This window comes from Streptomyces griseoflavus (assembly GCF_014649995.1).
GTDB lineage: Bacteria > Actinomycetota > Actinomycetes > Streptomycetales > Streptomycetaceae > Streptomyces > Streptomyces griseoflavus.
Genome location: NZ_BMUC01000015.1, coordinates 147,849 through 195,510, shown reverse-complemented (window position 1 = coordinate 195,510; position 47,662 = coordinate 147,849). Strand labels below are relative to the sequence as shown.

General features: G+C 72.6%; 30 protein-coding genes and 1 pseudogene (1 of these 31 running past the window's edge). 14 read left to right on the top strand and 17 right to left on the bottom strand.

Annotated features, from left to right (window positions below; genetic code table 11):
* The 9 genes from IE172_RS27380 to sbnB all read left to right on the top strand — a co-directional run.
* A partial coding sequence (locus IE172_RS27380; protein ID WP_190099986.1) for an amino acid adenylation domain-containing protein occupies positions 1 to 2,445 on the top strand: 2,445 nt, incomplete at its 5' end.
* A gap of 34 nt (positions 2,446 to 2,479) precedes the next feature.
* Positions 2,480 to 3,475: an aspartate/ornithine carbamoyltransferase family protein gene (locus tag IE172_RS27375; RefSeq protein WP_190099985.1), complete on the top strand. Its 996-nt coding sequence runs from the start codon at positions 2,480 to 2,482 to the stop codon at positions 3,473 to 3,475.
* Positions 3,472 to 4,464: a 2,3-diaminopropionate biosynthesis protein SbnA gene (sbnA, locus tag IE172_RS27370; RefSeq protein WP_229886472.1), complete on the top strand. Its 993-nt coding sequence runs from the start codon at positions 3,472 to 3,474 to the stop codon at positions 4,462 to 4,464. The genes IE172_RS27375 and sbnA overlap by 4 nt, the downstream gene beginning before the upstream one ends.
* Positions 4,461 to 5,153, top strand: coding sequence for a 4'-phosphopantetheinyl transferase family protein (locus IE172_RS27365; RefSeq protein WP_190099984.1), 693 nt, complete (start codon positions 4,461 to 4,463; stop codon positions 5,151 to 5,153). The genes sbnA and IE172_RS27365 overlap by 4 nt, the downstream gene beginning before the upstream one ends.
* Positions 5,154 to 5,310: 157 nt before the next feature.
* Positions 5,311 to 6,615 (top strand): MFS transporter, encoded by a 1,305-nt coding sequence (locus tag IE172_RS27360; RefSeq protein WP_190099983.1) that lies wholly within the window; start codon positions 5,311 to 5,313, stop codon positions 6,613 to 6,615.
* 210 nt (positions 6,616 to 6,825) lie between these two features.
* Positions 6,826 to 8,070, top strand: coding sequence for an aromatic ring-hydroxylating oxygenase subunit alpha (locus tag IE172_RS27355; protein WP_190099982.1), 1,245 nt, complete (start codon positions 6,826 to 6,828; stop codon positions 8,068 to 8,070).
* The gene (locus IE172_RS27350; protein ID WP_229886470.1) at positions 8,067 to 8,912 is read left to right on the top strand and encodes an LLM class flavin-dependent oxidoreductase; all 846 of its coding nucleotides are present in this window, start codon (positions 8,067 to 8,069) and stop codon (positions 8,910 to 8,912) included. The genes IE172_RS27355 and IE172_RS27350 overlap by 4 nt, the downstream gene beginning before the upstream one ends.
* A 38-nt stretch (positions 8,913 to 8,950) precedes the next feature.
* A complete protein-coding gene (locus IE172_RS27345; protein WP_190099980.1) occupies positions 8,951 to 10,906 on the top strand; it encodes a methylaspartate mutase subunit E in 1,956 nt (651 codons plus the stop codon).
* A gap of 124 nt (positions 10,907 to 11,030) precedes the next feature.
* Positions 11,031 to 12,092, top strand: coding sequence for a 2,3-diaminopropionate biosynthesis protein SbnB (gene sbnB, locus IE172_RS27340; protein ID WP_190099979.1), 1,062 nt, complete (start codon positions 11,031 to 11,033; stop codon positions 12,090 to 12,092).
* 71 nt (positions 12,093 to 12,163) lie between these two features.
* Here the strand turns inward: sbnB and IE172_RS27335 are convergent, their stop codons facing one another.
* From IE172_RS27335 to IE172_RS27285, 11 genes are all read right to left on the bottom strand, one after another.
* On the bottom strand, positions 12,164 to 13,141 hold the full coding sequence (locus IE172_RS27335) for a quinone oxidoreductase family protein (RefSeq protein ID WP_190099978.1): 978 nt from the start codon (positions 13,139 to 13,141) through the stop codon (positions 12,164 to 12,166).
* Positions 13,142 to 13,271: 130 nt separating this feature from the next.
* Entirely contained in the window at positions 13,272 to 14,492 is a 1,221-nt protein-coding gene (locus IE172_RS27330) for a fatty acid desaturase family protein (RefSeq protein WP_229886468.1), read from the bottom strand.
* Positions 14,493 to 14,591: 99 nt separating this feature from the next.
* The gene (locus tag IE172_RS27325; RefSeq protein ID WP_190099977.1) at positions 14,592 to 16,010 is read right to left on the bottom strand and encodes a KamA family radical SAM protein; all 1,419 of its coding nucleotides are present in this window, start codon (positions 16,008 to 16,010) and stop codon (positions 14,592 to 14,594) included.
* Positions 16,011 to 16,077: 67 nt separating this feature from the next.
* Entirely contained in the window at positions 16,078 to 16,806 is a 729-nt protein-coding gene (locus tag IE172_RS27320) for a LuxR C-terminal-related transcriptional regulator (RefSeq protein ID WP_190099976.1), read from the bottom strand.
* Between the two features lie 83 nt (positions 16,807 to 16,889).
* The gene (locus IE172_RS27315; RefSeq protein ID WP_190099975.1) at positions 16,890 to 17,168 is read right to left on the bottom strand and encodes a hypothetical protein; all 279 of its coding nucleotides are present in this window, start codon (positions 17,166 to 17,168) and stop codon (positions 16,890 to 16,892) included.
* 272 nt (positions 17,169 to 17,440) lie between these two features.
* Positions 17,441 to 19,294 carry a non-ribosomal peptide synthetase gene (locus IE172_RS27310; RefSeq protein WP_190099974.1) on the bottom strand — a complete coding sequence of 618 codons (1,854 nt, stop codon included), beginning with the start codon at positions 19,292 to 19,294 and terminating at the stop codon, positions 17,441 to 17,443.
* Positions 19,295 to 19,336: 42 nt separating this feature from the next.
* Positions 19,337 to 19,597: an MbtH family protein gene (locus IE172_RS27305; protein WP_403382621.1), complete on the bottom strand. Its 261-nt coding sequence runs from the start codon at positions 19,595 to 19,597 to the stop codon at positions 19,337 to 19,339.
* Positions 19,597 to 24,294: a non-ribosomal peptide synthetase gene (locus tag IE172_RS27300; protein WP_190099972.1), complete on the bottom strand. Its 4,698-nt coding sequence runs from the start codon at positions 24,292 to 24,294 to the stop codon at positions 19,597 to 19,599. The genes IE172_RS27305 and IE172_RS27300 overlap by 1 nt, the downstream gene beginning before the upstream one ends.
* A 175-nt stretch (positions 24,295 to 24,469) precedes the next feature.
* Positions 24,470 to 26,428 (bottom strand): non-ribosomal peptide synthetase, encoded by a 1,959-nt coding sequence (locus IE172_RS27295; protein ID WP_190099971.1) that lies wholly within the window; start codon positions 26,426 to 26,428, stop codon positions 24,470 to 24,472.
* Between the two features lie 112 nt (positions 26,429 to 26,540).
* Positions 26,541 to 27,974, bottom strand: coding sequence for a flavin monoamine oxidase family protein (locus tag IE172_RS27290; RefSeq protein ID WP_229886466.1), 1,434 nt, complete (start codon positions 27,972 to 27,974; stop codon positions 26,541 to 26,543).
* A 187-nt stretch (positions 27,975 to 28,161) separates the two neighbouring features.
* On the bottom strand, positions 28,162 to 29,010 hold the full coding sequence (locus IE172_RS27285) for a helix-turn-helix transcriptional regulator (RefSeq protein ID WP_229886464.1): 849 nt from the start codon (positions 29,008 to 29,010) through the stop codon (positions 28,162 to 28,164).
* A 558-nt stretch (positions 29,011 to 29,568) separates the two neighbouring features.
* On the opposite strand from IE172_RS27285, the gene IE172_RS27280 reads away from it, so the two are divergent.
* Together IE172_RS27280 and IE172_RS27275 are read left to right on the top strand one after the other, a co-directional pair.
* Positions 29,569 to 30,582 carry an SDR family oxidoreductase gene (locus IE172_RS27280; protein WP_190099968.1) on the top strand — a complete coding sequence of 338 codons (1,014 nt, stop codon included), beginning with the start codon at positions 29,569 to 29,571 and terminating at the stop codon, positions 30,580 to 30,582.
* A gap of 181 nt (positions 30,583 to 30,763) precedes the next feature.
* A complete protein-coding gene (locus IE172_RS27275; RefSeq protein ID WP_190099967.1) occupies positions 30,764 to 33,841 on the top strand; it encodes an FAD-binding and (Fe-S)-binding domain-containing protein in 3,078 nt (1,025 codons plus the stop codon).
* A 57-nt stretch (positions 33,842 to 33,898) separates the two neighbouring features.
* On the opposite strand, the gene IE172_RS27270 is transcribed toward IE172_RS27275, so the two are convergent.
* From IE172_RS27270 to IE172_RS27255, 4 genes and pseudogenes are all read right to left on the bottom strand, one after another.
* Positions 33,899 to 35,692 carry a glycoside hydrolase family 15 protein gene (locus IE172_RS27270; protein ID WP_190099966.1) on the bottom strand — a complete coding sequence of 598 codons (1,794 nt, stop codon included), beginning with the start codon at positions 35,690 to 35,692 and terminating at the stop codon, positions 33,899 to 33,901.
* Positions 35,689 to 36,777 (bottom strand): enolase C-terminal domain-like protein, encoded by a 1,089-nt coding sequence (locus IE172_RS27265; RefSeq protein WP_190099965.1) that lies wholly within the window; start codon positions 36,775 to 36,777, stop codon positions 35,689 to 35,691. The genes IE172_RS27270 and IE172_RS27265 overlap by 4 nt, the downstream gene beginning before the upstream one ends.
* A 44-nt stretch (positions 36,778 to 36,821) precedes the next feature.
* On the bottom strand, positions 36,822 to 38,666 hold the full coding sequence (locus IE172_RS27260) for a thiamine pyrophosphate-requiring protein (protein WP_190099964.1): 1,845 nt from the start codon (positions 38,664 to 38,666) through the stop codon (positions 36,822 to 36,824).
* Positions 38,667 to 39,130: 464 nt separating this feature from the next.
* Positions 39,131 to 39,891, bottom strand: a pseudogene (locus tag IE172_RS27255) (isocitrate lyase/PEP mutase family protein).
* 309 nt (positions 39,892 to 40,200) lie between these two features.
* Between IE172_RS27255 and IE172_RS27250 the strand changes: the two are divergent.
* Positions 40,201 to 41,226, top strand: a complete 1,026-nt coding sequence (locus IE172_RS27250) for an ArsR/SmtB family transcription factor (protein ID WP_190099963.1) — start codon at positions 40,201 to 40,203, stop codon at positions 41,224 to 41,226.
* A gap of 487 nt (positions 41,227 to 41,713) precedes the next feature.
* Here the strand turns inward: IE172_RS27250 and IE172_RS27240 are convergent, their stop codons facing one another.
* Complete coding sequence (locus tag IE172_RS27240; protein WP_190099961.1) at positions 41,714 to 43,972, bottom strand: MMPL family transporter; 2,259 nt, start codon at positions 43,970 to 43,972, stop codon at positions 41,714 to 41,716.
* A gap of 259 nt (positions 43,973 to 44,231) precedes the next feature.
* On the opposite strand from IE172_RS27240, the gene IE172_RS27235 reads away from it, so the two are divergent.
* Together IE172_RS27235 and IE172_RS27230 are read left to right on the top strand one after the other, a co-directional pair.
* Complete coding sequence (locus IE172_RS27235; protein ID WP_190099960.1) at positions 44,232 to 45,071, top strand: TetR/AcrR family transcriptional regulator; 840 nt, start codon at positions 44,232 to 44,234, stop codon at positions 45,069 to 45,071.
* A 108-nt stretch (positions 45,072 to 45,179) separates the two neighbouring features.
* Complete coding sequence (locus IE172_RS27230) at positions 45,180 to 45,713, top strand: GNAT family N-acetyltransferase (RefSeq protein WP_190099959.1); 534 nt, start codon at positions 45,180 to 45,182, stop codon at positions 45,711 to 45,713.
* Between the two features lie 24 nt (positions 45,714 to 45,737).
* On the opposite strand, the gene IE172_RS27225 is transcribed toward IE172_RS27230, so the two are convergent.
* Positions 45,738 to 47,662, bottom strand: partial view of an AfsR/SARP family transcriptional regulator gene (locus tag IE172_RS27225; RefSeq protein ID WP_190099958.1) — the 3' portion only. 145 nt of this gene lie beyond the right edge of the window; the window shows 1,925 of its 2,070 coding nt (coding positions 146-2,070); its start codon lies beyond the right edge, outside the window — the gene reads right to left on this strand; its stop codon occupies positions 45,738 to 45,740.

The following is a 47,662-nucleotide window of genomic DNA, read 5'->3' as shown; positions in this document are numbered from 1 at the left end:
GCCGGTGGTGCGTACGTGCCGCTGGATCCGGAGTATCCGGTGGAGCGGTTGCGGTACATCCAGCAGGACACCGGCGCACCCGTAGTCATCACCGACACCGCCTCACGGCACGCCGTCCAGGCGCCCGAGGGCACGACCGTCCTCGACCTCGACCGTGACGCCGGCACCATCGCGGACCGGCCCGGCCGCCCGCCGCTCGTCGACGTCCACGAGCGCAACCTCGTCTACGCCATCTACACCTCCGGCTCCACCGGGCGCCCCAAGGGCGTCCAGGTCGAACACATCGGCCTGTCCAACTACATTCTGTGGGCCAGGGACCACTATCCGCGCGGCGGTGAACGGGCCACCGTGCTGCACTCCTCCATCAGCTTCGACCTCACCGTGCCGAGCCTGTTCGAACCGCTGGTCTCCGGACGGACGCTCACGATCCTGCCACCGGGAGACAGCCTCGAACTGCTGGCCCAGGCGCTGGTGGACGAGCACACCAGTTACGACTACATCCGGCTGACCCCCTCGCACCTGCGTTACCTGCGCGACTGGTGCGGGGCCCGCGGCCTCGCCCCGCGGGCCGGTGGATGGGTGGTCGGCGGTGAGGTCCTGGAGCCCGAGCTGGTCGTCGACTGGCTGCGGCTGTGCCCCGGCACCGTCGTCATCAACCACTACGCGCCCACCGAGGTCGTCATCGGCCGGGTGATGTACTTCGTGCCGCCCGACTTCCCCGAGCACCCCCTGCCCGTGGTGCCCCTGGGCCGTCCCATGCACAACTCGACGGTCCACGTGCTGGACTCCGCCATGCGCCCGGTGCCCCCCGGCGTGCTCGGCGAGCTCTACATGGGCGGTCTGGGCGTCACTCGCGGGTACGCCGGCCGCCCGGGCCTGACGGCCGACCGGTTCGTTCCCGACCCCTTCGGTTCCGGAGGCAGGCTGTACCGGACCGGTGACCACGCACGGCAACACGCCGACGGCGCCATCGAGTTCGTGGGCCGAGTCGACCACCAGGTCAAGATCCGGGGGTACCGCATCGAATCGGGAGAGATCGAGGCCCGGCTGTCGGAGCATCCCGCCATCGACCGCTGCCTGGTGCACGCCTGGACCGACACCACGGGCGACCAGCGGCTCGCCGCCTACTGGATACAGCCCCCCGGCTCGGACGCCGCGTCACGGCCCACGGTCACCGAGCTGCGGACCTTCCTCCACCGCGACCTGCCCGACTACATGATCCCGTCCGCCTTCGTCGCCCTGGACGCCTTCCCCCTCAACCCGCACGGCAAGATCGACCGTCACGCACTGCCGGCCCCCGACGCCCGCCCGGTGCTGGACACCGTGTTCCAGAACCCCCGCACCCCTGGGGAGGCGATGCTCGCGGACATCTGGGCCCAGGTTCTCGACGTGGACCGGGTCGGCATCGACGACAACTTCTTCGAGCTGGGCGGCGACTCCATCAAGGCGGTGAAACTCACCCACCACTGCGTCACCCAGGGCATCCCGCTCACACCGCGCAGCGTCTTCGAGACCCAGACCGTCCGGCAGATGGCCGACGCGGTCACCGCCGCCCAGGAGTGGAAGGGGGACGGCGACGGCTCACTGGAAGCCGTCTTCGGCGCCGCACGCACCGGGCACCACCGCACCCTCGTGGGCCTGGCCCCCGAGGGCGAGGGCCGCCCGCTGTTCTGTGTCCATCCCAGTGGCGGCTCCGTCGGCTGGTACCTGCCCCTGGCCAGGGCACTGCCGGCGGACAGGCCCCTGTACGCCTTCCAGCCGCCCGGCATGGACAACCGGGAAAAGCCCCTGGAGACGGTGGAGGCCATGGCCGCCTGCTACATCAAGGAGATGCGCGCCGTCCAGCAGGAAGGCCCCTACGCCCTGCTCGGCTGGTCGCTGGGCGGCACCATCGCCCACGAGATGGCCCGGCAACTGGAGGCCGCGGGCCAACGAGTCGACCCGCTGCTTCTCCTGGAGCCGTCCCTGCCCGGCAACGAAGCCGCGCGGGAAGTGCATCGCGAGGAGATCGGCCACTACCTGAAGGGCGCCGAACTCATCGACCGTCTGGCCGCGCGGCAGACCGACGGACCGGAACGCGCCGCGATCGAGCGGGAACTGAGCCACGTGCTGCGCGCCGCCGGATTCAGCCAGGCGGAGATCACGCTCGGCGAGTCCATGCCGCTGCGCGCCTGCGCCCACATGCTCTCCGCGCTCGGCGCCTACGAAGCCGGCCCCTGCTCGGGCGGTGCCCACCTGCTCGCCACGGACGAGTGCCTGGGCGCGAGCCCCGAGCACCCGTCGGGCATCGCCCACGAGAGCTTCGACGACTACCTCGACGCATGGAAGTCACTGTTCGGCGGCGAACTCACGGCCGCACGCGCGGGCGGAGTGCACTCCACCATGCTGTCCGCCCAGCACATCGAGGACATCGCCGCCTGGTGCGAGAAGCACATCACCGCCTAGCCGGCCGGCAACCCAGGGCCTCAGGGAGGAACCGATGACCACGACGCCCACCCGCACCGCCCCTCACCCCCACCTGTCACCCCGGCCCGGCCACGACCCGTGGCACCGCGCCGACGTCCTGTCCATGCGGCAGTACGGACGGGAGGATCTGCAGGACCTCTTCCACCACACCGACACGATCCGGGCGAGCACCACCGCCCGCACCCGGCTCGCCGGCCGGGTCCTGGTCAGCGCCTTCTACCAGAGCAGCACCCGCACCCGGCTCGCGCACGAAGCGGCGATGCTGCGCATGGGCGGGACCTGCACGGGATTCGCCGACGCCGGCGTCACCCGGGCCGGCGACTTCTTCGGCGAGAGTCCCGAGGACATCGCCCGGATGCTCGGCGGATACGGCGATGTCGTCGTCGTACGCCACCCGCAGACCGGCGCACCGAGGCGCTTCGCCTCCACAGCGGGAGTGCCGGTGATCAACGCAGGTGACGGGTGGGGGGAACACCCCACACAGGCCATGACGGACCTCTACACGATGCGCCGGTTCCGCGGCGGTCTGGACGGCGCGACGATCGTGCTCACCGGAGACCTCAGGATGCGCACCATGCGTTCGGTCCTGCTGGCGCTGCGCCACTACGACTGCAGGCTCCTGCTGTTCCCGGGGCCCGGCATGACGCCGGACCCGGTCCTGATCGACGAGGTGAGCGCGGGAGCCGCCCGCGTCGAGCGGGCCGCTTCCCTGGCCGCGGCGGTCCGCGACGCCGACTTCGTCTACATGGAACCGGTCGTGCAGCCCGACTACACCGTGGGCCGCTCGGCGGCTCCGGCACACAAGCCCGCCACACCGGACGCCTTCCGGGTCGACCGGGCGCTGCTGGAGAACCACGCCGGACCGCATCTGCGGGTGCTGCATTCGCTCCCGCGCCAGGACGAACTCTGCACCGACCTGGACGACACCTCCTTCAACGGCTACTGGGCCGAGGCGCGCAACGGCGTGCCGGTCCGCATGGCGTTGCTCGACCTGATGCTGGGAGCGTGAGCGTGCGTACCCCCCTCGCCGGCGGAAGCCGGTCCCCCGCGACAGCCACCACCCGTCACTCGATGGCGGACACCGTGGGTGACACACCCGTGGTGGAACTGGACAGACTCTTCCACGACCTGCCGGTCACGGTCTTCGCCAAGCTGGAGTTCCTCAACCCGTTCGGCAGCACCAAGGACCGTGTGGCCCGGTACGTCATCGAGCGCTGGCTCGCCGACGGGAAGATCGTCAAGGGCGGTCACCTGGTGGAGAGTTCCTCGGGAAACTTCGCCATCGCCCTGGCGGCGCTCGCCCCGCTCTACGACCTCACCGTCACCTGTGTGGTCGACCCCAACACCTGCGGCCCCAACCTCGCCATCCTGCGAGGTCTCGGAGCCCGGGTCGAGATGGTGGACGAACCCGATGTGAACGACGGCTACCTGCATTCCCGGCTGGAGCGGGTGCGCGAGGTCCTGGACGAGGTCCCCGGATCGGTGTGCGTCAACCAGTACGCCAACGAACTGTGCTGGAGGGCCCATTACGACAGCACGGCCCACGAGATCGTCCGGCAGATCGACGGGCCCGTGGACACGCTCGTGGTCGCCGTCAGCACGACCGCGACCCTGCTGGGCATCTCCCGGCGCCTGCGCGAGCGGTGGCCCGCGCTGCACACCGTGGCCGTGGACGCGAAGGGGTCCGTCATCTTCGGCGGCGCCCCCGGGCCGCGGCGCCTGCCCGGGCTCGGTTCGAGCCGCACCCCCGAACTCCTGTGCCGCGAGGAGATCGACGAGGTCCGCTACGTACAGGAGCAGGACGCGGTCTCCGGCTGCCGCGACCTGCTGCACACCGAAGGCATCCTCGCCGGCGCTTCCTCGGGCGCGGTCGTCAGCGCCATTCACGCCATCGCCGGCGATCTGCCGGCCGGCAGCCGTGTGCTCACGGTGTTCCCGGACCGGGGCGAGCGGTACATCGACCTGGTGTACGACCCGGCCGTGGGAGCCGAGCCGTGAGCCCGGCCGTCCGCTCGCCCGCACGGCCGTCGGCCCCGCGTCCGCACGGCCTGGCGTCCGACGACGTCGACGTGTGGTGGTTCCCCACCGCCCGGCGACCGGACACCGCCCCCCGGACACCCGCGCGGCAGGACCGCACGGTGCGCGCCGTGCTGGGCCGCTACCTGCGCCGGACACCTGACCCGGACGAGATCCACGGACGGTGCGAGCACTGCGGACACCCCACTCACGGACGCCCCCGCCTGCGGGCAGGGGACATCACCTTCAACCTCTCCCACATCGAGGGCCGCACCGTCGTGGCCGTGGCCCGCCGTCCCGTCGGCGTGGACACCGAGCCGGTCTCCAGCGGCCGCGCCCTGCTCTCCGCGGCGGAGACGGTGTTCAGCGAGCGGGAGAGGGCCGGATTCCCGGCCCGAGGAGCCCTGGACGTGCGCCTCGCCGCCTGGTCCTGGTGTGCCAAGGAGTCCCTGACGAAAGCCACCGGCCACGGACTGGCCGTCGACCCCACCACGGTGCACCCGCCCTGCCCCCCGCCGCCCCACGGCCGGTGGGTCGCCGCCCCGTTCCCCGACGGGCGCGCGCTGTGGCTGACCTCGGCGCTGCTGCCGGGCGCCTGCGTGTGCGCGGTCGCCGTCGACGGTCCTCGGCCGGCCGCCCTGCGCGTGCGCCGCTGGCCGGCGGACGACTGACGCCCGGCCGGCTCGGCGTCGCGCCGGCGGGCCACTTCGCTGATTCCTGCCCCGGCAGCGGGGGTAGCCGGGACACAGCGCCGACTGTCCGACCCCTGGTCCCAGGGCCGCGCCACCGGGCCACCCCGACCGCCTCACCGCCCGCGAAGGAGTTGCGATGAAGGGTCCCACCGCCCTCGCCCCGCTGACCGGCTCCGGTTTCCGGCGGCTGTGGGGCGGCCAGCTCTGCGCACTGCTCGCCGACGGGGCCTTCACCACCGCGCTGATCTGGCTCGCCCTGCAACAGGGCGGCGCGGTCGGGGTGTCGACCGTGGTGACCGCACGCCTCGTACCCCGATTGGTCCTGGTGGTCCTCGGCGGGGTCCTCGCCGACCGGTTCCGCCACAGCGTGGTCCTCGGAGCCACCGGCCTGGCCCAGGGCGTGGCCGTCGCCGTGCTCGCGGTGCTGACCGCGCTGGGTGACGCGCCCGTCTGGCAGCTGGCGGTGCTCGGCGCGGTGGCGGGCGCGGCCGGCGCGCCCTTCTTCCCCGCCCTGAACGCCGCGGTGCCGGAGTCCGTGCCCGCCGCCCAACTGCCGGCCGCCAACGCGCTGATCGTCGTCGGCCGACTGCTCGGCCTGCAGTTCGTCGGCCCGGCCGCGGGCGGCCTCCTCGTCGGACTGGCCGGTGCCTGGCCGGCGTTCAGCGCCATCGCCGTCGTGTACGCGCTGTCCGGCCTGGTGCTCTTCCGTCTGCCGTCCGCGCCCGTCGGTGACCGCGTCGCGGCGCGCGAACTCGGCGGTGCGCTCACCGCGGGCCTGCGCTACGTGCGCGCGACCCCCTGGCTGCTGAGCCTGCTGCTCTGCTTCGCGGCCGTCAATCTCCTGATCGCGGGCCCGGCCGTCACCCTCGTACCGACCCTGGTGGAGTCGGAGTTCCAGGGCTCGGCGACCACCCTCGGCCTCATGCTGGCCGCCTACGGACTGGGCGGGGGAGTCGCCGCACTGGGGATCGCCCGCGTCGTTCCGGACGACAACGACCAAGCCCTGCGCCGGCTCTACGGCGCGTTCGTGTGCGCCGGCCTCAGCCTCGGCGCGCTCGGTCTCATCGACCTCCTGCCGCTCGCGATGATCCTCTACGCGTTGGCGGGCGCGGCGGGCGAGTACGGCAACGTCGTGTGGATCACCGTCATGCAGCGGCGCGTGCCGGGCCGGTTGATCGGCAGGATCTCCTCCCTGGACTGGTTCCTGTCGCTCAGCCTGGTTCCCCTGTCCACCGCACTGTCCGGCACGGTCGCCGAGAACCTCGGCGCCGGAACGGTACTCGTGTGGTGTGGAGGCCTCTGCGCGGGGCTGCTCGCGCTCGCCCTGCTCGTGGCGCCCCGCACCCCCGGCCCCTCGCGGGACGCCGGGGACGGGCCCGGCGTCCAGGACGTGAACCCGGATGTGAACGCCGGGGCCTCCGCCACCGACCGGAGTGGCTGAGTCCCCCGCCTCGCCGGGTGGGCCTCTCCCGGGCCCCGGCCCAGCCGTGGCCACCGCGCAGGGCCGGATCCGTGGAGGCCGCCGCGCGGGCCGGACGGAAGGATGAGGACCGATCGGCCGAAGGTGTGCGCACGAACCGGCCGCGGAGCCGAAGCGACCGGTTTCCCGCTCTCCTTAGATTCGGAGCACGTCCACACCACCGGAGGGGACATGCGCGAGCCACCCATCCGCGGGCCGCAACTGCCCGCTGACGCACTCGACCGCATCCTGACCGCCCGCCCCGAAGCCGCCGGACTGCCCGCCGAGGCGTACACCTCCGCCGAGGTCCACGCCTTCGAGCAGGAACTCCTGCAGCGCCGTGGCTGGGTCTGCCTCGGCCGCACCGACCAGGTCGCCGAGCGCGGCGCCCAACGGGCCCTGACGGTGGCGGGGGAGGGCGTGCTCGTGGTCCGTGACACCGAAACCGTCGGCGTCTTCGTCAACGCGTGCCGTCACCGTGGTCACGAACTCGTCCGGAGCGGCTGCGCGGTGCGGCGTTCCACCGTCTGGTGCGCCTACCACGCCTGGGTCTACCGTCTCGACGGAACCCTGCGCGCCGCCCCGCGGTTCGGGGACCTCGCCGAGCGCGACCCCGTCGGTATGGGCCTGACCCCGGTGCGCAGCGAGGAGTGGCACGGCTTCCTGTTCGTCAACCTGTCCGGCGACGCCCCGTCACTGGCGGCCACCGCGGGCAATCTCGGGCCCCTTCTCGAGGCCTACGAGCCCGCCGGCCTGATCCGCACCGCGGAGCACGAGTACGAGGTCTCCGCCAACTGGAAGCTCCTGGTCGAGAACTATCTGGAGTGCTACCACTGCCCCAGCACGCACCCCGAACTCTCCAAGGTCCAGCGCACCACCCACGGCCTGGACTTCGAGGACCGGGGACTGTGGCTCGGCGGTTACCTCGACCTCGACAACGACGCCGTGAGCATGTCCCTGGACGGCCGGGGCCCCGACTGGAGGTTCCCCGGGCTCGACGAGGAACGTGCCCGCCAGGTCTGCTACCACGCCCTGCTCCCGGGCCTGTTCATCACCGCCATGCACGACTACCTCGTCGTCCACCGGATCCAGCCCCTGGCCGCCGACCGTACCCGGGTCGTGTGCGAGGTCCTCTTCCCCCGCGCCCTGCTCGACCTGGGAACCGACCCCGGGTACGCGGCGGAGTTCTGGGACGTCACCAACCGCCAGGACTGGCAGGCGTGCGAGTCCGTCCAGCGCGGCATCACCCGGCCCGGCTTCACCCCGGGCCCCCTCGCCCCCGAGGAGGAGGGGCTCGGCCGCTTCCTGGCCACCATGGCCTTCCTCTACCGCTCGGGCCGGTCGCCCAGCGCCCCGTGGCCCACCCCCTCGGCGTATCCCGGAGCCCTTCGGACGGCGGCCACCGCCGGTACGACCGCCGGGCGGCAAGCCCGGTGAAACAGGGCCTGTACGTCCCGAACGTCGGCCACTACGCCGACCCGCGCCGCCTGGCCGCATACGCCGTCGCCGCCGAGGCATCCGGCTGGGACGGGTTCTTCGTCTGGGACCACCTGCTGCTGGAGACGCCGACCGCACTGCCGGCCTGTGACACCTGGACGGCGCTCACCGCGATCCTGGCCCGCACCCGGACGCTGATCGCGGGCCCGCTCGTCACGCCGCTCGCCCGACGCCGACCGGCGAAGGTCGCCCGCGAGACCGTCACCCTGGACGAACTCTCCGGCGGGCGACTCGTCCTCGGCGTCGGCCTGGGCGCCGACGCCCGCGGAGAGTTCACCGCCTTCGGTGAACCGGCCGGCGCCCGCGCACGTGCCGAGCGCCTCGACGAAGGTCTCGCCGTGCTCCGTGCCCTGTGGACCGGCGAGGAACACAGTCACGACGGAACCCACCACCACCTCGACAAGGTCCGCTTCCTGCCCGCCCCCCGGCATCCGATTCCCGTGTGGACCGCCGCGACCCACGGGCACGCCCGGCCGCTGGCCCGCGCGGCCCGGCACGACGGCGTGATCCTCATGGTCCGCGAACCCACCGGAGCCCTGCGCGGACCCACGCCCGCCGAACTCGCCCACACCCTGCGCGCCCTGCCCCCGCTGGAACGCCCCGACGGCTTCCAGGTCGCCGTCCCCGGCACGCTGCCCGCCGACCGGCCCGACGAGGCGGCGGAACGGCTGCGCGCTGTCCAGGAGCAGGGCGGGACCTGGTGGCTGGAGGCGTTCGACCCCTGGCGCCGCGATCCCGCCGAGCTGCGCCGCTGGATCGACCAGGGGCCCCCGCTGCGCTGACCGTCCCGACCCGCCCCCGCCCGGAAAGGCAGAGCTCCATGACCGCACGTCCGACACTGGTGCTGGCCGGCATCGGAGCCGATGCGCATACCGTCGGCCTCTCACTGCTGCGGCACACCCTCACCGCCGGCGGCTACGACGTCGTCTTCATGGGCATCCAGAACGACATCGACGACGTGCGCCGGGTCGCCCGGCACGCCGACGCCGTCCTGGTGTCCGTGATGGACGGTCACTGTCTGCATTACTTACGTGACTTCGAGCCGGACGCCGGGGACGGTGACACCCCGCTGTGGTACATCGGAGGCAACCTCGCCATCGACGACGGCTCCGGTCTGAGCGACCACCTGCGCGCCCGCGGCTTCCACCGCGTCTTCGTGAAGTACGTCGACCTGGCCGTCGTCGTCGACCTCCTGCACCGGGACATGAGCGGCCGCACTCCGCGTGGCCGCGGCACCTGGGCCCACCGGGCGGCCGAGACCCACCGCCGTCTCGTCTCCTCGGCGCCCGCGGTGGGCGACGACCCGCTGGACCCGGCCCGTGTGCGGGCGGACCGGGCCGAGGTCCTGGCCGAGTGGCCCACCGGCCGTGAAGCGGCCGACCTGTCCGACAACGCGGTCTTCCTGTCCGGTCGGCCCGGATTCCCGGCCCTGCACCAGCGGGTGGACCGACGCGTCGAACCGCCCGTGGCTCAGGTCCGGGTGGGCGTACCCACCGTCGCGGGACAGCGGGCGGCGTTCGCCCGGATGGAGCGCGCCGGCAGCCGTGTGCTCTCCTACCAGGTCGACTCCCTCACCCGGGCCCGCCGCTTCGCCGACGTCGCACAGATTCTGGCCGACGGGGCGAACGGCCTCAACGGGTTCCCGGTGATCAACCACGGGGTGCCCGTACTGCGCAGACTGGCCCTGGAGACGGCTCTGCCCCTCGGCACCCGGCACAGCATGCGTGACCCCCGGCTGCTCGCCGAGATCTCGTTCGCCGGCGGAGTCACCTCCTTCGAGGGCGGCGCCCTCAGCTACAACCTGCCCTACCACCGGGACTACCCCCTGGAGGCGTCCGTCCGCGACTGGCAGTACGTCGACCGGCTGGTCGGCCGGTACGCCCAGGAGTACGGAGTGGCGATCGACCGGGAGTTCTTCGGTCCCCTCACCGGGACACTGGTTCCGCCGTCGGTCGCCATCGCCGTCAACGTGTGTGAAGCGCTGCTGGCCGCCGGACAGGGGGCCCGCCATCTCAGCCTCGGCCTGGGCGAACACGGCAACCGTGTCCAGGATCTGGCGGCGGCCCGGGTCCTCAGGGCGACCGCGGCCCGCGCGCTGACCGGCGCCGGACACCGGTGTGTGCACCTGTCGTCGGTGTTCCACCAGTACATGGGCGCGTTTCCCACCGACGCGTCGGCGGCCCGCCGGCTGATCGCGGAGTCCGCGTTGCTGGCCCGGAGCCTGCGTCCCAGCAGGGTCATCGTCAAGACACCGGTGGAGGCACGGCGCATCCCCACCCTCGCGGAGAACATCGCCGCTCAGCGGATGGTCGGCTCCCTGCTCGCCCAGCCGGCCCCGCAGCCCGGGCCGGACGAGGAAAGCGCCGTCGACCAGGAGTGCGAGGTCCTCCAGAGCGAGGTGGACGCGCTGCTGGATGCCGTCGTCACAGCCGGGAGCGGCTCGATCGCCCGCGGTGTGGTCCTCGCCGTGCGGGACGGTCTGCTCGATGTGCCCTTCGCCCCCAGCGTCTTCAACCGGGGAGAGGCGACCTCCGTACGGGACTGCGACGGGGCGATCCGGTGGCTGGACACCGGAAGGCTGCCGCTGCCCGCAGCCGTCAAGGCCTACCACGCGGACAAGATCGCGGCTCGCCGCCGCCGGGACGGCGTCACCGACCGACGGCACGACCACCGCATGATCGCCCACGACCTGCTCCAGATCCCCCGCGGCGACTTCGAGACCTGGCCGATGGGCTCACGGCGATCCCGGCAGCCGGAACCGGTCGTCGCCGGCTGAGGCCACCGGCGCGCGGGTCCGCGACCCTCGTCGCTCCGAGCGTCGAACAGAAGCCCCGGCACCGTGCTGCCGTACGCGTCCACGCCCGGCCGCTTCCCCAACGCCCCCGTTCAGGAAGGTTCCCATGTCCGCCGTCACCACCCCGCCCTCGACCGCCACGGCTCCGGCCTTCTGCGTCATCGGCGGTGACACCGTCGCCGCCGTCCTCGCCGGACGCCACCGCACCGTGCGCGACCTCGTCGACCGGACCTACCGAGCCCACGGCGAGGGGCGGACGGTGAATCCGCACTCGCACTTCCTGCGCTTTCCCGACCGGCCGGAAGCGCGCATCATCGCACTGCCCGCCTCCGTCTCCGGCGAGCGTGCGGTCAACGGCATCAAGTGGATCTCCAGTTACCCCCGCAACACCGAGGCCGGCCTGGCCCGCGCCTCGGCCGTGCTGGTCCTCAACGACCCGGACACCGGCCACCCGTACGCGTGCCTGGAATCGTCCTTGATCAGTGCGGCGCGCACCGCCGCGTCGGCCGCGCTCGCGGCGGAGCGGCTCAGCGAGGTGCGGCCGGGGCGCGCACGTCCCCGCACGGTGTCGTTCGTCGGCACCGGACTCATCGCCCGCCACATTCACACCTACCTCGTGGAGACCGGCTGGTCGTTCGACCGGACCACCGTCTTCGACGCCGACCCGGCACACGCCGAGACGTTCCGTGCCTCCCTCGCCGGCCGTCCGGCGTCCGGGGAACTCGCGGTGGCCGCCGACGCGGAGACCGCGATCCGGGCCGGCGAGCTGGTCGTACTGGCCACGACCGCCGCCCGCCCGCACGTCCAGGACCCACGGTGCCTGGAGCACGCACCGCTCGTACTGCACGTGTCCCTGCGCGACTTGGCCCCCGCACTCATCACGGGGGCCGCGAACGTGCTGGACGACGTGGACCACTGTCTGCGGGCGGAGACATCGGTCCATCTGGCGGAACAGGCCACCGGCAGGCGGGACTTCGTCACCGGGACCCTGCCCGACTATCTCGCCGGCAGGCGCACGCTGCCCTCCGACCGACCGGTGGTGTTCTCGCCGTTCGGGCTGGGAGTGCTCGATCTGTCCCTGGGACGTTACGTCTTCGAGCAAGCCGTCGCCTCGGGGCGAGTCAGTCCGGTCCGGGGATTCTTCCCCTCACCCGACGCCAGCGGCTGAGGCCTGCTCCCGCGGCCGGCGTAGGGGGCGGCCCTCCGCACCGTGCGTCCCCCCCTCGCCTGCCGCACGGATCAGGGAATGAGCAGCAACTTACCCGCCGTTCGGCGCGATTGGAGCATTTGGTGAGCCTCCGCCGCGTCGGCGAGCGGAAGTTCGGCGTGCACCCGGGCACTCACTCGTCCCCGCGTCAGATGGTCGAAGAGGTCGGCCGCCGACGCGCGCAGTGTCGCGGCGTCCCGGGTGTGATCGGCGAGGCTGGGCCTCGACACCGTGAGCGAACCGCTGCGCAGCCGGTCCAGGTCGAACGGCGGTACCCGCCCACCGGACAGGCCGCACAGCACCAGGTGCCCGCGCGGGCCGAGCGCCCGCAGGCTCGACTCGAACGTCGGCGCCCCGACCCCGTCGAAGACGACCGAAGCACCACGGCCCTCGCTGATCTCGTCCACGCGGGCACGAAGGCCGTCCGGTTCCTCGTAGCCGCACACGGCGTGGGCCCCGGCGTCCCGGGCGAAGCGACGCTTGTCCTCGGTGGAGGCCGTGGCGAGCACCCGTGCCCCGCGGGCCGTGGCGAGCTGCACGAGGAGCCGGCCCAGACCACCCGCGCCGGCGTGCACGACGACGACCTCGCCGTCGCGCACGGGGTGGGTGTCGTGCGTGAGATAGCGCGCGGCCAGGCCCTGGAGCAGCAGGGCGGCGGCGTTCCGGGCGCCGATCGTGTCGGGTACGGGCACCAGTGCGGTGACCGGGACGCTCGCCGACTCGGCGTAGGCTCCGCGCACGGTCGCGAAGGCCACGCGGTCACCGACGGCGAAGGCCGCGTCGTCCAGTGCGCCCGCTCCGGCTTCGACGATCACTCCCGCGGCCTCCTGGCCCGGCACCAGCGGTAACGGTGCCGGGTAGGTGCCGTCGCGGAAGTAGGTGTCGATGAAGTTCACTCCCGCCGCCTCGATGCGGACGAGCACCTCGCCGGGGCCCGGTGACGGTCGCGGCACCTGCCGCTCGTGGAGGACGTGGGGCCCTCCGGTCTCGTTCACGACGACGGCACGCATATCCGGTGTCCTCTCCTCGTTGCGACGGATGTGCCGCCCCGCGGCAGGGGGCGGCACATCCACTTCTGCTTCCCGGCCCGGGCGGCCCATGCCCGCCGGGCCGGCGCGGGGGGTGCGCGCGGCTACCGCGTCAGTCCTCGAACGCGCTGAACAGGGCGCGTTCGGACAGCCTGGGAAGTCGTGCGCGGTCGTACGTCTCGGGATCGGCGGTACGCAGCGAGTCGAACACGGTGTCGATCGCGGTGACGAGTCCCCACACCTCGCGGTACGGCGGCCATCCCGGATGCCCGGCCTCCAGGTCGCGCTGGCGGGCGAAGAGGTAGTCGGCCCACTGCCTGCTCATCGGGTAGCGGTGGTGGTAGTCGTGGCAGACGGTGTCGCCCGTCAGCACCAGGTAGCGGGCCGGCAGGTGCACCGTCAGCATGCGGGCGCCCCACCGGATCCAGGCGGCCGTCGCCCGGCCGCGCGGCAGTCCGCTCCGCGGGGCGCGCTCGCCGAGGAAGATGGCGTTGGTGAGACGCCCGAAGTAGTCCCGTCCTCGCTTCTCGCGCACCCCGGGCCCGGGGAAGGTGTGGCGTACGCACAGCCGCAGCACGTTGCTGATCTGGTACAGCACGGTGAACGGGACCGTCCAGGCGAGCAGCAGCCACGGCCAGGTGCCGGTCGTGACGGCCGCCGCGTACGCGAGACCGTGGCCGGTCACGGCCAGCAGCCGGTCGGGCCACGGGGCCGCCGCCAGGTAGGAGCGCACACGGCTCGTCGTGAAACGCGCGTGGAACAGCGGTGAGCCGATCTTGCCCAGGACGCGGCGCCACATCCGAGCGCGCGTCATTCCCGGGCGCAGCTCCAGCGAGACCAGGATGGCCTGCACGGTCGGGTCGGCCGGTGTCATGTGACGCAGTGCGTGGTGGTCGCCGACGTGTTCGCGCGCGTAGCCGTCGAAGTCCTGTACCAGCAGCAGTCCGGCGATCACCCGGCCCAGTGCCCGGTCGAGGCGTTTGCGCGCCCACATGTTCCGGTGGGCGCACTGGTGGTAGACCATCATGCGCAGGTTGCGCAGGCCGTGCAGAGTCACCGCCCAGCCGGCCGCCAACAGCAATGTCCACCAGCCGCCGGCTCCCAGCGCGGCGGTACTGACGGCCGGCCCCGTGACGAGGGAGACCACTCCGCCGGCCAGATGGAATCCGGGAGTGGGGCGCGGACCGCGCTGACCGGTGTACGGCCTGCCGGTCAGCCACGTCAGCGGGAGCTGCAGGGGTTCCGGCAGCCGGGTCATCGACTCGCGGACGTCCGAGGCGGCCGGCGCGTCGACGGAGGTCGCGGGCGCGAGCCGAGTGGCATGGGGAGGCATGGATACTCCGGGGGAACGGACCCGGGCTTGTTCCGGGTCGGTGCGGAAGTGTCGACGAGGCGGAGGCCGGTCCGGCGCGACGTGCCCGGTCCGGCCGGCTCAGCGACCGGGTGGTCCGGCGGCCGCGGAGGCCGGCGGCAGGGCCGGCACACCGGTCGGCTCGCCGCGCCGCCACCAGCGGCGGCCCTCCTCGGACAGCAGGTGGACCGGGTCGTAGTACTCGTGCGCCCGGGTCAGGGCCTCGGGGCCGCCGTCCTCGATCGTGGTGCGGTAGTTCTTGGTCCAGTACGAGATACCGTGCAGCCGGTCGTAGCCGGAGACCTGGTGCACCCAGCGTTTGCCCACGTAGGGGACGTCGCAGACGATGCGCGGGGTGGCGAAGCCGGGCAGATATCCCATGATCTGGTGCTGGAGGTCCTGGGCTTCGCTGAGCGTGAGCCGCCAGTGTTCGCTGAACGGGATCATGTCGCAGAGGTAGAAGTAGTAAGGCATGATCCATGCCTCGTCCAGCAGGGCGAAGCTGAGGTCGAGGAGCTTGTCGGCACTGTCGTTGACTCCGTGCAGCAGCACCCCCTGGTTGCGGACGTCCCGCAGCCCGGCGTCCAGCAGCGCGCGTGAAGCCCGTGCGACCAGCGGGGTGATCTGCTGGGCGGCGTTGGCGTGGGTGTGCAGGGCGAGTTGCACGCCGCGCCGGCGTGCCAGTGCAGCGAGACGGGCCACACCGTCGACGACGTCGCTCGCCAGCCAGTGCTGGGGCAGCGCGACCAGGGCCTTGCTGGCCAGTCGGATGTCACGGACGGAGTCGATGGCCAGCAGGGAGGTGACGAAGGCCTCCAGCCGGGGCCAGGGCACGTTGGCGACGTCGCCGCCGGAGACGACCACGTCACGCACCTCGGGATGTTCTGCGAGGTAGGTGAGCATGGCCGCGTTGCGGTCCGCGGGCTTCAGCTCCAGCCGGTTCTTGCTGACCTGGGGGGTGGACTGCCCCACCAGGTCCATGCGGGTGCAGTGCCCGCAGTACTGCGGGCAGGTCGACACCAGTTCGGCGAGCACCTTCGTCGGATAGCGGTGGGTGAGCCCTTCGGTCACCCACATCTCGCTTTCATGGAGCGAGTCCCGTTCGGCGAGGGGGTGGGAGGGCATGGTGGGGTGCCGGTCGGAGTAGACGGGCAGCATGTAGCGGCGGACCGGGTCGGCGTAGAGCTCCGCGGTGAGGCTGCCGGGGCCCCGCGGAGTGACGTCGGGGACCATGGTGTTCAGGACGTGCGGCGGCAGGAGCATCGACATGGTGGCCCGCTCCGCGCGGTCGCGCTCCAGGTCGGCGTAGAAGGAGGCGTCGACCAGATCCCCCAGTACCCCGCGCAGTTGCCGCACGGTGCGCACGCAGTGGGCACGCTGCCACTGCGCCGACTCCCAGGAGGCGGCGTCGACGTCGTGCCAGCCCGGCATGCGTCGCCAGTCGGGTTCGGACGGGTCACGGCGTCGGTAGACGTACGGCTGGCCGGCGTGCAGTGGCATGTCTCTCCTCGTCGTTCGCCCGGCCGTCAGGCCGGGCGCCGCGTCGGACGGCGCGTGGATGGGGTGGTCATGTGGTGGCGAGCACGTTCGCGGGGCCGGCGTCCGAGGGCGTCGCGTGCAGCGGGACGAGGCCCAGACGCACGGCGAGCAGGGCGACCTGGACCCGGTCGCGCAGGTCGAGTTTGGTCAGCAGACGCGAGACGTGGGACTTCACCGTCGTCTCCGAGACGCCGAGCTCCTTGGCGATCTCACGGTTGGACAGGGCGCCGCCGATCGAACGCACGACGTCCACCTCGCGCTGGCTCAGGCCCATCACCTGCTCCGCCTCGTCCAGGGCGGGGTGGCTCGGCAGGAGTTCGAAGCGCTCGAAGAGCTGCCTGGTGACCTGGGCCGACAGGAATGCGGCGCCCTCCGCGACGGCGTGGACCGCGGCGGTCAGTTCCAGGGCCGGACAGCTCTTGTCGAGATAGCCCCCGACCTGCAGGCGCACCGCGGTGGACAGCGCCTCGTCGGAATAGGTGCTGCTCAGCACGACGGTGCGGACGACGTGCCCGATCTCCCCGTCGTTCAGGCGCCGCGCCAGGTCCAGGCCGCCCGCGGACGGCAGGTCGTGGTCGACGATCATGATGTCCGGTCGTAAGGACCGTGCCTCGTACAGCGCGTCGGCGGCGCCGGCGGCCTCGCCCACCACCTCGACGCCCGGGTCGTCGGCCAGCATCGAGCGCAGTCCGTGCCGGGACATCTCCTGAGCGTCCGCGATCATCAGGCGGACAGCGGGCTGTGCGGCGTACCTCATGAAGACTCCTTCGAAGGAAGTGACCCGCCGTCGTCCGCCGGTGCTCGCGCCGTCGGGGCCCGCCATAGAGGGCCGGAGCGCCGTCAGGGAATGCTGACCGCGACGGAGACGAGGGCCCACCCGCACAGCGTCTCGGCTTGTCGCAGCACGCGTTCGCACAGGACCCGTACGGCCGTGAAGGCTGCTCCCGGTCCGTCGCTCTGCACGAACACCACGATGCCGATACGACGGGGTTCGACCACGATCCGCGTGTGGCGGACGGGAGCGTCGCCGGGGACGGTGGTCAGGTGGGTGGCCAGTTCGGCCGGCTCCTGGCCGGTGCGGAACTGTGGGCGGTCCGGTGCGAGGACTACGGTGACCATGTGCACCAGAACCTCCTCGCCCGCCGGAGCGGGGTAGGGGATCGGCGGCCGGCGCGGGCCCGGCACGGAGGCGGTACGGGCGGGGGTAGTCGGACGACCGCGGGGAGCCGCGGTCCTTGGCCTACATCGTGGTCCGGCCGCCCGCCCGCTGTCAGCGCCCGGGCCGTCGCATCAACCTGTCACGGCAGCGGGTGCCACCGTGCGGGAACGGCTGACGGTCCGTGGACCTGGCGAGACGTGGGAATGGCCGCATGGTGCACGGCACACTGGTGTCATCGCCCGTGCCCGCGCGGAGCCTGCCGTTCCGGCCGGCGGGTCGCGCGGGCGAGGATCAGCTCCGCGACCGCGGCCGGTGTGCGCGCCTCGAAGACGTCCACATAGGTCAGCTCCACGTCGTAGCGGCGGTAGACGCGGGAGATCAGACGGGTCGTCAGAAGCGAGTCGCCGCCCTTGTCGAAGAAGTCGTCCTCCGCTCCGCACGCGGTGTCGAGCACGGCGCCGCACAGGTCGGACACCTCCTGGACGGTACGGCTGAGGCGGTCGGGTTCGGTGTGCGCGGCTTCGGTGAGCATGGTGCGGTCGACCTTTCCGTTGGGCAGTGTGGGCAGAGTGCGGCGGACGCTGACGCGGGCCGGCACGAGGTGGGCGGGCAGCCGTTCGCCGAGCCATGCGCGCAGGGCGCCCGCGTCGAGGTCCGGTCCCGCCACGAAGGCGTGCAACCGGTCCGTGCCGCCGTCGGGCCGCTCGGCGACCACGGCGGCATCGGTGAGGCGCGGGTGGGTCAGGAGCATCCGCTCGGTCTCCTCCGGCTCCACACGGATGCCGCGTATCTTCACCTGGCGGTCCTTGCGGCAGATGTACAGGAGCGTGCCGTCCGCCGCGGGCTCGACGATGTCACCGGTGAGGTACATCCGCCCCCCGTCGGGATCGGGCACGAACCGCGCCGCGGTCGCCGCCGGCGCGTCGAGGTAGCCCCACGCCAACGACGCTCCGCCGACGGCCAGTTCGCCACGCCCGGTGGGGCCGGGGTCGATGATGCGCTGACGCACGTGGGCAAGCGGGCGTCCGATGGGAACGGGGGCCCCGGGTGTCAGTGCGCGGCCGTGGGGGCCGCCGAGTTCGGCGGCGTGGGTCACCAGGACGGTCTCGGTCTGGCCGTAGGTGTTGAGCAGGCGCACGCGGTCGGGGACGGCGGCACACCAGGCGCGCACGGCCTCGGCACTCACCGCCTCACCGCCGATGATCACCAGCCGGAGACAGGGCGGCAGCGGTTCCCGCGTCGCGCTCAGGTGGTCGACCATCTCGCGCCAGTACGAGGTCGGCAGGTCGACCACGGTGACGGACCGCCGCTCGACCGCCGCCAGGAAGCCGGGCACGGAGCCACTGTGGGCGCGGGGCTCCATGACGAGCGCGGCGCCCGACGACAGCGCCCCGTAGAGTTCCTCGCCGAAGGTGTCCCAGCTCATCGAGGCGAAGCTGAGGATCCGGTCGTCCGCGGTGAACGCGCACTCGGCGCCGAGGGACGACGCCGCGGTGCGCAGCGCCCGGTGAGGTACCACCACGGGACGTGGCCGGCCGGTCGAGGAACCCGAGGTGTGGATGACATAGGCCGGTGTCCGCTCGTCGGGCAGCGGCCGGGCGCACGGCGGCGCGCCGGGGTCGGCGAGGGCCAGGTCCACATGGACACGGTGGCGGGCGACGCTCTCCGGGAAGCGGGACAGCGCCGCGGACCGTCCGATGACCGTGTCCACCGCCGCCGACGCGGCCATGGTGCGCAGGTGGCCGGGTGGATAGCCGCCGTCCAGCGGAACGTAGTGCGCGCCGGCCCGCAGAACCGCGAGCAGGCAGCACACCGACTGCCACGAACGGTCGACGGCCACGCCGACGGCGCCGCCCGGCCGCACGCCGAGCCGGGGGAGGGCCTCGGCCAGCCGGTCGGCCCTGTTCCACAGTTCCCCGTAGGTGAGGCGGCTTCCGGGGCTTTCGACGGCGGTGCGGTCCGGTGTCCGTGCCACCCGGTCCCGAAGGAGGCGCAGGACCGTGTCGTCGTCGCCTCCGGAAGGGCTCGGGCGGACCGCCGGCAGGGGAGGCTCCCGGGTGAGGGAAGCCGGTTGCGAAGGACTCATCGTCGTTTCTCCTCGGCGCGGGGCCGCCGCGGTCTCCCGCGATCAGGCCGGGCTGATGGCGGACTGCCGGAGGCGCAGGCTGAGCGGGCGCATGTCGGTCCACACCGTCTCGATGTGGCTCAGGCACGCCTCCTTGTCGCCGGTCGTGCCCTCCGCGTGCCAGCCGGGAGGCAGGGGGCGGTTGTCGGGCCAGATGGAGTACTGCTCCTCGTCGTTGACCACGACCTGGTACACGGTGGTGCTCCTCTCGGTGGTGCCGGTGCCCCCTCGTGGGGGCGCGGGCGTCGGTGCCCGGCGATGGATCATGGGCGGTGGGACGGGTGACCGGCCGCGACGGCGACCGGGTCGCCGGGAGCGGGGGCGCCCGGCGGTGCGTCGAGGGCGGGGTCGGCGAGCAGCGCCTCGGTGACGATCCGGCCCAGCCCGGCGAGGGTGGGGGCGTCGAACACGTCCCGCAGGGTCACCTCGATGCCGAGATCGTGGCGGATCCGGGAGACGACCTGGGTCGCCCGCAGGGAGTGGCCGCCCAGTGCGAAGAAGTTGGCGTGGCGGGCAATGCGGGGGAGGCCCAGGACCTCGCGCCAGATCCCGGCGAGCAGTTCCTCGACCTCGTCGGCCGGTTCCTGACCGTCGGCCGAGGTCCCTCGCGCACCGCACGGACCGGCCTGTGCCGTCGTCGCGTTCGCGCCCTCATCCGGGTCGGGCAACCGCGAACGGTCCACCTTGCCCCCTGCGGTGAGCGGCAGTTCCGCCAGGTGGACGAACACCCCGGGCAGCATGTGGTCCGGCAGGGTCCGGGCACAGAAGGCGCGCAGGGCGTCCGGTGCGGCCGGCGGCCCCTCGGATTCCACGTAGGCCACCAGCGTCCGGTCCAGTTCGTCGCCGCGCGCGACGACGGCGCAGGCGCGCACCAGCGGGTGGCAGGTCAGGCGGGCGGCGACCTCACCGGGCTCGACCCTGAACCCGCGGATCTTGACCTGGTCGTCCACGCGACCCACGAAGTCCAGGACGCCGTCCGGCCGGAGCCGCACGAGGTCGCCGCTGCGGTAGAGGCGCCCGCCGCCTCCGCGAGGATCGGGCACGAACCGCTCGGCGGTCAGTCCGGGCCGGCCGCGGTACCCGCGGGTGACCGCCTGCCCGCCGAGGTACAACTCCCCGACGCCGCCCGGGAAGACGGGGCGCAGCGCGCCGTCCAGTACCTGCGCGGTGATCCCGCGCCGGGGGCCGCCGATGGCCAGGACCCTCTGGAGGGTCTCCCGGTCGGTGACGTCCAGCGCGGTGGCCGAGACGGTGGTCTCCGTCGGGCCGTAGGTGTTGACCACCCGCACGTGGGGAGCGATGGCCCGCCAGCGTTCGGCGGTCTCGCCCCGGGCCGCCTCGCCGCCCAGCACCAGCAGTCGCAGGCAGCCGGGCGCCCGGGTCCCGGGCGGCACATCGCTGGTCACCGCCGTCCAGTAGGTCGGCGGAAGCTCCGCCACGGAGACGCGATGCGCGGCGACGAGGCCGAGGAAGTCACCCGGGGCGCAGATCTCCGGGCCCCGCAGTACGACCGTCGCACCGCACATCAGCGCCGGCAGCAACTGCTCCAGCGACGCGTCGAAGGACAGCGAGGCGAACTGCAGGACGCGGTCCCCGGGCGTGATCCGATAGCCCTCGGCCATGGCCGCGAGGTGGGTGGCCAGCGCCGCGTGGGTCCCCATGACGGCCTTGGGGCGGCCGGTCGTGCCGGAGGTGTGGATGAGATAGGCCAGTTGGCCGGGGTCGACCCTCGGTGGCCGGTGCGGGGAGAGGGTGGCGGTGTCGCACTCTTCGACGCCGATGCGGGTGATGCCGTCGAGGTCCGCTCGGGGCGCGTCTCCCACCAGATGGGTGACGCCGCTGTCCTCCAGGAGCAGGCCCTTGCGGTCGTCGGGGAGGTCGGGATCCAGGAACAGGAAGGCCCCTCCGGCGCGCAGCACCGCCAGCAGGGCCACGACCGTGTGCGGTCCGCGCGGCAGATGCACGGCCACCACCTGCTCGGGCCCGACGCCCCGGTCCGCGAGAACCGCGGCATAGCGTTCGATCCCGTCGGCCAGGTCGGCGTAGCTGACCGTCCCGTGGTCGTGGACCAGTGCGGTCGCCTCCGGGCAGGTACGCGCACGCCGGAGGACCTGTTCGTGCACGGGGCGGAACTCGTCGGGCCGCTCGGCCCGGGTGTGGCCGGCGGGCCAGGGACGAGGTTCTCGGCACTCGCCGTCGAGCGTGAGGTCCACGTTCCCGACGGTCAGGGTCCGGTCGGCGCAGACCTGACGGAGCAGGGCGTGGAAGCGGTCGGCCAGTGAGGCGACGGCCGCGGCGCTGAAGAGGTCGGTGGCGTATTCGAAGCAGGCCTCGGCGGTGCCGTCCGCGCGCACGGTCACGTCGAGGGTGAGCTCGGCCGAGGCCGACACACGCGGGATCGGTGCTTCGCACACCCGGAGGTCCGCGCACTGTTCGACGGGCGGTGTCTCGTGACGGAGGTCGAAGAGCACGTTCGCACGGAACGCGGTCGTCCCGCCCGCCTCCTGGAGCGAGGCCAGCAGGGCGTCGAAGGAGGCGCCGGCCGCCGGGTCCGCCATCTGGTAGCCGAGCAGCAGGTCTTCGCGGACCGACCGGACCAGCTGCTCGAACGTGGGGTCCGCGGAGAGATCGGCTCGCCGGGGGAGGGTGTCGACGTGGAAGCCCACGACTGCCTCACCGCCGGGGCGCATACGGTCGGCCACCGGGGTCGCCACCGTGGTGTACGGACGTCCGGTCCGGCGCGACAGCAGCGCGTGGAACGCGGCGAGGTACACGGTGAAGGCGGAGGTGCGGGCGTGGGACGCCCATGCGGCCATGTCCGCGACCACGCCCGGGTCCAGCTCCGTGCGGTGCACGGCTCCCGCTCCGCTCCCGGCGTCGCAGCGGCCCGTGTCGCCCGGGAGTTCCTGCGGGTCGGGGTCGTTCAGGTAGGCGCGCCAGTAGTCGAGTTCCCTGGCGTTGCCCGTGGCGTCGGGCGCCGGCGGGGCGTAGGCGTGCGGCGCGGGGGGGTCGGGCAGGCAGGGGTCGTTCCCGCCCTCGCTCTCGGCCCGGTAGCAGGACAGCAATTCCTGGCGCACGATCCCGGCGGAGGTCCCGTCGAAGGCGACGTGTGCGACGTTCAGGAGCAGGACGTGCCGTTCGTCCTCCACGCGCAGGAGAGCGACGTGCAGCAGCGGGCCGTGCTCCGGGTCGAAGGGACGCTCCAGCGTGCGGGTGAGTGCCGCGTCCAGGGTCTCGGTGCCGGCTCGTAGATCGCGGTACTCCGGCGTGATGCGCGGCGCGGTGCCGAACCGCCAGTGGGGTGTGCCCTGCGCGTCGCGGACCACTGTCGCCCGCAGCGTCTCGTGGCGTGCGACGACGCGGGTCAGGGCACGCAGCAGCGCGCCGCGGTCGAGGGGGCCCCGTAGGTCCAGGGCCACCGGGCAGGCGTGTTCCGCGGAGTCCGGCCGGCGTTGGTGGGCGAACCACATCCGGCGCTGCCCGGCGGACAGGGCCATCGACGGCTGGGTCGACCTGGGCAGGGGGGCGAGCGGCGGCAGCAGCGCGGGGCCGGGCTCGGGCCGGTGGCCTGCCTGACGGACACGGATGCCGGGATCGGCGGTGGCGTGCCCGAGCCACGTGGTGAAGGTGTCCGCGAGGCCCGCGATCGTCTCGCGGGAGAACAGATCGCTGTCGTACTCCAGGAACGCGGACATGGCGCCCCCGGCCGCGTCCTCGCCGTCCGCGACCTCGAGGAGCAGATCACACTTGCTGGTCGGGCGCGGCACGGGGTGGGGGCGTGTGCGTATGTGCGGCAGTTCGAGCGAACCACCGACGGCACTCTGGAAGTTGAACGCGACTTGGAAGAGCGCGGTGCCGTGCGGAGTACGAGCCGCCGGCAGCCCGCTCACGACCTGGTCGAAGGGGGCCCGCTGATGGGAGAGCGCGCCCAGCACCGTGCCGCGAACTTGGGTGAGGAGCTCCGCGAAGGTCATCCGGGGTGTCACCCGGGAGCGGAGCACGACGGTGTTGACGAGGTAGCCCACGCTGTCCTCGCTGCCGGGCTCGGAGCGGCTCGCCATCGCCGTGGCGAGACAGATGTCGCCGCTTCCGCTCCACCGGGCGACGACCGCCTGGAAGGCGGCGGCCAGGACCATGTACGGGGTGGTCCGTGTCGCGCGGGCCACGTGCCGTATCGCTTCCGCCGTGCCGGCGGGGAGTGTGAAGTGCACCGCGTCGCCCTGCCCGCCGCGGGGCCAGGAGCGTTCGCGCCTGGTCGGCAGGGGCATGAGTGAGGCGCCCTCCAGCACGCGGTGCCAGTACGCCAGGTCGTCGGCGACACCGGGACCCTGTTCGTGGCGCCGCTGGGCGTGGACGAGACGCGCATAGGACGCGGCGGACGCCGCCGGGGGCGACGGGGCGGAGAGCGTCCCCCCGTCCCGGGAGCCCGGGGCGGGGACCGCGTCGCGGTAGCAGCGGCCGAGGTCGCGCCACAACACGCCCGTGGACCAGTCGTCGAAGACGATGTGGTGCACGTTCAGCACCAGGACGTGCTCCCCGGGCGCGCACCGTACGAGCAGCGCCCGCGCGAGCGGACCGGCGGCCAGGTCCATGGGCGACCACGCGAACGCGGCCACCACGGACGCCACTTCCGCGGCGGACCGACCCGTCAGGTCGCGGGCCGTGAAGTCGAACCCGGCCGCCCTCCCCACGGTCTGGAACGGGACGCCGTCGGGGGCGACGTCGACCCGCACCCGCAGGGCCGGATGCCGGGCGTCGAGCCGGTCGAACGCCCGGCGCAGCCGGTCGACGTCGAGGGCGCCGGACAGCCGTACCGCCACGGGCAGGTTGTACGCCGGAGCCGCTTGCTCGTAGATCTCCGCGAACCACATGCGCAGTTGTCCCGCGGTGAGCGGAAGCCGCTCCTCGTCCCGAACGGGGACGTCCTGCCGTGCGGTCTGCGCCTCCTGCGTCTTCCGCATGCGTCGCTTCCTCCTTCGAAGAACGTGACCGGGACGACCCTCGGGGTGCGGCATGCGCGGCACGGTGTGCTGCCGCGCATGCCGCGTGCCGGAACCAGCGGTTCGACGGTGCCGGTCGCGGCATCGGCGCCCTCGGACTGGTGCGACCAGCCTAGGAACACGCCATCGGCGGGCTCTAGAGCCGATCGGAGCGGTGCGCGGTGTCCCTCGTACGAGAGGGAACGACTCCTTCGAAGGAGTGCTGCTCCTCCTTGGTGTCCCCGGCCTCCAAAGGGCCGTCGGCAGCACGCCGCGCCTCGACGAACCGTGTCACGCCGCGCACGGTGGGGTCGGCGAGGAACACGCCGAACGGCAGGCGCGCGCCCCACGTCCCGTACACCTGGTGCAGCATCTGCCCGACCAGTACGGAGTGGCCGCCCCGTTCGAAGAAGTCGTCATCGGTGGCGACCTCGCTCACCCCGAGCAGCCCGCACCAGATGCGGGCCACGTGCCCCTCGACATCCCCGGGACCGGCGGCGGCGTCCCGGGCATCGTGACCGCCGGCGGGCGCGGCGGGCTCGGGCAGCGCGGCCCGGTCGACCTTGCCCGTGGGCCCGAGCGGCAGGGCGTCCAGCAGGACGATCCGCGAGGGGACCGTGTAGGACGGCAACCGCTCGCGCAGCCGCGTCAGAAGCACGTTCTCCGCGTCCGGGGCGGCGAGCGGAGTGCCGGGGTGCGGCACCACGTACGCGGTGAGCTTCTTGCCTCCCCCGGCGTCGGTCGCGACGACCACGGCGTCGCGTACCTGCGGACAGCCGACGAGCTCGGCCTCCACCGAGCCCGGCTCCACCCGGTAGCCCTGGATCTTGACCTGCTGGTCCACCCGGCCGCGGAACTCCAGCTCGCCCCGTGTGTTCCACGCGGCCAGGTCGCCGGTGCGGTAGGCGCGCAGCGGCTCGCCGTCCGCCCCGGGAATCGTCACGAACCGTTCCGCCGTCGCCGCCGGCCGGTGCAGGTACCCGCGGGCCAGCCCTTCGCCGAACGCGTAGAGCTCGCCGGTCACGTCCGGTTCGTGCACGGGCAGCCGCGCGTCGTCCAGCAGGACCACACCGGTGCCGCTGATGGGCCGGCCGATCGGGACGGGCCCCTGCGGCATCTCGGCGCGCGTCGTCCAGCAGGTGGTGAACGTGGTGTTCTCGGTCGGACCGTAGCCGTTGGTGAACAGCAGGTCGGGATGGCGGGCGAGGACCCGCGCGACGTGGTGGCGCGACAGTGTGTCCCCGCCCGCGAGGAGATGACGCAGTCCGGCGAAGGCTCCGGGACGGCAGTCCACGAGGTGATGGAAGTAGCCCGCCGTCAGCCACGCCACGGTGACCCCTTCGTCGATCAGCGTGCGCTCGAGCACGTCCGGGGCGACCCGTCCGGCCGGAGCCACGGCCAGACGCCCGCCGGTGGCCAGCGGTGCCCAGATCTCGAGGGTCGACGCGTCGAAGGCGACGGGTGAGAGCTGCAGGAAGACGTCGGAGGCGGTGAAGCGGGCCCAGTCCTGGTGCCCGATCAGCCGGGAGACGGCGGAGTGGGGAACGCACACCCCCTTCGGCTCGCCCGTCGACCCCGAGGTGTAACTGACGTAGGCGAGTTGCGACACGGCGACGCGGGGCAGGGCGGCCGGACCCTGACAGCGCGCGCCGTCATCGACGGACGACGGTGCGAGCACGGGGCACACGCCCGCAGGCGTGTCACCCGGTGCGGAACGCTCCGCGATCAGCAGGACAGGTCGGGCATCGGCCAGCACCTGGGACCGGCGGGCGGCGGGCATCTCCTGATCCAGGGCGAGGTAGGCGCCACCCGCCTTGAGGATGGCCAGGAGCGAGACGATCAGGCGCGGCGACCGCGGGGCCAGTACGGCGACCACACGGTCCGGCCCCACCCCGTGTTCGACGAGGCGCGCGGCGAACGCGTCGCTCGCGGCGTCGAGTTCCGCGTACGTCAGTCGCTCGGCGCCTTGGGAGACGGCGATCGCGTCAGGAGTGCGCGCCGCCTGCTCCCGCACCATTTCGTGTACGCAGCGGGCGGGGCCGGAGGAACGGCCGGTGCGGTAGGCGGTGGCCGTGGCGGGGGCCCTTGAGGAATGGCGTGCCAGCTGGACCGACATGGTCTTCTCCTTGGATCGGAAGGGGCGTTCGGGCGGAAGCGGAAGGGGCCGTGCGGCCGGCCGGGTCCCGCCCCGCGCTGCCGGGGGCGCGGGCGCGGGTGGAGAGGAGAGCTCAGCGGGCGGCGGGGCAGGCTCGCAGTGTTCGCGCGAGTGTCGACGCGGTGCTCAGGGCGGAGCGGACAGCGCCCTCCATGTGGCCGAAGAACGCCGTCGAGTACTCGCTGCCGGCCCGCCACACACGGTCGTCGAAGACCCCCGAGCCGGTGTCACGGGCAGCGCGCACCCATGCTCCGAACGCGGGCACGCCCGCGTAGCAGCCCTGGGTCAGAGGCGAGTCGACCCAGTCGCGGACGGACGCGTGCACGGGTGACAGCGCCCGGGGACCGAACCACCGGCTCAGCCGCCGTAGGAGATCCTCGGTGTGCACCGCCCCGAGGTGCCAGGCGCGTGCCTCGTCGCCGGTGAGGAACCCCACCAGCACGCCGAGCCCGCCGCGATGCGCCGAGTCGTCGACGACGAACCGCACCGGTCCTTCATCAGCGGTCACCCAGCCGCTGAGCCCTGCCTCCCGCCAGAAGGGCCGGTCATAGACGGCGTGGAGTTTCGAGGCCGCCGCGGCTGCCGACGCGGGCACATGCGCCATTCCGCCGGGAACCCGGCGGCCCCGGGGCTGACCGGGTATCGCCGTATGCGCGGGGAAGCCGCCCGGCTCTCCGCCGGCGCCGTGATCGTCCGGCAGGGTGAAGGCGATCGTGGACGAAGGACCGGGGCCCGTCGCCAGGACGAGGTGGTCGCAGTCGACCCGTATCTCACCGGCCCGGACGTGGAGGCTCCTGCGGCCCGCCGGGGTGTGCCGTACCTCGGTCACCGGCGTGCTGAGGCGCACCGGCCGGACCAGCGACGCGGCGATCCGCTCGGCGAGGGCCCAGGTCCCGCCCCGCAGACGGAACTCCTGGGCTCCCCCCTTGAACGCGGTGAGATACGGAAGCCCGCCACCGGAGCGGGTGTAGAAGAGGAAGTGGAGGAGGGAGACGTCCGTGGGTTCGGCCGCGAGGAGTTCCCGCACGATCTGGCCGAGAAGTGCCCGGGAGTCGGGGTGATCGAACTCCTCGCGCGCCCAGTCGGACACCGACAGCGAGTCGAGCCGGGCGGCGTCGGGGGAGAGCCCGGGGTGGTGCGGGGAGATCCGCTCGGCGAGCTCCTCCACTCGGTCGAGGGCCGTGCCCAGCGCCAGAGCGCTGTACGGCGCGAGGGACCCGTCCGTGCGCACCGTGCGGCCGCCGAAGTCGAAGAGTCCGGCGCCGGGTGCGTCCGTCTCCCGCAGGGGCACGTCGTGGCGCGCGGCCAGTTCCCGTACGGCGGTGTGCCGGCGGCCGATGTACGCGCCTCCGACGTCGAGGTCGGCTCCCGCGGTCCGACGCCTCTCCAGCCGGCCCCCGATCCTGTCGGCGGCCTCCAGCACGAGTACGTCATGACCGTGCCGCTGCAGTTCCCGCGCCACGCACAGACCCGCGAGACCGGCTCCCGCCACCACCACATCCGCCACCCCATGTGACGACTCATTCCGAGGGCTGCCCATGACGCTGCTCTCCCCGTCGCGCTTCCGAGTACGAACCGGCGAAGTCCGACACGCTACGGATCACCACGGGCTCACGTCAGCGGCTGACCGGTGCCGTCACGCTGCTGACTTCGGATGCGAGCCGCACCCTCTCCGGGAGGAGCGCGGGTGCACCTCAGAGCCATCCCGCGCGCACGGCCAGGGCACCTGCCTCGAACCTGCTGCGGGCCCCGAGCCTGCCCATGAGCCCGGAGACGTCCCGGCGCACGGTCCGCACGGACAGTCCCAGGCTTCGGCTGATCGCCTGATCCGTCCAGCCGGAGGCCAGCAGGTGCAGCAGTTCACGCTCCCGCCGCGACAGCCCACGCCCATCGCCCTGATCCTCCTCGTCCCAGGGCAGGGCCTCCTTCCACACATGCTCGAAGAGGCCGCGCAGCGCGGCGATGACCCCGGGGCTGTGCAGTTCCAGGGCTCCCTGACGGGGATCTTCGGGCTCTATGGGCACCAGCGCGAACTCACGATCGATGATGATCAGCAAATGGGGCAGCGACGGTACGGTCCGCACCTCCTCGCCGGCGTCCACCAGCATGCCGATCCGCTGCGACGCGGCGCCGTCGTTGCGCACACACTCCTGGTGCAGGGTGCGTATCGCCACCCCCCGTTCCAGTGCCGCCACCTCGAGCGCCGCCCCCGCGACGGCGGTCCCGGCGGGGCGCGGGTCCTCGGGAAGGAACGACAGACACTCCGTGCTCATTGCCTCGACGAGCTCGTCCCAGCGCGCGTGCAGCGCCTCTTCCCCGATCAGCTGGCTGCCGGAGTCCGGTGCGTAGTCCTCGTGCCTGCCGAACCGGTTCTGAAGGCGCTGTACCGCCGCCTGAGCCTCGTCGTGAAGACGCCGGCGAACCTCCAACTCCCGCTCGTTCTGGCTGAGAAGGGCGGTCAGGCCGACATCCGGACTGACCGGTGTGATGCCCGCGGTGCCGGCACGCGGCGCCAGCAACTGGAGGTCGGCGAGTGCGTCCAAGGCACGGTGCACCTCCAACTCGGAGCAGTCCATGGAGGAAGCCAGTTGCTCCACGTCCCACCCGGGGTGCTCGAGCAACAGTCTGTAAGCCTTCTCCGCACCAGGTTCCAGTCCTAATGACTCAAGCATGACAACGCTGGTACCCGATGGGCTGGAACCTGAACTTTCGTCACTCTGCGCGCAGTTGGCCGACAAGTCGGCGCCGGGTCGGCTGCCCGCGGGGTGGGAGACCGCTCACGGCCCTGCCGCGTGCCGCGGTGCGTGCGCTGCCCGCAGGGCCCTCTGCGCCGGCGAGCCCGACCGGACTGCGCAGCCTGCGGGGGACGAAGCCCGGGAAGCGCGCAGCGCGCATCCGGTCGCGGATCGCGGCGGTGGCCGTCCCTCCTCCGTACAGCGGCTGCCCGGCTCCGGCGTCGGGCAGCGGGAACAGCGCCGCTCGGCCTGGGCTGCGGTGACGGACCGCGGCTGTTTCCGAGCGAGGGCGGGGTACTCGTCACGGGTGCCGTGGGCTCTGCCTTTCCATACGGCGCACGTGGAACGAGAACACGTGGAGGACCGATGAACCGGACCGTACGGCAGACAGTGGTGGTGACCGGGGCCAGTGCGGGGATCGGACGAGCGGCCGCCAGAATGTTCGCCGCCCGCGGCGCCGGCGTCGCGCTGCTGGCGCGAGGGCGTGCGGGCCTGGACGCGGCCGCGGCCGACGTACGGGCGGCCGGCGGACAGGCGCTGCCCATCGTCACCGACATGGCGGAGTGGGAGGAAGTGGAGACGGCCGCCCGTCGTATCGAAGAACAGTTCGGGCCGATCGACGTCTGGGTGAACAACGCCTTCACCGCGGCCTTCGGCAGGTTCACCGACGTCTCCCCGGACGAATTCCTCCAGGCGACGAGGTCGACGTACCTCGGCTACGTGCACGGCACCCGCGCGGCGTTGCAGCGGATGGTGCCACGGGACAGCGGCGCGGTGGTGCAGGTGGGCTCCGCGCTCGCCTACCGGGGCATCCCGCTGCAGAGCGCGTACTGCGGCGCCAAGCACGCCATCCAGGGCTTCACCGAGTCCGTGCGCTGCGAGTTGCTGCACGACAAGTCCCGCGTGCGCGTCACCATGGTCCAGATGCCGGCCGTGAACACCCCCCAGTTCACCTGGCTGCGCACGCACCTGCCCCGCCACGCCCGGCCGGTGCCGCCGATCTACCAACCCGAGCTCGCTGCCCGCGCCGTGCTGCGCGCCGCTGACCACCCCCGGCGACGCGAGTACTGGGTCGGGACGTCCACGGCGCTGACCCTGCTGGCCAACGCCGTCGTCCCCGGACTGCTCGACCGCTATCTTGCCCGCACCGGGTTCGACTCCCAGCAGACCGACGCCCGTCCGCAGCCCGGGGGACACGGCAACCTCTTCGCCCCGGCGGACGAGAAGGAGGACTACGGGGCCCACGGAGTGTTCGACGAGCAGGCCCATGCCTTCGACCCCCAGGTGTGGGCGAGCCGTCACCGTGTGGGCGAGGCGGCTGCCCTGGCGGGGCTCGTGGGCGCGGGATATGCGCTGCTGCGCCGCCGTGACGGACACTGAGCCGCCCCTGCTACGGACAGTGCCGAGTCCTGCGCGAACCGTGGACGCAGCACGGCGACCGCGCCGTCCGGACGGCACACCGGGGTACTACGACGCGTTCGACGCCTTCCGATTTGCGGGTGCGGGGCCATGGATACACGGTCGGGGCGTTCCGGCCATCGCGCTGAGTGGAGTGCCGTTCATGGAACCGGTCGATCTGCCCCTTCCCGTCGTCAGGCCCACGCAGGCCCCGGCCGACGTGAGTGCCCGTGCACTGGAGCGCGACCTGCGCGAGCGCGTCGACGGAGAAGTGCGGTTCGACGCGGGTACGAGGGCGGCGTATTCCACGGACGGCTCCAACTACCGGCAGGTGCCCATCGGAGTGCTGCTCCCCCGGACCGTGGAGGCTGCCGTGGAGGCGGTGGCGGTCTGCCGGGAGCACGGGGCACCACTGCTGTCCCGTGGCGGCGGCACGAGCCTTGCGGGCGAGTGCTGCAACACCGCGGTCGTCCTGGACTGGAGCAAGTACGGCAACCGGCTGCTGTCGGTCGACCCCGACAACCGGCGCTGCGTGGTCGAACCGGGCATCGTCCTCGACGACCTCAACCGGCAGCTGGCCGAGTACGGGCTCATGTACGGGCCCAAACCGGCCACCCACCCGAACTGCACCCTCGGCGGGATGATCGGCAACAACTCCTGCGGGTCGACGGCCCAGGCATACGGGAAGGTCGTCGACAACCTGCACCGCCTCGAGGTCCTCACCTACGACGGTGTGCGCATGTGGGTGGGGCGGACCGACGACGGAGAACTCGAGCGGCTGACCGCCGCCCGGGGAAGGCAGGCGGACTTGTACCGGGGGCTGGTGGCCCTGCGGGACCGGTACGCGAGGCTGGTGCGCGATCGCTACCCCGACATCCCTCGACGGGTGTCGGGCTACAACCTCGACTCGCTGCTGCCCGAACACGGCTTCGACGTCGCCGGCCTGCTGACCGGCTCCGAGTCCACGCTGGTGACCGTCCTGCGTGCGGAACTGAAGCTCGTACCCGTGCCGAAGCACACCTCCCTGGTCGTGCTCGGCTACGAGGACATCTGCCGGGCCGCCGACCACGTGCCCGCGGTCCTCGAACACGGACCGGCCGCCCTGGAGGGCGTGGACCACCAACTGATCCACTTCCAGCAGGCCAAGCATCTCAACCCGGACGCGCTCGACGAACTGCCCGAGGGCCGGGCGTACCTGATGGTGCAGCTCGTCGGTGACACGCGCGAAGAGGTCGAGGCCGCGGTCCGGGCGCTGATCGACGCCAAGCCGGACGACGTCGACCACACGTGGTACGACGACAAGCAGCACATGCGCGAGCTCTGGCGAGTCCGCGAGTCCGGCCTCGGGGCCACCGCGCACGTGCCCGGTGAACCCGACACCTGGGAGGGCTGGGAGGACTCGGCGGTTCCGGTCGAACGCCTCGGCGACTACCTGCGCGACCTGAAGCGGCTGTACGAGGAGTTCGACTACGGACACCCGTCCGTGTACGGGCACTTCGGTCACGGTTGTGTTCACACCCGCATCCCCTTCGACCTGGAGTCCGAACAGGGCATCGCCCGGATGCGCGCCTTCGTGGAGAAGGCCGCCGACCTCGTGGTGTCCCATGGCGGATCGCTGTCCGGCGAGCACGGTGACGGTCAGTCGCGGGGTGAGCTCCTGGTCAGGATGTTCGGCACGGAACTGATCGAGGGCTTCGAGCGGCTGAAGGGCCTGTTCGACCCGCAGAACCGCATGAACCCCGGGAAGATCGTCCTGCCCCACCGCCTCGACGAGGACCTTCGCCTGGGAAGCGGCTACCTCCCGTGGGAACCGGATACCGTCTTCTCCTTCCCGCACGACGACGGCAGGTTCAGCCGGGCTGCCGCCCGCTGCGTCGGCGTCGGCAAGTGCCGCTCCTCGGAGGGCGGGGTGATGTGCCCCAGCTACCGGGCCACCCGGGAGGAGGAGCACTCCACCCGGGGCCGGGCACGGCTGCTGTTCGAGATGGTCGGCAACCACGGCGACTCACCGATCACGGACGGCTGGCGGTCCGAGGAGGTGCATGACGCGCTCGACCTCTGCCTGGCCTGCAAGGGCTGCAGGACGGACTGCCCGGTCAACGTGGACATGGCCACGTACAAAGCGGAGTTCCTGCACCACCACTACGAGGGACGGTTGCGGCCCCTCGCGCACTACTCCATGGGCTGGATGCCTGCCGTCGCCCGGGTGGTCGCTCTGGCTCCCCGCACCGTCAACGCACTGGCGTCGGTCCCGTGGGTGGCCCGTGTGGCCAAGGCCTTCGGAGGCGTCGCCCCCGAGCGTGACGTACCCGTCTTCGCCGAACAGCGCTTCACCGACTGGTGGCGCGAACGGGGAGGGACCCGCGGCACGGGACACCGGGGCGAGGTCGTGGTCTGGCCCGACACCTTCACCGACCACTTCCACCCGGCGATCGGCAGGGCGGCCGTCGACGTCCTCGAAGCGGCGGGCTTCCGTGTCAAGGTGCCCGAGGCCGCCGTCTGCTGCGGTCTGACCTGGATCTCCACCGGGCAGCTGAACATCGCCAGGCGGGTGCTCGGGCACACCATCGACGTCCTGCGTGAGGACCTGCGCCGCGGCACCCCCGTGGTCGGCCTGGAACCCAGCTGCACGGCCGTCTTCCGCGCGGACGCGGCCGAACTCCTGCCGAACGACCCCGACGTCCGGCGCATGCGCGAGCAGACCCGCACCCTGGCCGAACTCCTCGTCGAACGCGCCGGGGACTGGCAGCCGCCACGCGTCGACGTCCGCGCGGTCGTCCAGCGCCACTGCCACCAGTACGCCGTCATGGGGTTCGACGCCGACCGCGAGATCCTGCGACGTGCCGGGGTCGACGCCGACGTCCTGGACGCCGGCTGCTGCGGGCTGGCCGGCAACTTCGGTTTCGAGAAGGGGCACTACGAGGTGTCCATGGCCTGTGCGGAGGCAGGACTGCTGCCCGCAGTGCGGGACGCGGACGACGCGACGCTGATTCTCGCGGACGGCTTCAGCTGCCGTACCCAGGTCGACCAAGCCGGCACCGGACGCACTCCGGTGCATCTGGCGGAAGTACTGGCGGCGGGACTGACCGGACGGGAAGCCGTCCCGGAACGTCCCGAGGTCCCGGGAACCCGGGCTCTCCTGCCCTGGGGTGCCGCCGGCGTGACCGCGGGCGCACTGGCGGTGGCGGCCGGCGCGCGCCGCCTACGCCGCACGCACCGAGCGCGCCGTGCTCGGCGGTGAGCGCGCCGCGGCGCCCCGCGGCGGCCACCAACGGCGCCGGGAAGCGCGGCGGGACGTTCACCAGCCGACGGACGGGAAGGCCTCCGGGGTGCGCCCGAACCGTGCCGAGCACTCCAGCAGCAGGGCGTGGACGAAGGCCTGCGGCAGATTGCCCCGCAGCTGGCGCTGCGCCACGTCGTACTCCTCGGCGAACAGCCCCGTGGGACCGCACGCCGAGCGCGTCCGCTCGAACCACCGCGCCGATTCGGCGGGCCGACCCTGCGCGTGGGCGGCCAGCGCCATCGTGAAGCCGCACAGCAGGAAGGCTCCTTCCGCGTCGCCCAGCGGCTCGTCCCCGTGCCCGAAACGGTAGACGTAGCCGTCCTGTGCCAGCTGGCGTGCGACCTGAGCGCGCGTCGGAGCGAGGCCGGGATCGGTGCGCGACGCCGCCCCGCGGGCCAGCGGCAGCAGCAGAGCCGCCTCCGGCCCGGGGTCGTCGGCGGCGCGCTGCCAGTGGCCGTCGGGGTGGACGCAGCGCGACCGGGTGGCGTCCAGGATGCGGTCGGCCAGGCGTGACCAGTCCGCCGATGCGGATGTGCGCAGTTCCCGGGCGAGGTCGCGCAGGCCGACGACGCAGCAGAGCCGGGAGTGCGTCCACCAGCGGTCCTCCAGCTCCCACAGTCCGGCGTCCGGCCTCGTCCAGCGGTCCGCGACGGCGCGGGCGGCCAGGTCGGCGGCCTCGGCCGCCCGGCCGTCGAGCACGTCGTGACGGGCGGCGGCGGCGAACAGCTGGAGGGCCTCACCGAAGACGTCCAGCTGGAACTGCCGGCCCGCGCGGTTGCCGGTCCGGTCGCCGCCGCCGGGATAGCCGACGAACGGCAGGACGCCTTCGGACGGAAGCGGTGACCCGTCGACCGTGTAGGCGGGACGCAGCGCGGCACCGTCCTCCAGGAGGCGGTCGGCCACAAAACCCACCGCGCTGTCCAGCAACGGGTGCGGGCCGTGCGCGGCGACCGCGATGCCGGCGTAGCACTGGTCGCGGACCCAGGCGTACCGGTAGTCGTAGTCGCGGCCGGTGTCGGCGCGTTCCGGCAGCGAGGTGGTGGCCGCGGCCACCATGCCCCCGTCGGCACTGGTCAGCCCGTTCAGCACCGCGTACGCCATGCGGGTGTCGCGGGGTGCGGCGGTGTCGGAGCAGTCGGGCACGACCGCACCCCACCACCGCTCGGTGGAGTCCCACAGGGCCCCCGGGTCGAGGAGGATGCTCTGCGGCTCCGTGGCCACCTCCAGCACCAGGTCGTGGACGCCGCCCTGCGACAGGCGCGACCGGGCGCGCAACCCGCCGTCCGGGCCGGGGCGGGCGCCCTCGGCCCCCGTGAAGCGTACGTGCAGGGGGCCGGTGCGGGCCCGCCAGACGCCGTCGTCCTGCCGCAGTTCGGTCATGGGACACCGCCCGTAGTCGGCGCGTACGTCCAGGTCCATGTCGACGAGGGCGTCACCGCGTACGGCCCGGATCTGGCGGAGCAGCACCAGGCGCCCGGTGTCGGCCGGGACCGCCAGGGCCTCCCGGCAGGAGAGGATCCCGTCGGCGGTGACCCACCGGCTGACCCGGATGAGCGTGCCGTCCTCGTAGTAGCCGCCCCACACATTCCACCGGTCCGCGGGGCGGACGTGGTACCGCCCGGGCCCGCCGAGGAGGCCGCTGAAGACCGCACCGTGGTGCCAGGCGGGCGCACACAGCCATACGATCCCCCCGCGCGGATCGATGAGCGCCCCGCGTTCTCCGTCGGCGATCAGGGCGTAGTCGCGCAGCGTCCACGGACTGTCCGCCGAGGCCGCGGTCACGTCGTCGGTGGTGCCGGGCCTGGTCATGCGATGCGGTAGCGGCCGGCGGCCGCCCGGTCGAGGGTGAGGCCGTGGCCCGGCTCGCCGGAGGCGCCGGGTGTGACGCTGCCGCCCCGCGGATCGAGCGTCCCGTGGAACAGCATGTTCTCGATGCGGACGTGGTCGTGGAACCACTCCAGGTGCCGGGTGTTGGGGACGGCCGCGGCAACGTGGGCGTGCAGGTGCGGGGCGCAGTGGGCCGAGATGTGCAGCCCGAGCCCTTCGGCCACGGCCGCGGCGCGGAGCCAGACCGTGATGCCGCCGCAGCGAGTGACGTCGGCCTGGAGGCAGTCGACGGCCCCCGAAACCGCCATCCGGACGAAGTACGGCAGGTCGTAGCCGTACTCACCGGCCGCGACGTCGGCCGTGACGGCTTCGCGTACCTCCCGCAGCCCGGTCAGGTCGTCGGAGGACACGGGCTCCTCCAGCCAGGTCACGCCGAGGCCGGCCATGGCGGTGGCCACGCGTACCGCCTGCTTGCGGGTGTAGCCGCCGTTCGCGTCGACGTACAGGTCGGTGGCGTCGCCCACGACGCTGCGGGTCAGTGCGGTGCGGTGCATGTCCCGGGCCTCGCAGCGGCCCCATGACTCGGCGACCTTGATCTTGACGCGGTCGATGCCCTGGTCGGTCCAGCCGCGCAACTGCCGTTCGAGCTGGGTGTCGCCGTACGGAGTCAGACCGCCGCTGCCGTACACCGTGACCTTGTCACGGGCCGCGCCCAGCAGGCGCACCAGCGGCAGGTCCAGCAGTCGGGCCTTGAGGTCCCACAGGGCGGTGTCGACGGCGGAGACCGCGCCGGCGGCGATGCCGGGCCTGCCCGCGTTGCGCAGGGCCCGGCTCATCCGGTCGTTCGCGGCGGGCACGTCGAAGGCGTCGAATCCGACGACGAGGTCCGCCAGTTCCTGCGCGACGACGGGGGCGGTGGCGGGCGAGCCGTAGGTGCAGCCGAGGCCCGTCCGGCCCGCGGCGGTGGCTTCGACCAGCACCAAGGTGGTCGCGTCCCAGGTCAGGGTCGCGTCGCCGCCCGGCAGATCGGTGGGGATCCGGTACACGGAGACGGTCAGGTGCTCCACGAGAGGTCCGTCGTGGAGCACCCCTCCCTGTATCACCGACCGTGTCACTTGTTCTCTTCGGCGCTGTCGTGCGGACCGGCGCCGGGGCGGTCGCCACGGTGGCGGGTGCCCGGCAGCATCTCCTGGACCTTCGCCTTGAGCCCCTGTTTCACCATGGAGCCGCGGTCGCTGTCCCCTTTGAGGACCGCGGTGGCCGCGGCCTCGATCTGGTCCAGCGAGGCGTGCGGCGGGATCGGCGGAACGGCCGGGTCGGTGCGGAAGTCGATGACGAAGGGCCGGTCGGCGGCGAGAGCCCGGTCCCAGGCGGACTCGACGTGCTTGGGCTTTTCCACCCGGACGCCGTCCAGTCCGATGCGCTGGGCGAGTTCCGCGTACGGCAGGTCGGGAATGGCCTGCGACTCCTCGAACTGGGGGGCGCCGGACATGGCCCGCATCTCCCAGGTGACCTGGTTGAGGTCGCCGTTGTTCAGCACGGCCACGATCAGGCGCGGATCGGACCACTCGCGGTGGTACTTCGCGGCCGTGACCAGCTCCATCATGCCGTTCATCTGCATGGCGCCGTCACCGACCAGGGCGATGGCGGGCCGGTCGGGGTGGGCGAACTTCGCCCCGATGGCGTACGGCACGCCCGGGCCCATCGTCGCCAGGGTGCCGGACAGCGAGCCGCGCATACGGCCGCGCAGCCGCAGGTGGCGGGCGTACCAGTTGGCGGCCGAACCGGAGTCGGCGGTGAGGATGACGTCGTCGGGCAGCTTGCCGTCCAAGGCGTGGACGACGTACTCGGGGTTGACGGGATCGGCGCTGACGGCGGCGCGGCGCTGCATGACCTCCCACCAGCGGGCGACGTTCTTCTCGATCTTCTCCCGCCAGGTCCGGTCCGTCTTGCGGTGCAGGCGCGGCAGCAGCCGCCGCAACGTCTCACGGGCGTCGCCGACGAGGTTGACCTCGTTCGGGTAGCGCAGGCCGATCATGTGCGGGTCGATGTCGATCTGCACCGCCCGCGCCTGGTCCAGCTCCGGCATGAACTGCGTGTACGGGAAGCTGGAGCCGATCATGAGCAGGGTGTCGCACTCCTGCATCAGCTCGTAGGAGGGACGGGTGCCCAGCAGCCCGATGGAGCCGGTCACGTAGGGCAGGTCGTCGGGCAGGGCGTCCTTGCCGAGCAGGGCCTTGGCCACGCCCGCGCCGAGCACGTCAGCCAGCCGTTCGACCTCCTCGCGGGCGCCGCGGGCCCCCTGCCCGATCAGCACGGCGACCCTTTCGCCCGCGTTCAGCACATCGGCGGCCCGCTGCAGGTCCTCGTCGCCCGGGACCGGCGCGTACCGTCCCAGTCCAAGGCTGGAGGGCACCATCTTGAAGGCGTGGCCGGGCGGGCTGTAGTCCAGCTCCTGCACGTCGGCGGGGAGGATGATCGCGGTGACGGTGCGCCTGGCGAGGGCGGTGCGGAAGGCCCGGTCGATGAGGTTCGGCAACTGTTCGGGCACCATGGCCGTCTCGCAGAAATCCGAGGCGACGTCCTTGTACAGACTGGCCAGGTCCACTTCCTGCTGGTAGGAGCCGCCCATGGCGCTGCGGTTGGTCTGTCCGACCAGCGCCACGACCGGCACGTGGTCGAGTTTGGCGTCGTAGAGCCCGTTCAGCAGGTGGATGGCGCCCGGTCCGGAGGTGGCCGCGCACACGCTTACCCTGCCGGAGAACTTGGCGTAGCCGACGGCCTGGAAGGCGGCCATCTCCTCGTGCCGGGCCTGGACGAACTTCGGCCGGTTGTCCGCGCGTCCCCAGGCGGCCAGCAGCCCGTTGATGCCGTCACCCGCGTAGGCGAAGACGTGGTCGACGTCCCACTCGCGCAGCCGCTGGAGTACGTAGTCGGACACCTTCGTGCTGGCCATGGAAGCTCCGTTCCGATTGTGTCGATGAACGACCGTCCTCGGCGTCCAGCCGTGCACACGGGCGCGCGCGAGGGCACGACGCTTCATGAGTAACCGTGCGGATACGGCCGAAACGTCGCTCTCGCGGAGCCCGCCCGGTCGCCCGAGCCTCGGGGGCGAGGGGGTCGCCGCCCGCCCGGTCACAGCGGTGTCGTGACCCGTGCGGGGGAGAGGACGGCGGCGATCCCATCGGGCCGACGAGGCTCGCCGCGTGCCTTTCACCCCGGGTGGGGGACCACCCGGCCACCGTCCCGGCGCGGAATCCCCGGTCCCGCGCTTACGGGCGACGGGACCGCACTGGCCCGCAGGCCGGCAACGGCCGCTCGGGGCCGTCCCGTTCAGCGCGACCGAATGCCGCGAAGGCGCGTCACGTCCACCCGGGGACGAGGGACGCTCGCGGTCGGCTGCGTCGTCCGGTCAGCTCCTCAGGGCGCCCACGGCTTGAGCATGTCCTTCATGGTGTCCGTCATGGCAAGTTGCAGCAGGGGGCCGTAGGTGATCCGGCGTACGCCGAGGCGGCGGAAGCGATCGAGATCGTGCCTGACGGGGTGGGCCGTGGAGTTCACGGGTACGGAGACGGCGCCGGTCACCGCTGTGAGCAGGCCGTCGTCGTCCTGGATGCCCACCGGGTAGACACTGTCGGCGCCGGCCTCCACCAACGCCCGCAGTCGCTCGATCGCCTCGTCGAGGACGTCGGAAGGGTCCTTCGCGTGCATGAAGAGGTCGGTGCGCCCGTTCACCCAGACCGGGACCCCCGCGTCGTCCGCCGCCGTGCGCAGGCCGGCTACGTAGTTCGCGTGCTCGTCCGTGCCGCGTACGCGGCCACCGTCCGAGTGGACGGTGTCCTCGATGTTGAGACCGACGCCGCCGACCTCGATGAGCCCGGCGACGAGATCCGCGGGCTTCTGTCCGTACCCGGCCTCCAGGTCCACGGACACGGGGACGTCGACCGCCGCGATGATCGGCCCGACGGCGGCGAGCACCTCTTCGAAGGTCTGCCCCTCGTGGTCGTCGGCCCCCTGGAGTCGGCGAGGGGATGGCTGCCGATCGTCAGTGCGGGAAACCCGGCGGCGACTGCCGTGCGTGCGGACCAGACGTCCCAGACGGTCGGCAGCACGAGCGGCTGGTCCTGGGCGTGCAACTGCTTGAGGCGTTGAGCGCGCTCAACGGTGGTGGGGAGAGCCATGTCAGGGACGTTACCCCGGCTTTGCCGCGGACAAGGCGCCGACAGGCGTTGCCCGGTGACGACAGGACGAACTCCGGGCCCGGCTGAACCGTTGTGCAGAACGGCCGCGGTCAGTATCCACGTGTCCAGGGAGAGCAGGTCTCGTTGCCCATCGGGCCGGCGCACACCTTGAATTGATCGATGCTGCCGTCCGGAGATGGCCGTGATGCGTCAACCGGGCCCGCTCCCGACCCGTTCCGTGCCAGGATTCGATCAGGTGTGAAGGGACGGACACGGTCACGGCACGCGCGACCGGACAGTGGGAGAGTCATGATCGAGCTCACCGTTGATGCCGCCGGGCTCGCCCGCTCTCGCTTCGCCGTTTCGCCGTTGCACGAGGTCGTCGCGACGCTGCTGCCCTGCGGCCTGCAGCCGGGCCCGGACGCCGATCCGTGGGTCGCTCGCGCACGACGCGTGCTGCGCAGGGCCCGGCTGCCACTGCTGTCCGAACTGGCCCTGAACGGGCCCGGATACGTGCCGGACTTCCTCAACCCCTACCCGTCCGGCCCCTCACCCACCGTCGAGGAGGAACTGGAGCGGGTCCGGTGCACCCCACCCGAGCGCGTCATGGGCGAGCTGGAGGCGTTACGTGTGGGGCGGCCGCGCAACGGCCTGGCCCCTTCCGCGCTGCCGGAGGGGGTGCGGCGGGCCATGGCACGGGGCGGTGCGCACGTGGCCCGGCAAGCGGCGGAGGAGATGCGGCGGTACTGGGAACTGGCCTTCGCCCCGCACTGGGAGGCCGCCAAGGCTGTCCTGGACGCGGAGATCGGCCGATGCGCCGGCCTGCTGGCCGGGCACGGAGCAGCGCGCCTTTTCAACTCTCTGCATCCCGACATCGAGTGGGGCGAGGGAACCCTGCGCGTGGTGAGTCGGCTGCGGATCGCACTGCCGGTACCCATGGTGGTCGTCGTACCGTCGCTGGTCATGCCCGGGCCGGGCGTGGCGGTGGACCCCACGCGCGAAGAAGGCCGGCCGCCGATGCTCATCTATCCCGTACGTGACCGGGCCGTCACCGGGGGCATCGCCCCCGTGGTCCCTCCCGCCGAGGTGGCCCAGTTGCTCGGCCCCACCCGGGCCGGACTCCTTGCCGCACTGACGCAGCCCGCCTCCACCGCCCATCTGGCGGGACGACACTTCCTGAGCCCCGCGACAGTGTCGTACCACCTCGGCGTCCTCCACCGCGCCGGCCTCGTCACCCGTGCCCGAGCAGGCCGGTCCGTGCTCTATCGCCGCACACCCGAAGGCTCCCGGCTCCTCCGTCAGCAGCTTGCCTCCGCCCGGGGGCGCCATGGATGAGCTGCTGCCGTCGACCAGCACAGGCTGCTGCGCGACCGCCGAATGCCGACCGGGACGGTACGGGGTGGACGCGCGGTCCGCGCGCCTGGCTCGGCGTCGACCGCGAAGACCGTGCAGAGCATGGCCCGGCCTGGCTCGGCGTGTACGGGTCGCCCGGAGGCCGGGAGAGAATGAGGCCATGGCGATGTGTAGGAAATGCGGTGCGCAGAAGCGCCGTTGGCCTCGTTCCTGTTCCCGGTGCCCTGCCCGGTCGGACCGGGGGGACGTGGCCGCGGACGCTGCCGAGCTGGTCGTGGAGACGGGGCTGCTCGCGTGGGTCGGGCGGGGAATCGTGAGTCTGGCGCGGCTGGCACTGCGTGCGCTCAACTGACCGCGCCACGTGCGGGCGCCCCGCCCGGGGCCCCTTGTCCACGTCGCAGCCGGCACTCCAGCCGGCTGCGACGTGTTCCGGAGCGTTGCGGTGGGTCGCCGAGGGTGGTCGGTCGAGTCACACCATGGTCGAGTCCCTGGCACCGTCCCGAGTCTTTGCCGCCGACCCGGGAGTGGACACCGGTTCGGGGGCGGACGCCGGCTCGGGACCGTTTTCGCTGAGGCCGTACCGCGCGTGGAAGGTGCGCAGGAGGCGGGGCGCGTACCAGGCTGAGCCGCCCAGCAGCCGCATCGCGGCCGGCACGAGTACGCCGCGTACGGCGAGGGCGTCGATGAGGATGGCCAGGCCGCTGCCGAGGCCGAACATCTGCACGAAGCTGAGTTGAGCCGTGCCGAAGGCGAAGAAGCTCACCGCGAGCAGGAAGGCGGCCGCGCTGACGATGCGCCCGGTGTGGCCGAGGCCGTTGATCACGGCGGTCTCGCCGTCCGCACCCTGGTCGTGGAGTTCCTTGATCCTGCTGGTGACGAAGACCTCGTAGTCCATCGAGAGGCCGAAGGCGATGCAGAACATCAGCACGGTCATCGCCAGCTCCATCGGCTGGGCGGTGAAGCCGAGCAGTGAGGAGAGGTTGCCGTCCTGGAAGATCCAGGTCATCACGCCGAGGGTGGCTCCCAGGCTGATCAGGTTGAGGATCAGTGCGCGCAACGGCTGCACGACGCTTCCGGTGAACAGGAAGAGCAGCAGGAAGGTGCTGAGGGCGATGAGGGTCACGGCCAGCGGGAGCTTGGCGGCGATGGATTCCTTGGCGTCGACCAGTACGGCGTCGTCACCGCCGACCAAGGGGTCGGTCCCCGGGGGCGCGGTCACCGAACGTACCTGCTCGACCAGGGCCTCGGCTGCCTCCGACTTCGGTGTCAGGCTGCTCACCACCGTGATCCGCTGTGCGTCGGGCCTGCCGAGGGCGGAGTCGGCCGGGCCGGTCACGACGGGCCGCCCGGCGCTGTAGGTGCCCGCGCTCGTCTCGACGCGCTCGACGCCCTCGAGCGCGGCCAGTCGCTCCGCGTAGGAGGCCAGCGGGGCCGGCTCCACGGCGCTGTCCAGGGTGATGAAGACGGCCGAGTCCTGGCTGCCGCCGAACTCCTCCCGCAGGACCTGCGAGACCTGGCGGCTCTCGGCGTCCTCGGGCAGGACGCGTTCGTCCGGGGTGCCGAAGGTGATGTTCAGCAGAGGGCTCGCGGCCAGCAGCAGCACGGTGAGGACGGGGACCGCCGTGAGCACGGGCCGCCGCATGACGGTGCGCGCCAGCCGTCCCCACACGGGTGCCCGGGCCTCGGAGCGTCGCGACTTCGCCCACGGCATCCGCCCGCTGTTGACCCGGTGCCCCAGGACCTTCAGCAGGGCCGGCATCACGAACAGGGTGCTCAGGGCTGCGATGGCGACGACACCGACGCCGGCGAAGCCGAACGAGCGCAGGAAGTACTGCGGGAACACCATCAGGGCGGCCAGGGCCGCCGCGACGGTCGCCGCGGAGAAGGCGACGGTGCGGCCGGCGGTGTGCACCGTCCGCCGGACGGCGTCGTCCACGCTCGTCCCGGCCGCGAGCTGCTCCCGGAAGCGGCTGACCATCAGCAGGGCGTAGTCGATACCCAGTCCGAGCCCGAGGGCGGTGGTGAGGTTGGTGGCGGTGTCGGCCACGTCGGTGACGCTGCCGAGCAGGAAGAGCTGGGCGAACGAGCCGATGATGGCGATGACCGCGACGGCGAGCGGCAGCAGTGCCGCGACGACGCTGCCGAAGACGATCAGGAGCAGCAGGAGGGTCAACGGTAGGGCGATCGCCTCGGCGAGGATCAGATCCTCGACCACCTGGTTCGACAGGTCGGCTCCTACGGCGGCGCCTCCGCCGGCCCGGACGGTCAGGGTGTCCTTGTAGGTACCGCTGTAGGTGTCCAGGATCGCGATGGCGCTCTTCCGCTGCTCTGTGCTGTCGCCTTTCACATGGGCGAGAACCATGGCCTGACGGCCGTCCTCGCTGCGCAGGTCGGGGCTGTCCGTCTCCCAGTACGAGACGACGTTGCCGAGCCGATCGTCCTGCTTCAGCTCGGCCACCAGGCTGCGGCCGTCCTCCTCGACCGCTGGGGCGTCGACGGGACCGTCGGGGGAGCGGACCAGCAGGACGAGATTGGTCTCACCGCCGAACTTGTCGGCGAGGACGTTCGCCGCTCGCGTGGAGGGGGAGGCGGGGTCGTCGAAGCCGCCCCCCTTCAGCTTGTCGAAGGCGCCGGCGCCCACCACGCCCATCAGTGCCACGGCCAAGGCGGCGACGGCCAGCACCAACCGGGACCGGCGGATCGCCAGGTCGGCCAAACGTTCGAACACGGGTGGATCTCCTTCAGGTTCTTCGGACAGGACGGAAGGTGCCGGCCGGGCGAGAGCCGCAGGCATGCGCCGCGGAGACACCTCACCCCGGTCGCGGAGGAGGCGGTGACGAGCTCGCTGCCGCCGAGAACGACGCTAGTGAGACAACGGGTTCTTGAGCAGAAGGAGATTTACCTGACACTGTCAGGTTTTCCGGACGGGCAGGGCTCTCCGCCGTTCTCCGGACCCCTGGTCTCGTCAACCGCCGTAGGATCACCGCATGTTCGCCGAAGAGCCCGCGACGGCCTCGCCGTCACTGCGCCAGCGACGCCGAGCCGCCGCCATCCGCGAGATCGTGGAGGCCGCCGAGCACCAGATCGCCGAGAACGGGCCCCACGCCCTGTCCCTGCGCGCGGTCGCCCGCAGCCTCGGCATGACCGTGCAGGGCCTCTACCACTACTTCCCCAACAGGGACGCCCTGGTCACGGCGCTGGTGGCCAAGGCCTACGACGACCTGGCCGATGCCGTGACGGGAGCCGTCGAGGCAGCGGCCGACGAACCGGCCGCACGGCGGTTCCTGGCCGCTGCCGAGGGCTACCGCCGCTGGGCCGTCACCCACGTCGAACGGTTCCAGCTGCTGTACGGCGCACCGCTGCGCCACTACGCAGCACCTGCCGAGGGTCCGACCACCCTGGCGATGCGCCGGCTGGGCACGGTCTTCCAGCGTGAGATGTTCGACGGGTACACCACGGCGCAACTCGCCGCAGCCGACACCCGCGCGCTCTCACCGGCCCTGCGGGCGCACCTACAACCCCTGTTCGCGCACGGCTCGGACACCATGCCGCCTCCCGCAAGCGCTCTCCTGCTCGGAGCCTGGGGGCACATGCACGGCATGGTCGTCCTGGAGGCCTTCGGGCACACCTCCTTCATCGGCGAACACCAGGCGGAGATCTTCCGCATGGCCATGCGTGACCTGCTGGAAGACATCCATCGCCGGATCCCCGCACAACCGTCGAAGACGGCGGTTCGGACGCCTTCGCAGGAAGGGCATCGGCCGACCCGGACCCGTACGGCGGCCGACACCGACCGGACGGACACTCGAAACCGTCGACGTCCGTGACCTGCGCCTGTCGAAGCCACCCTCCGGGCCCGCGGCGCCGGCGCGGTGCGCTCGTCGCCCTGGGCGGCGGATTACGGGTGCGGCCCTTGCGTTCGGCAGGATGGGCACATGACCGAGATCCGCACACCCCGCCTTCTCCTCCGCAGCTGGCACGACGACGACCTTGCGCCGATGGCGGACATCAACGCGGACCCACGGGTCATGCGCTGGGTCGACGACGGCTCGGTGCGCGACCTGGACGACACGGCCGAGGAGATCGAGCGCTGGGAGGAGGAATGGGACGAGGAGGGCTTTGGACTCTTCGCCGTCGAACTGTTGGCCTCGGGTGAACTGATCGGCTTCACGGGGCTGTCGGTGCCCGAGTTCCTGCCGGAGGTGATGCCCGCCGTGGCGATCAGCTGGCGTCTCGGCCCGCAGTACTGGGGCCAGGGATACGCCTCCGAAGCCGCGCACGCCACACTGGAGTTCGCGCTCCAGGACCGCGGCCTGGACCGCGTCATCAGCATCAGCCGGATCGGGGACGAAGCCTCCGAGAAGGTCATCCGCAAACTCGGCATGCTGCCCGAACGGGAGACGGAACACCCCGTGCACGGCCACCCTCTGCGCGTTCACGCCATCGACCTCACCGAGTTCCAGGCGTGATCGATCCCGCAGGCGCGGGGACGACTACTGTGATCGCTGATTCCCCTGTGACGCAACGCCGTCGCCGGCCGGCTCGCCGGCGGAGGCGTGCGCCTCGAGTGCCGCGTCGACGGCGGCCAGGTGGCGGGTGACCGGGCCGAAGGAGACCAGACCGCTGCCCGCTCCTGCGTACTCGGCTTCGGCAGCGGCGAGTTCCCTCCGGGCGCGACGCAGGACCGGCAGGTGTCCCACGGACGCGGCGGCCCGGGCGAGGACGCACCACAGCGCCTCCTGGAGGAGGTCGTGCGGGGGCCGGGGAACCGTCGTCAGCGCCTGACGGGCCTCAGCGGTGGCGCCCGAGGCGGCCAGGAGCAGCGGGTCGAACCAGGGCCGGTACGGGCCCGGGTCCAGCCCGGCGAAGTCGCCGGGATCCGGCAGGGTCTCGTCCCGCATGACGGGGACCAGCGTGACGAGGGCCGCGGCCCCCCGGGTCAGGCCGGGCATGCCGCAGTCCGCGGTCTCCGCCAGGACGTGTGCGTACCGGCGACGGGCGGCGGGCCGGCCGTCGGTCTCGCAGGTGCGCAGCGCCCGGTACCAGGCGGTGAAGACGCCGGCGAGCGGCCGTTCGTTTCGGTGCGCGAGCCGGTCGATCTCCTCGGCTTCGGTGTCCGCTTCCGTGAAGTCGCCGAGGCCGGCGAGTGCCTGGAGACGAACGATGCGGCCCAGGACCTCGTGCCCGGGAAGCTCGTGGTCGACGGCCAGCCCGGTCAGCTCGGTGCCGAGGGCGTTCCGGCGGGCGGCCGACCCGCAGTCGGTGAACGCCTGCATGAACGCTCCGTTGAGGGCGAACGCGAGGAGGGCGGGGTCGCCGAGGCGACGAGCGAGCCGGACCGCCTCCTCGGCGGCGCGTTCGGCGCGCAGCCGCCACGGCTCGGTGACGGGAGCGCCGGAGGCCAGGGGAAGCGACGTGTCCGCGGCGGCGTCGCCCCGGGACTCGACCGCCACGACGGACAGCAGCCGGGCGCGCAGGGCGGGCGGCCCCTCGGGGCCGAGCCGGGCGGCGGCACGGGCGGCCGCCCGGGACAGCTCCCCGGCGCCTTCGGGATCGTCGGCGCGGGTCCACACCGCCGGCACGTCGTAGGAGCCGATGATCCGGGCGGCCAGTTCCGGGTCGCCGGTCGCCTCGGCCGCCGCGACCAGGTCCCGGCGGTGCCGGTGTGCCTCCACCAGGCCGTCGGGGCCGGTCACCGCGAGATCGCGCAGCAGGCCCGCGGTGGCGTGCAGCCGGGCCCGGGACCGGGCAGGCACCGACCGGTCCCAGGAGGCCGCCGCCCGGTCCCAGACGCTGTCGGCCGTCCCGGCCGGTCCGGCCGCGGAGTCCGCCGTCGCGCTGAGAAGGCGTGCCTCGATCCGTGCCAGAGCGGCACCGCCTCCGCTCAGGACGTCACGGGCCTGGGCCACCGCTTGCAGGGCCTCGCCGCGCCGCCCGGAACGGTCGAGCGCGGTGGCCAGCAGCACCCAGCCGTCCTCCCGGCCCGGGTGGGCGGCTACGTGGGCTCGCAGATCAGCGACCGCGTCGCGGGCGGCACCGGTCGCCAGCAGGGCGTCGGCCCGCCGCTCGACCGCGTCGAGCCTCATCGCCTCCAGCCGCGCCCGCTCCGCGGCGGCCCACGCGGCAGCGGGGAAATCGGCGAGCACCGGCCCCCGCCAGCAGGCGAGCGCCTCGTCCCACACAGTGACCGCCACGTGCGGCGGCGCCTGCCCGGCCCGTGCGGCGGCATCCTCGAACCGCCAGGCGTCCACCACCTCATGGCTCGCCCGCAGTGCGTAACCGGGGCCATCGGTGACCAGCAGGCGGGACGGCTGCCGGGGCGGGCGTTCCGGTTCCAGGGCGCGGCGCAGCCCCGCCACGAACGTGCGAACCGCGCCGAGCGCACCGGCCGGAGCCTCGTCCTCCCACAGGTCGGCCA

Bases quoted from the DNA above. Each gene is read 5' to 3' on its own strand.
- IE172_RS27310 (WP_190099974.1), bottom strand. From the start codon at position 19,294: ATGAGTCCTTCGCAACCGGCTTCCCTCACCCGGGAGCCTCCCCTGCCG.
- IE172_RS27375 (WP_190099985.1), top strand. From the start codon at position 2,480: ATGACCACGACGCCCACCCGCACCGCCCCTCACCCCCACCTGTCACCC.
- IE172_RS27275 (WP_190099967.1), top strand. From the start codon at position 30,764: ATGGAACCGGTCGATCTGCCCCTTCCCGTCGTCAGGCCCACGCAGGCC.
- sbnB (WP_190099979.1), top strand. From the start codon at position 11,031: ATGTCCGCCGTCACCACCCCGCCCTCGACCGCCACGGCTCCGGCCTTC.
- IE172_RS27330 (WP_229886468.1), bottom strand. From the start codon at position 14,492: ATGCCTCCCCATGCCACTCGGCTCGCGCCCGCGACCTCCGTCGACGCG.
- IE172_RS27295 (WP_190099971.1), bottom strand. From the start codon at position 26,428: ATGTCGGTCCAGCTGGCACGCCATTCCTCAAGGGCCCCCGCCACGGCC.
- IE172_RS27230 (WP_190099959.1), top strand. From the start codon at position 45,180: ATGACCGAGATCCGCACACCCCGCCTTCTCCTCCGCAGCTGGCACGAC.
- IE172_RS27320 (WP_190099976.1), bottom strand. From the start codon at position 16,806: ATGAGGTACGCCGCACAGCCCGCTGTCCGCCTGATGATCGCGGACGCT.
- IE172_RS27260 (WP_190099964.1), bottom strand. From the start codon at position 38,666: ATGGCCAGCACGAAGGTGTCCGACTACGTACTCCAGCGGCTGCGCGAG.
- IE172_RS27300 (WP_190099972.1), bottom strand. From the start codon at position 24,294: ATGCGGAAGACGCAGGAGGCGCAGACCGCACGGCAGGACGTCCCCGTT.
- IE172_RS27360 (WP_190099983.1), top strand. From the start codon at position 5,311: ATGAAGGGTCCCACCGCCCTCGCCCCGCTGACCGGCTCCGGTTTCCGG.
- IE172_RS27315 (WP_190099975.1), bottom strand. From the start codon at position 17,168: ATGGTCACCGTAGTCCTCGCACCGGACCGCCCACAGTTCCGCACCGGC.
- IE172_RS27250 (WP_190099963.1), top strand. From the start codon at position 40,201: ATGATCGAGCTCACCGTTGATGCCGCCGGGCTCGCCCGCTCTCGCTTC.
- IE172_RS27270 (WP_190099966.1), bottom strand. From the start codon at position 35,692: ATGACCAGGCCCGGCACCACCGACGACGTGACCGCGGCCTCGGCGGAC.
- IE172_RS27280 (WP_190099968.1), top strand. From the start codon at position 29,569: ATGAACCGGACCGTACGGCAGACAGTGGTGGTGACCGGGGCCAGTGCG.
- IE172_RS27325 (WP_190099977.1), bottom strand. From the start codon at position 16,010: ATGCCACTGCACGCCGGCCAGCCGTACGTCTACCGACGCCGTGACCCG.
- IE172_RS27345 (WP_190099980.1), top strand. From the start codon at position 8,951: ATGACCGCACGTCCGACACTGGTGCTGGCCGGCATCGGAGCCGATGCG.
- IE172_RS27335 (WP_190099978.1), bottom strand. From the start codon at position 13,141: ATGCGTGCCGTCGTCGTGAACGAGACCGGAGGGCCCCACGTCCTCCAC.
- IE172_RS27235 (WP_190099960.1), top strand. From the start codon at position 44,232: ATGTTCGCCGAAGAGCCCGCGACGGCCTCGCCGTCACTGCGCCAGCGA.
- IE172_RS27355 (WP_190099982.1), top strand. From the start codon at position 6,826: ATGCGCGAGCCACCCATCCGCGGGCCGCAACTGCCCGCTGACGCACTC.